This is a genomic window from Nocardiopsis sp. MT53 (genome assembly GCF_019598965.1).
Classification (GTDB): Bacteria; Actinomycetota; Actinomycetes; order Streptosporangiales; family Streptosporangiaceae; genus Nocardiopsis; species Nocardiopsis changdeensis.
Genome location: NZ_CP080599.1, coordinates 1551298 through 1607000 on the forward strand (window position 1 = coordinate 1551298; position 55703 = coordinate 1607000).

General features: G+C 72.3%; 49 protein-coding genes and 2 tRNA genes (2 of these 51 only partly in view). 19 read left to right on the forward strand and 32 right to left on the reverse strand.

The window, feature by feature from the left end; all coding sequences use genetic code 11:
- From K1J57_RS33345 to K1J57_RS06615, 5 genes are all read right to left on the reverse strand, one after another.
- Positions 1-30, reverse strand: partial view of a PP2C family serine/threonine-protein phosphatase gene (locus K1J57_RS33345; RefSeq protein WP_255646864.1) — the start only. 1590 nt of this gene lie to the left of the window's left edge; only the first 30 of its 1620 coding nucleotides appear in the window; its start codon is at positions 28-30; its stop codon lies beyond the left edge, outside the window.
- A gap of 17 nt (positions 31-47) precedes the next feature.
- Entirely contained in the window at positions 48-2645 is a 2598-nt protein-coding gene (locus K1J57_RS06600; RefSeq protein ID WP_255646865.1) for a serine/threonine-protein kinase, read from the reverse strand.
- Positions 2642-3913 (reverse strand): hypothetical protein, encoded by a 1272-nt coding sequence (locus K1J57_RS06605; RefSeq protein WP_220563583.1) that lies wholly within the window; start codon positions 3911-3913, stop codon positions 2642-2644. Before K1J57_RS06605 ends, K1J57_RS06600 begins: the two co-directional genes overlap by 4 nt.
- Before the next feature lie 260 nt (positions 3914-4173).
- On the reverse strand, positions 4174-4737 hold the full coding sequence (locus K1J57_RS06610; protein WP_220563584.1) for an AAA family ATPase: 564 nt from the start codon (positions 4735-4737) through the stop codon (positions 4174-4176).
- A gap of 213 nt (positions 4738-4950) precedes the next feature.
- Positions 4951-6117 carry a macrolide family glycosyltransferase gene (locus K1J57_RS06615; RefSeq protein WP_220563585.1) on the reverse strand — a complete coding sequence of 389 codons (1167 nt, stop codon included), beginning with the start codon at positions 6115-6117 and terminating at the stop codon, positions 4951-4953.
- A gap of 217 nt (positions 6118-6334) precedes the next feature.
- On the opposite strand from K1J57_RS06615, the gene K1J57_RS06620 reads away from it, so the two are divergent.
- The gene (locus tag K1J57_RS06620) at positions 6335-6649 is read left to right on the forward strand and encodes a putative quinol monooxygenase (RefSeq protein ID WP_220563586.1); all 315 of its coding nucleotides are present in this window, start codon (positions 6335-6337) and stop codon (positions 6647-6649) included.
- Here the strand turns inward: K1J57_RS06620 and K1J57_RS06625 are convergent.
- The 4 genes from K1J57_RS06625 to K1J57_RS06640 form a co-directional block, all read right to left on the reverse strand.
- A complete protein-coding gene (locus tag K1J57_RS06625; protein ID WP_220563587.1) occupies positions 6646-7434 on the reverse strand; it encodes an HdeD family acid-resistance protein in 789 nt (262 codons plus the stop codon). The genes K1J57_RS06620 and K1J57_RS06625 overlap by 4 nt on opposite strands.
- A 205-nt stretch (positions 7435-7639) precedes the next feature.
- Complete coding sequence (locus K1J57_RS06630) at positions 7640-8929, reverse strand: citrate synthase (protein ID WP_220563588.1); 1290 nt, start codon at positions 8927-8929, stop codon at positions 7640-7642.
- Between the two features lie 706 nt (positions 8930-9635).
- Positions 9636-11261: a peptide chain release factor 3 gene (locus tag K1J57_RS06635; RefSeq protein WP_220563589.1), complete on the reverse strand. Its 1626-nt coding sequence runs from the start codon at positions 11259-11261 to the stop codon at positions 9636-9638.
- Positions 11262-11338: 77 nt separating this feature from the next.
- A complete protein-coding gene (locus K1J57_RS06640; RefSeq protein WP_220563590.1) occupies positions 11339-12070 on the reverse strand; it encodes a TetR/AcrR family transcriptional regulator in 732 nt (243 codons plus the stop codon).
- A 151-nt stretch (positions 12071-12221) separates the two neighbouring features.
- On the opposite strand from K1J57_RS06640, the gene K1J57_RS06645 reads away from it, so the two are divergent.
- Positions 12222-13379 (forward strand): acyl-CoA dehydrogenase family protein, encoded by a 1158-nt coding sequence (locus K1J57_RS06645; protein WP_220563591.1) that lies wholly within the window; start codon positions 12222-12224, stop codon positions 13377-13379.
- A 69-nt stretch (positions 13380-13448) separates the two neighbouring features.
- Here K1J57_RS06645 and K1J57_RS06650 read toward each other — a convergent pair whose 3' ends face one another.
- On the reverse strand, positions 13449-14261 hold the full coding sequence (locus K1J57_RS06650) for an NAD(P)H-binding protein (protein WP_220563592.1): 813 nt from the start codon (positions 14259-14261) through the stop codon (positions 13449-13451).
- A gap of 144 nt (positions 14262-14405) precedes the next feature.
- Here K1J57_RS06650 and K1J57_RS06655 point away from each other — a divergent pair, with 144 nt between their 5' ends.
- The 3 genes from K1J57_RS06655 to K1J57_RS06665 all read left to right on the forward strand — a co-directional run bounded on the left by K1J57_RS06655 (position 14406) and on the right by K1J57_RS06665 (position 17482).
- Positions 14406-15587: a sensor histidine kinase gene (locus tag K1J57_RS06655; protein ID WP_220563593.1), complete on the forward strand. Its 1182-nt coding sequence runs from the start codon at positions 14406-14408 to the stop codon at positions 15585-15587.
- On the forward strand, positions 15584-16270 hold the full coding sequence (locus tag K1J57_RS06660; RefSeq protein ID WP_220563594.1) for a response regulator transcription factor: 687 nt from the start codon (positions 15584-15586) through the stop codon (positions 16268-16270). Before K1J57_RS06655 ends, K1J57_RS06660 begins: the two co-directional genes overlap by 4 nt.
- A 270-nt stretch (positions 16271-16540) precedes the next feature.
- Complete coding sequence (locus tag K1J57_RS06665) at positions 16541-17482, forward strand: glutaminase (protein ID WP_255646866.1); 942 nt, start codon at positions 16541-16543, stop codon at positions 17480-17482.
- Between the two features lie 84 nt (positions 17483-17566).
- Here K1J57_RS06665 and K1J57_RS06670 read toward each other — a convergent pair whose 3' ends face one another.
- The 11 genes from K1J57_RS06670 to K1J57_RS06720 form a co-directional block, all read right to left on the reverse strand.
- Positions 17567-19261: a serine/threonine-protein kinase gene (locus K1J57_RS06670; protein ID WP_220563595.1), complete on the reverse strand. Its 1695-nt coding sequence runs from the start codon at positions 19259-19261 to the stop codon at positions 17567-17569.
- Between the two features lie 246 nt (positions 19262-19507).
- A complete protein-coding gene (locus tag K1J57_RS06675) occupies positions 19508-20755 on the reverse strand; it encodes a cytochrome P450 (RefSeq protein ID WP_220565375.1) in 1248 nt (415 codons plus the stop codon).
- Between the two features lie 283 nt (positions 20756-21038).
- Positions 21039-23258, reverse strand: coding sequence for a cation-translocating P-type ATPase (locus K1J57_RS06680; RefSeq protein ID WP_255646867.1), 2220 nt, complete (start codon positions 23256-23258; stop codon positions 21039-21041).
- 103 nt (positions 23259-23361) lie between these two features.
- On the reverse strand, positions 23362-23577 hold the full coding sequence (locus K1J57_RS06685; RefSeq protein ID WP_220563596.1) for a heavy-metal-associated domain-containing protein: 216 nt from the start codon (positions 23575-23577) through the stop codon (positions 23362-23364).
- Positions 23578-23766: 189 nt separating this feature from the next.
- On the reverse strand, positions 23767-24366 hold the full coding sequence (locus K1J57_RS06690) for a GNAT family N-acetyltransferase (RefSeq protein ID WP_220563597.1): 600 nt from the start codon (positions 24364-24366) through the stop codon (positions 23767-23769).
- A gap of 164 nt (positions 24367-24530) precedes the next feature.
- Positions 24531-24812, reverse strand: a complete 282-nt coding sequence (locus K1J57_RS06695; protein ID WP_220563598.1) for a GNAT family N-acetyltransferase — start codon at positions 24810-24812, stop codon at positions 24531-24533.
- Positions 24813-24935: 123 nt separating this feature from the next.
- Positions 24936-25883 carry a DUF5996 family protein gene (locus tag K1J57_RS06700; protein ID WP_220563599.1) on the reverse strand — a complete coding sequence of 316 codons (948 nt, stop codon included), beginning with the start codon at positions 25881-25883 and terminating at the stop codon, positions 24936-24938.
- A gap of 49 nt (positions 25884-25932) precedes the next feature.
- Positions 25933-26685 carry a respiratory nitrate reductase subunit gamma gene (gene narI / locus K1J57_RS06705; RefSeq protein WP_220563600.1) on the reverse strand — a complete coding sequence of 251 codons (753 nt, stop codon included), beginning with the start codon at positions 26683-26685 and terminating at the stop codon, positions 25933-25935.
- Positions 26682-27485 (reverse strand): nitrate reductase molybdenum cofactor assembly chaperone, encoded by an 804-nt coding sequence (narJ, locus tag K1J57_RS06710; RefSeq protein WP_220563601.1) that lies wholly within the window; start codon positions 27483-27485, stop codon positions 26682-26684. Before narJ ends, narI begins: the two co-directional genes overlap by 4 nt.
- Positions 27486-27495: 10 nt before the next feature.
- Entirely contained in the window at positions 27496-29181 is a 1686-nt protein-coding gene (gene narH, locus K1J57_RS06715; protein ID WP_220565377.1) for a nitrate reductase subunit beta, read from the reverse strand.
- A gap of 56 nt (positions 29182-29237) precedes the next feature.
- On the reverse strand, positions 29238-32915 hold the full coding sequence (locus K1J57_RS06720; protein ID WP_220563602.1) for a nitrate reductase subunit alpha: 3678 nt from the start codon (positions 32913-32915) through the stop codon (positions 29238-29240).
- A gap of 165 nt (positions 32916-33080) precedes the next feature.
- Here K1J57_RS06720 and K1J57_RS06725 point away from each other — a divergent pair, with 165 nt between their 5' ends.
- Positions 33081-34277, forward strand: a complete 1197-nt coding sequence (locus K1J57_RS06725) for a nitrate/nitrite transporter (RefSeq protein WP_220563603.1) — start codon at positions 33081-33083, stop codon at positions 34275-34277.
- Positions 34278-34284: 7 nt separating this feature from the next.
- Here the strand turns inward: K1J57_RS06725 and K1J57_RS06730 are convergent, their stop codons facing one another.
- Both K1J57_RS06730 and K1J57_RS06735 read right to left on the reverse strand, forming a co-directional pair.
- A complete protein-coding gene (locus K1J57_RS06730; protein ID WP_220563604.1) occupies positions 34285-35007 on the reverse strand; it encodes an rRNA methyltransferase in 723 nt (240 codons plus the stop codon).
- 60 nt (positions 35008-35067) lie between these two features.
- Positions 35068-35142 (reverse strand) — tRNA-Asp (locus K1J57_RS06735).
- Positions 35143-35208: 66 nt separating this feature from the next.
- On the opposite strand from K1J57_RS06735, the gene K1J57_RS06740 reads away from it, so the two are divergent.
- Both K1J57_RS06740 and K1J57_RS06745 read left to right on the forward strand, forming a co-directional pair.
- On the forward strand, positions 35209-35661 hold the full coding sequence (locus tag K1J57_RS06740; protein ID WP_370634607.1) for an RNA-binding S4 domain-containing protein: 453 nt from the start codon (positions 35209-35211) through the stop codon (positions 35659-35661).
- Positions 35662-35669: 8 nt separating this feature from the next.
- A complete protein-coding gene (locus tag K1J57_RS06745; protein ID WP_255646868.1) occupies positions 35670-36332 on the forward strand; it encodes a phosphotransferase in 663 nt (220 codons plus the stop codon).
- Between the two features lie 28 nt (positions 36333-36360).
- Here K1J57_RS06745 and K1J57_RS06750 read toward each other — a convergent pair whose 3' ends face one another.
- The 3 genes from K1J57_RS06750 to K1J57_RS06760 form a co-directional block, all read right to left on the reverse strand.
- Entirely contained in the window at positions 36361-37158 is a 798-nt protein-coding gene (locus K1J57_RS06750; protein ID WP_370634609.1) for an alpha/beta fold hydrolase, read from the reverse strand.
- Positions 37159-37201: 43 nt separating this feature from the next.
- A complete protein-coding gene (locus tag K1J57_RS06755; protein WP_220563607.1) occupies positions 37202-37999 on the reverse strand; it encodes a nucleotidyltransferase domain-containing protein in 798 nt (265 codons plus the stop codon).
- Between the two features lie 101 nt (positions 38000-38100).
- A complete protein-coding gene (locus K1J57_RS06760; protein ID WP_220563608.1) occupies positions 38101-39801 on the reverse strand; it encodes a helix-turn-helix domain-containing protein in 1701 nt (566 codons plus the stop codon).
- Positions 39802-39964: 163 nt separating this feature from the next.
- Here K1J57_RS06760 and K1J57_RS06765 point away from each other — a divergent pair, with 163 nt between their 5' ends.
- Entirely contained in the window at positions 39965-41074 is a 1110-nt protein-coding gene (locus tag K1J57_RS06765) for an alcohol dehydrogenase catalytic domain-containing protein (RefSeq protein ID WP_220563609.1), read from the forward strand.
- A 73-nt stretch (positions 41075-41147) separates the two neighbouring features.
- Positions 41148-42575 (forward strand): hypothetical protein, encoded by a 1428-nt coding sequence (locus K1J57_RS06770; RefSeq protein ID WP_220563610.1) that lies wholly within the window; start codon positions 41148-41150, stop codon positions 42573-42575.
- 91 nt (positions 42576-42666) lie between these two features.
- On the opposite strand, the gene K1J57_RS06775 is transcribed toward K1J57_RS06770, so the two are convergent.
- The gene (locus tag K1J57_RS06775) at positions 42667-43674 is read right to left on the reverse strand and encodes a DUF418 domain-containing protein (RefSeq protein ID WP_220563611.1); all 1008 of its coding nucleotides are present in this window, start codon (positions 43672-43674) and stop codon (positions 42667-42669) included.
- A 120-nt stretch (positions 43675-43794) separates the two neighbouring features.
- Between K1J57_RS06775 and K1J57_RS06780 the strand changes: the two genes are divergently transcribed.
- Positions 43795-44958 carry a sensor histidine kinase gene (locus K1J57_RS06780; RefSeq protein WP_220563612.1) on the forward strand — a complete coding sequence of 388 codons (1164 nt, stop codon included), beginning with the start codon at positions 43795-43797 and terminating at the stop codon, positions 44956-44958.
- Positions 44955-45599 (forward strand): response regulator transcription factor, encoded by a 645-nt coding sequence (locus tag K1J57_RS06785; protein ID WP_220563613.1) that lies wholly within the window; start codon positions 44955-44957, stop codon positions 45597-45599. The genes K1J57_RS06780 and K1J57_RS06785 overlap by 4 nt, the downstream gene beginning before the upstream one ends.
- Positions 45600-45612: 13 nt before the next feature.
- On the opposite strand, the gene K1J57_RS06790 is transcribed toward K1J57_RS06785, so the two are convergent.
- The 3 genes from K1J57_RS06790 to K1J57_RS06800 all read right to left on the reverse strand — a co-directional run bounded on the left by K1J57_RS06790 (position 45613) and on the right by K1J57_RS06800 (position 47534).
- Positions 45613-46368, reverse strand: coding sequence for a glycosyltransferase (locus tag K1J57_RS06790; RefSeq protein WP_220563614.1), 756 nt, complete (start codon positions 46366-46368; stop codon positions 45613-45615).
- Positions 46369-46371: 3 nt separating this feature from the next.
- Positions 46372-47166 carry a GntR family transcriptional regulator gene (locus K1J57_RS06795; protein WP_220563615.1) on the reverse strand — a complete coding sequence of 265 codons (795 nt, stop codon included), beginning with the start codon at positions 47164-47166 and terminating at the stop codon, positions 46372-46374.
- 294 nt (positions 47167-47460) lie between these two features.
- Positions 47461-47534: transfer RNA gene (locus K1J57_RS06800), tRNA-Phe, on the reverse strand.
- Positions 47535-48003: 469 nt separating this feature from the next.
- Between K1J57_RS06800 and K1J57_RS06805 the strand changes: the two genes are divergently transcribed.
- On the forward strand, positions 48004-49437 hold the full coding sequence (locus tag K1J57_RS06805) for a HEPN domain-containing protein (RefSeq protein ID WP_220563616.1): 1434 nt from the start codon (positions 48004-48006) through the stop codon (positions 49435-49437).
- A 59-nt stretch (positions 49438-49496) separates the two neighbouring features.
- Here the strand turns inward: K1J57_RS06805 and K1J57_RS06810 are convergent, their stop codons facing one another.
- Positions 49497-49919, reverse strand: coding sequence for an ATP-binding protein (locus K1J57_RS06810; RefSeq protein ID WP_220563617.1), 423 nt, complete (start codon positions 49917-49919; stop codon positions 49497-49499).
- A gap of 154 nt (positions 49920-50073) precedes the next feature.
- Between K1J57_RS06810 and K1J57_RS06815 the strand changes: the two genes are divergently transcribed.
- The 5 genes from K1J57_RS06815 (at position 50074) to K1J57_RS06835 (ending at position 53917) form a co-directional block, all read left to right on the forward strand.
- The gene (locus K1J57_RS06815) at positions 50074-50382 is read left to right on the forward strand and encodes a putative quinol monooxygenase (protein WP_220563618.1); all 309 of its coding nucleotides are present in this window, start codon (positions 50074-50076) and stop codon (positions 50380-50382) included.
- On the forward strand, positions 50379-51587 hold the full coding sequence (locus tag K1J57_RS06820) for a helix-turn-helix domain-containing protein (protein WP_220563619.1): 1209 nt from the start codon (positions 50379-50381) through the stop codon (positions 51585-51587). The genes K1J57_RS06815 and K1J57_RS06820 overlap by 4 nt, the downstream gene beginning before the upstream one ends.
- A gap of 141 nt (positions 51588-51728) precedes the next feature.
- Complete coding sequence (locus K1J57_RS06825; protein WP_220563620.1) at positions 51729-52136, forward strand: plasmid replication, integration and excision activator; 408 nt, start codon at positions 51729-51731, stop codon at positions 52134-52136.
- A gap of 102 nt (positions 52137-52238) precedes the next feature.
- Positions 52239-52490 (forward strand): hypothetical protein, encoded by a 252-nt coding sequence (locus tag K1J57_RS06830; protein ID WP_220563621.1) that lies wholly within the window; start codon positions 52239-52241, stop codon positions 52488-52490.
- Complete coding sequence (locus K1J57_RS06835) at positions 52490-53917, forward strand: FtsK/SpoIIIE domain-containing protein (protein ID WP_220563622.1); 1428 nt, start codon at positions 52490-52492, stop codon at positions 53915-53917. Before K1J57_RS06830 ends, K1J57_RS06835 begins: the two co-directional genes overlap by 1 nt.
- Here the strand turns inward: K1J57_RS06835 and K1J57_RS06840 are convergent.
- Positions 53881-54087, reverse strand: a complete 207-nt coding sequence (locus K1J57_RS06840) for a hypothetical protein (RefSeq protein WP_220563623.1) — start codon at positions 54085-54087, stop codon at positions 53881-53883. The genes K1J57_RS06835 and K1J57_RS06840 overlap by 37 nt on opposite strands.
- A 53-nt stretch (positions 54088-54140) precedes the next feature.
- Between K1J57_RS06840 and K1J57_RS06845 the strand changes: the two genes are divergently transcribed.
- A protein-coding gene (locus K1J57_RS06845) for a replication initiator (RefSeq protein WP_220563624.1) crosses the window boundary here: on the forward strand, positions 54141-55703 show its 5' portion. It continues 123 nt past the right edge of the window; 1563 of the gene's 1686 nt are visible here — the first part of the coding sequence; it begins with the start codon at positions 54141-54143; its stop codon lies off the right edge, out of view.

Sequence of the window (55703 nt, forward strand, 5' to 3'; positions counted from 1 at the left end):
GCACCCCGGGCAGGTCCGCACCTTCGTCATCGCTGTTCCTTCGATCCTCACAGCAGCGTCACGGGTCGTAGGGAGTTGGCCTTGTCGATCAGCTCGTACCGTTCCGTGACCGAGGTGGACCGGTGCGCCAGGTCCCGGTAGCGCCGTTCCAGGTTGGCGCGCACACCGTCCTCGGTGAGCGGGCCGCCCAGCAGCGCCGTCCCGTCGGCCCGGCCGCCGGCCTCCAACCAGTCCAGCGCGGACTCCAGGGCCCGCGCGGCCAGCCGGTCGGTGGACTCGCCGTCCAGCCCCAGCCGCTCCAGGCGCTGTCCGGCGCGCACCAGGTCGTCCGCCTCCCGGCCGGGGTGGCGGGCCGCCAGCACCGAGATAAGCGCCGTCTGGGCGTGCACGTACAGGCTGGACAGCTCCGGCACCGTGTCCAGGACCGCGATGGCCCCGTTCCGGTCGCCCTGGGCCAGCCGGATGCGGGCCAGGCCGAACGCGGCGCTGACGAAGGAGTGGTCGGTGTTCCACACGTTCTGGTAATGGCGTGCGGCGATCGCGTGCTCCCCGGTGCGCTCGCAGGCCAGCGCCAGTCCGAGCTTGGGGGCGATCTCCCCGGGCAGGTGGCCGTACAGCTCGTCGAAGTGGTCCCGGGCGCCCTGGAAGTGGCCGGTGCTCAGCTCGGCGACCGCCAGGTACCACATGGTGCGCCAGTCGCCCGGGATGCGCTCGCTGAACTGGTGCAGGACGTCCATGGCCTGCCCGTGCCTGCCCAGTGTGATGAGCGTCCGTGACAGCATCAGCAGGGTCTCGGGGGTGGGCTCGGGCATGGACCGCAGCGCCGCGACCAGGTCCTCCGGCGGCAGCGCCTGGAAGCCCCGCAGGTGCTGGGAGGCCGGGTCGGTGGGGTCGATCAGCGGCGCGGGCAGCAGCGTCGCCGCCTCGGTGGGCGAGGGCGGGACGAGCATCCGGTCGGCGCGGCCCACGTCGGAGCCGATGGTGAAGTTCTCGCCGCCGAACAGGGTCGAGGGCGCCGGGTGGGGCGCGCCCTCGATGTCGGAGAGCACCTCGCGCAGCACGCCGGTGAGCTGGTCGGCCATGTCGGAGGCGTCGTGGAAGCGGCGCTCCATCTCCGGGTGGGTGGCCCGGCGCAGCAGCCGGTCGTAGGACTCGTGGCGCTCCAGCAGCGGTACGGAATCGCGCGGCGGCAGCTCGTGCGGGAACTCGCGCATGAAGCTGAACCGGAAGCTCAGCACGGCCAGCGCCCGTCCCACCGAGTACAGGTCGGCGCTGACGGTCGGGCCGGGGCCGCGCAGCTCGTCCTCGGGGACCCGGTAGCCGGGGGTGGTGTAGACGGGGCTGACGGTGTCGTCCATGCGGCGCACGCCGCCCAGGTCGATGAGCTTGATCTGCTCCTCGCTCTGGATGACGTTGTCGGGTTTGAAGTCGCAGTACAGCAGGCCCTTGGAGTGCAGGTAGCCGAGCGCCCGCAGGACCTCCAGGCCGTAGGCGATGACCTGGTCGACCGGCAGCACGGCGTCGGGGTCCTGCTCGCGGCGCTCCATCAGGAGTTCGCGCAGCGACTTGCCGCCGACGTACTCCATCACGATGTGCCCGGCGGGGATGCCCGTGCGCGCGTCGGGGTGCTGGGAGAAGTTGATGATCTTGACGATGTTGGGGTGCTCGACCTCGGAGAGGAAGGCCCGCTCGGCCGCCGCGGCCTTGTGCGCCTCGGCGTCGCCGGCGTTGAGCAGGCCCTTGAGCACCACCCAGCGGTCGTTGACGTTGCGGTCGCGGGCCAGGTAGATCCAGCCCAGGCCGCCGTGGGCGAGGCAGCCCAGCACCTCGTACTGGCCGCCGACCTTGTCCCCCGGGCCCAGCTTGGGGGTGAAGGAGTACTGGGTGCCGCACTTGCGGCAGAACCCCTCGGTGCGCCCCTGCTGGTCGCCGCGGGTGCGGCCGACCTTCTCCCCGCAGTTGCCGCAGAACCGGTTCTTCTCCGAGACGACGGGGTTCTCCATGATCGCCTCGGACGGGTCGCGGTAGGGCACCGGGGGGACGAGGACCATGCCCGCGCCGAGCATGCCCCGGGAGGAGCGCCGGGTGCGCCCGGATCCGGGGCCCGTGCCGCCGCCGACCGAACCGGTGATGCTGCCGGGGCCGGAGCGGCCGGAGAGGCGGATGTTGCCGGAGATGGGGTGGGAGTGGATGGGGTCGCCGATGTCGTCGCCCTCGGAGGAGCCCAGCCACCGGTCGAGGCCGGTGCCGCCGGAGGAGGACGCGCCGGGCGGGGCGCCCGGGGGCGTGCCGGACGGAGTGCCCGGCGGGGTTCCGGACGGTGTCCCCGGGGCGCTCGGCGCGGCGAAGGAGTACTGCGGCCCCGTGGGCGGCGGCGGACCGCCGGACAGGGGCGCCCCGAAGGACGCCTGCGGGCCCGACGGGTGGGGCCGTGCCGGGTGGGGGTACGGCGGGGGCTGCCGGGCCGGCTGCCGCGCGTACCCCGGCTGCGGCCCGGTCCCCCGGGGCGCGGGGGCCGTGAAGGAGGGGTCCTGCCGGGGGCCGGGCGCCGGGGGCACGGCGCCGGGCGCGGGCTCCAGACCGCACACGACGCAGAAGCCCTCCTCGATCGCTCCGCCGCACCCGGGCTTCGTGCACTTCGTCATCTGCTCACACCACCATCGCTCTCGCCGTCTGACGCGTCTGGACCCGGCGTGGTTCTGTCCTGGGTGGTTTCGGTCACCCCGGGCTCCTCCAGCGCCCTGCGATAGGCGGCCAGGGCGACCGTGGCGGCCCGCAGGTCTCCGGGCGCCGTCCACAGCTCCCGGTGCGCGCGGGCGTGGAGTCCGGCGACCTCCGGCTCCTCGGCCAGGCCCAGCCGGACCGAGCGGGCGCGGTAGGACTCCAGGCGCCCGCGCAGCTCGTCCCTCCGCTCCAGCAGGCCCTCCAGGTTCTCCCCGCGCTCGCGGGCGTCGTCGGAGGCGGCGTGGACGGCCGCCTGCGTCTCGCCGAGCAGCACGCCCAGCTCGCGCCAGCGGCCCCGGGAGCGCAGGGCGTCCATCTCGGCGATCCGGGCGCGCAGCGCGGGCACCGGGTCGGGGACGTCGATCGCCCGCGGTTCGCGGATACGGCCGACCACGTGGGCGCGCCGCTCGCGCAGGGCGGCCAGGACGGCCTCCAGGTCGTCGACGGCCGAGACGAGGCGGGCGGTGCTCTCACGGTAGGAGTCGCGCATGCGCAGGGCGTCGCGCAGCTCGCCGCGCGCCGCCTCCAAGCGCTTGCGCAGGCGTTCCATGCCCGAAGTGTCGACCCGGCGGTCGGCGCCCAGCAGGGAGAGGGGGTCGCGGCGGACGGTGTCGCCGATCCCGGCCAGCTCCGAGCGCAGGGACTCGTCATCCCTCTCGTCGCCGGCCTCCTCGATCATGTCGCTCAGGGTGCCGACCTCCCGCCACAGGGAGTCGAGGTCGGCCAGGCGGGGGTGCAGGGAGTTCCAGGCGGTCTCGGCGGCCGAGACGACCTCGGTGACCTCCTCGTAGTCGGCGGTCATCCGGGCGACGGCCTCGGCCAGGGTGATGTGCTCGGTGTCGGTGTCCAGCAGCCCGCGCTCGTGCAGCGGGGCCTTCTCCAGCGGCAGCTCCAGGCAGGGGCCGGTGAGCAGGAAGGTCATCCGCACCTGGTCGGAGTGGTGTCCGCCGCCCTGCCCGTGGTGGTCGGTGGCCTCCTCCACCGTGCGGCGGAAGGCGTCGTAGGTCGTCCACAGGCGGTGGACGTGGCGCTCGGCGTGCTCCCAGCGCTCCCGGGTGAGGCCGCGCAGGTCCGCGCCCTTGAGCATCCGGTGGCCGACGTGGTCCTCCAGGTCGGCCAGGTTGAGCGTGATCCGCTTCAGCTCCCCGCGCACCCGGTTGAGCGCGTGCTCGATGCCCTCCCGGCTCATGGGCGGCGTATTCGCCTCCGACGCGCTCGCCACCTTCCGTACCACTCCCCGTGTCCGCCGCCCCGCGCCCACCGGGTGGACGCGCACGGTCAATGCTCCCTTTACCTAGAAGAGTCTGGCGGCGGGCCCTGTCGATCACAAGGGAGGACCGGATTTACGGCCGCGAACGGTCACCCTCGTCACGTCTGCGAACAGGGGCCGCGCCGTCCCCTCCCAAGGTCCTCCCCCACTCCGGACACAAAAGGGCATGCGCGGAATACTCACCCCCGGTGGTCTGAATTGCGCTCATCGCCCGCCAGCGCAGCCAGCACGAACCGGCCCCGCTCGGCCACCGGGACCCGGGGCAGCTCCACCAGGTCGTAGCCGTACCGCGGGTAGGCCTCCCGCATGGCGCGGTCGGTGCGCAGGGCCTCCTCCCACGACTGGTGGCGCTCGGCGTCCCCGGTGAAGATCTCCGGCCAGGGCGGCGCGAGGAAGACGGTGCGCCGGTACCGGAAGCGGCGCGCGGCGGCCTCCACGTGCGCCGGCACCGGAAGCCCGCGCAGCAGGAGGTAGCCGACCAGGTCGGGCACCCCGCGGTCGCAGAACACCGGCCCGGGCAGCGCCGCCGCCTCCCGGTGCGAGCGGATCTCCCAGGCCAGCATCAGCTCCACGAACAGGGCGTCGTCGCGCCAGGCCAGGCCGGGGCCGTCGATCTCGCGCTGGTCGCGGATGACCGCGCGGCCCGCCTCCTCGGTGCGGGCGTACCCGAGCCCGGCCAGGTGGTCGACGAGGGTGGTCTTGCCGGAGCCGGGCCCTCCGGTGACGACGACGAGGTGGTCCACGTGTGCTTCCTTCCACGGGGTCGGGGATACGGGAGGGGCGCGCCCCGGCGCACGGCCGGGACGCGCCCGGGAACGGGGATCCGGAGGGGCCGGGGCCTTGAACGCCCTCCTGTACCGCTGGGGTTCGTGAGGCGCCCCGAGGGGCCGAAGGCTTCCGCCCCCAGGGGGCGCCGAACACGAACCGAAGCGGAGCGGAGGTTCACAAGGACACGGCTAGGGGATCTCGGCCTCGATGAGGTCGGCCGCGTACGCCGTGCCCTCGGTCCGCAGCCTGGCGGAGATCTCCGCCAGGCGGGCGGCCGTCCCCGGGTCGGAGGTCAGCTCCAGCAGCGCCGACCGCAGGGCGTCCGGGTCGTCGGCCTCGCCGTCGAGCCGCCGGGCCACCCCCAGCTCCTGGAGGCGGTCGGCGTTGTCGAACTGGTCGACGGCCTGGGGTACGGCGATCATCGGAACGCCGTGGTACAGCCCCTCGCTGGAGCCCCCCATACCCGCGTGGGTGACGAACGCGTCGGCCTGCCGCAGCACGGACAGCTGCGGCACCCACCGGTGCACCTCCACGTTCGCGGGCACCTCGCCCAGGTCGGCCGGGTCGGTGTACCTGCCGATCTGGAGCACCACGTGCCAGCCCGGCAGCCCGGCGAACGCCTCGACACAGGTGCGGTAGAACCCGGGCCGGTTGGTGTAGGCCGTTCCCAGGGACACCAGGACGACCTTCTCCGCGTCGGCGGGCCGCTTCCACTCCCCCTGGTCCGCGCGGTCGCCCAGGCAGGGCCCGACGAAGGTGACCGTGTCGGCGACGGTGTCGGCGAACGGCTGCATCTCGCGCGGGATGAGCGCCAGCGCCCGGTCCGGGCTCCCGGCGAAGGAGGTGTGGTCCATCCCGGTGATCCCGTTCTCGGCCAGCCAGGCGTCGAACTTGGCGAAGTGCTCGGCGGCCCCGGGCCGCCCGGCCAGCCAGGTCATCACCGTGGCCGAGTGGTCGGCCCAGGCGACGTAGGTCGGGGAGAGCTGCACACTGGGGATCCCCCACCGGATCCCCAGCACCCGGGCGGCGTACCCGCCGATGTCGTACAGGAACACGTCGGGCCGGTCCGCGTCGTAGGCGTCCCGGATGACGGGCAGGACGTTGATCGCGTCGTCGAGGAACACGTCCATGCCCTCGACCGGGTCGTCCGGCCACTCCTCGTCCCCGGTGGGCAGGGTGGTGGTGAACGGGACGAGTTCGGCCCCGGTGGGGGTGATCAGGTCGGCCATGAGCGTGTCGTTGGCGACCGTGACGCGGTGGCCCCTGCGGACCAGTTCGCGGAGGATCTCCAGGCTGGGCAGGGTGTGGCTGACGGCCGGGACTCCGACCATGGCGATGTGGGCGCGACGGGTCATCGCGGGTCCCTCCAGATGTCGAGGAGCTGCTACGGGTAGGGCGAGGGGGCGCCCGGCCCGCTCACGGGGCGGGGGCGCCGGGGCGTCGGTGACGCCGGGCCTCTAGCCGTAGATCTGGAGGAAGTGCACGCCGTCATCGTAGCCGCACCCCGGCCGCCGCGCGCAGGGGCCGGGACGCTAGGCTCGGGCGCCCGTCCCCGCCGCGACAGGAGCCGCCGTGTCCGACCGCCCGTTGTCCCTGGTCGTGTCGGTGCGGGTCCTGCCCGGGCGCCGCGACGCGTTCGTCTCCGGGATCTCCCGGCACGCCGCGGCGTCGGTCCGCGAGGAGCCGGGCTGCCTGCGCTTCGACGTGACGGCCGACTCCGAGGACCCCGACCTGTTCCGGGTGTACGAGGTGTTCGCCGACGAGGCGGCCCTGGCCGCGCACCGCGCCTCGCCGCACTTCGCGGCCTGGCAGCAGGAGAAGGCCGCCTCGGTCGTCCCCGGAAGCCAGGTCGACCGCGGCGGCCTTCTCCTCGTCAGCGAGTCCTAGGGCTGGGCGCCCGGGTCGCCGCCCTCCTCGGGGGCCCGGTGGCGGCCGCTGCTGCGGCGCACCGCGCCGGTGTCGCCGGTGTCCTCCCCGGCCGGCCGCTCGGGCGCGTTCGGGTCGCCCCGGTACCCCTCGCGGTAGCCCTCGGAATACCCCTCGTCGAAGGCGCTCACCGGGTCCTCGGGCATCTCCGACATGTCGGCGGAGGCCATGGCGTCCGCGTCGGCGACGGTGTCGGCGGCGCCGCGCAGCCGGACCCCGGCGACGATCATGACGACGCCGAAGATCAGCGCGTAGATACCGACCACGAACACGATCGCCTGGGCGCCGGCCAGCGGCCAGAACCACAGCAGCAGGCCGAACACGACCGAGAGCGCGCCGGCGAAGATCAGCAGCCACTCGGAGCTGATCCGGGCGCGCAGGCGGACGGCGGTGACGATCTCGGAGACGCCGGTGACGACGGCCCACGCGCCGATCACGAACACCAGCGCGATGACCGCGGCGACCGGCCAGATCAGCGCGATCAGACCCACGATGGCGCTGAGCACCGCCTGGGCGACGAGCGGGGCGCGCGTCCCCGGGGCGGCCCGGTAGGCCGCGTATCCGAGCATGATCGCGTCGACGAGGGCGTAGGCACCGAACACGATCGCCAGGGTGACGGTGGTCACCCCGGGCCAGATCAGCGCGATCAGTCCGAAGAGCACCGCGGCGACCCCTCGGAGGACCACCATCCACCAGTTCCTGCTCATGGCGCCGAGGACCTCCCCGGCCGGCATGTTCCGCATCATGGCCGCCTCACCTCCCTTGTGCGCTCCCGTCGGAGAGGGCGCATCCTGCGACTCCCCTCAAGGTCGCACGCCGACGGCAGGGCATCCGCAAAATACGCGGAAAGGGACGGTTCTGTACCGGTATGGATAGGCGGGATAACCGGACAAAAAGGACGCCCGCCCCGCCGGGAGGCGGGGCGGGCGTCGCGTACGCTCCGGTCGGGGACTAGCCCAGGCCCGGGTAGCGGCGCTCGGCGGAGCCGATGTAGTGCTGGCGCGGGCGCGCGATCCGGAAGGCCGGGTCGTGCAGCTGCTCGCGGTAGTGCGCGATCCAGCCGGGGAGCCGGCCGATCGCGAACAGCACGGTGAACATGTTGGTCGGGAAGCCCATGGCCCGGTAGATGACGCCGGTGTAGAAGTCGACGTTCGGGTAGAGCTTGCGCTCGGTGAAGTAGGAGTCGGCGAGCGCGGCGGCCTCGAGCTTGAGGGCCAGCGCGAACAGCTCGTCGGGGTTCTCGTCGCGGTCCAGGATCTGGGTCGCGAGGCCCTTGATCTCCTTGCTGCGCGGGTCGAAGTTCTTGTAGACCCGGTGGCCGAAGCCCATGAGGCGGACCTCGCGGGCCTTGACGCGCTCGAGGAACTCCTCGATGGTGACGCCCGAGTCGCGGATCTCGTCGAGCATCTCCAGCACGGCCTGGTTGGCGCCGCCGTGGGACGGGCCGGACAGGGCGTTGATGCCCGCGGCGATGCTGGCGAAGATGTCGGCCTGCGAGGAGCCGACGGTGCGCACGGTGGCGGTGGAGCAGTTGAGCTCGTGGTCGGCGTGCAGGATGAGGAGCAGGTCCACGGCCTTGCCGAACAGGTCGCCCAGCTCGCCGCTGGCGGCGTTGTCCCCGAAGGTCATCCGGATGAAGTTCTCGACGTAGTCGAGGGAGTCGTCCGGGCCGATCGGCTCGGCGCCGATGGAGTTGCGGTAGATGCGGGCCGCGATCGTCGGCAGCTTGGCCAACAGCCGGATCGTGGCGAGCTCCACCTGGGCCTCGTCGGACGGGTCGACGCTGTCGGCGTAGTACGCGGACAGCGTGTTGACGGCGCTGGCGAGCAGGGCCATCGGGTGGCCGTTGCCGGGCATCGCGTCCAGGAACGCGCCCATCTCGGCCGGGATGTCGGCGTTCTCGCGAAGCTTGTCGGAGAACTCCTTGAGCTGGCCGGGCTCCGGCAGCTCGCCGTAGATCACCAGGTAGGCCACCTCGAGGAAGGTGCTGCCCACGGCGAGGTCCTGGATCGGGTATCCGCGGTAGCGGAGGATCCCGGCGCCCCCGTCGATATAGGTGATCTTGGAGCTGCACGAAGCGGTGTTGCCGAACCCCGGGTCCAGGGTGGTCATACCCGTCGAGCCCAGCAGGGTCTTCAGCTCGATGGTCTGCTCACCCTCGGTGCCGGTGAACACCGGCAGCTTCAGCACGCCGCCCTCGTAGTGGAGCTCCACCGTGCGCTCTTTGTCGTCTTCGCTCATGCCCGAGGTCAACCTTTCCAGGCGGGGGATACGTGAGGTGCGTCAGACGCGGGGCGGTCCGCCGCCACGTTCTTGTTCACTCGTTATTGTTCTGTTTTGTTAAACGACGATTAAGCAAAATCATATAAGTTTCACCGATTCACGGACAGGTGACATGCAACACATACCCAGACGTGAGCAGAATTACCGCACGGTGAAGATTTACAATCTTTGCCAGATGTCGTTTACTCCGTGATCGCCCTGAGACATCGCAGGACCCCGGAGGGTTCTCCCCCGACGCCTCGACACCTCCTGTGCCGGTCCCCTGAGCACCCCGATCACCTCACGGACCCCATCTTCCGAGTGTCCTTCACAGATATGGACATACCCGGACACGACGGGGTGCGATCAGTTGTCCGAACGCGCCCTAGCGGCCATCTATCAGGGTACCTTCGCCCTGATCACGGGGGTTGACGCGGGGTACCCCAGGTGCGGTGATCTTGGCCTCTGCCGCGGGCGCCGCGGCACGCACCGTTCCCCGGAATACGCACGGGGGCCTCCCGGATGGGCAAAGAGTGTGCCCGTGGAACGGGAGTTCACACCCGCCCGGACCGGGCGCACCATCCGGCCCCGTGTTCCACGGGTGTGTCGGCGGTGTGATAACGGCCTTGGCCTCGGAGAAGCGGGAGCGCCTTTTCCGCGCCCCCGCCCCGGTGCCCGCGGAGTGCTACTCGTCCTCGACGACGCCGCCGGCCAGCAGCGGTTCCATGAACAACGACGGGTGGTCGCGCTCGATGACCCGCAGCCGCCACTTGTTGTGCACCAGCACCAGCAGTTCACCGTCGGAACGGCGGCGCAGCACCTCGGCCCCGGAAAGGCCGTGCAGGGTCGGCGCCGACTCCTCGTCCGTGCGCCGGGCCACCGAGTACTCCAGCGGCGAGACCTCGACGGGGCTGCGGAACTCCTGCTCCATCCGGTGCTTGACCACGTCGAACTGGAGCGGGCCGACCGCCGCCAGCACGGGGGCCTGCTCACCGCGCACGTCCGAGGTCAGCACCTGCACCACGCCCTCGGCGTCGAGCTGGGCGATCCCCTTCTGGAACTGCTTGTACTTGCCGGCGTCCACGGCCCGGGCCACCACGAAGTGCTCGGGGGCGAAGCTCGGGATGGGCGGGAACTCCACCTTGGGACCGTCGTAGAGGGTGTCGCCCACCTTCAGCGCCTGCGCGTTGACCAGCGCGATCACATCGCCCGGGAAGGCCGTGTCGATGGTGGAGCGGTCCGCGCCGAACACCGCCTGCGTGTACTTGGTCGCGAAGGGGCGGCCGGTGGCGGCGTGCGTGAGGACCATGCCCCGGTCGAACCGCCCCGAGCTGACCCGGACGAACGCCATCCGGTCCCGGTGGTTCTTGTCCATGTTGGCCTGCATCTTGAAGACCTGGCCGGAGAACGGGGCCTCCACCGGGCGCGGCCGCTCGTTCACGTCGTCCTTGGCCGCCGGGGCGGGGGCCAGGCCCACCACGGCCTCCAGCAGCCGGCCGACGCCGAAGTTGGTGAGGGCGGCGCCGAACAGCACCGGGGACGACTTCCCCGCCAGGAACGACTCGCTGTCGAAGTCGGCGCCCAGCGCCTCCAGCAGCTCCAGCTCCTCCTGGGCCTGCTCCCAGGCCTCGCCCTCCAGCTCGGCGGCCCGGTCGGCGTCCACGGTCTCCTCGATGGCCTTGGTCGCACCGCCCGGGGTGCGGGTCATCTTGGTGTACTCCCCCGTGTCCCGGTCGATCAGCCCCCGGAAGTCGCCGGCGATGCCCACCGGCCAGTTCAGCGGGGTCGGGCGCAGCCCGATCCGCTGCTCGATCTCGTCCAGCAGCTCCAGCGGCTCGCGCCCGGGGCGGTCCCACTTGTTCACGAACGTGATGACCGGCATGCGGCGCGCCCGGCACACGTCGAACAGCTTCAGCGTCTGCGGTTCCAGGCCCTTGGCCGAGTCCAGCAGCATGACCGCGCAGTCCACCGCCGACAGCACCCGGTAGGTGTCCTCGGAGAAGTCCGCGTGGCCGGGGGTGTCGAGCAGGTTCAGCACCCGGCCCTCGTAGTCGATGCGCAGCGCCGCCGAGGTGATGGAGATACCGCGGTCCTGCTCCATCTCCATCCAGTCCGAGGTCACGCCCTTGCGGTCGCCCTTGCCGTGGACCGCGCCGGCCGACGTGATCGCCGACGAGTGCAGCGCCAGCGCCTCGGTCAGCGTCGACTTGCCCGCGTCCGGGTGCGAGATGACCGCGAACGTCCGCCGTCGGCGGGCCTCTTCGGCGACCTCAGCCCCGTGCCGGGTAGCACCCGCCGTGTCCACACTCATGCGCGCTCGCCTCTTGGTTCTCTCCCGCTGTCCAACCGTTCCAGCCTACGCGTCCCCCGGCGCGGCCGGACCATCGGTCAGCCCCGGGGCCCCGCCTCGTCCACGGCGGCGCTCAGGCGGCGCACCAGCTCCTCCCGGCCCAGGTCGGCGGGGTAGACGGCGACCATGACCCGGTCGCTCCCGGGGGCCCGCCCCGGGTGCAGCATCGGACCGGCGGCACGGCGGACGAACTCCATGGCGGCGTCGTAGCGCTCCCAGACCCCGCGGGTGTCCTGCCCGGGGTCGCGCAGCCAGCCGCGGAGCACGTGGTTGTGCGCGGAGATGAGGGCCGCGGCGGTCACCCCGGCGGACAGCGACCGCTCCTCGGGGCCGCCCTCGCCCTCGCGGGCGGCCAGGTAGCGGCTGAACGCGGACTGGTAGCGCGCGGTCATCGCCACCTCGCGGTCGCGCAGCCGGGGGTGGACGCGGACCAGGCGGTAGCGGGGGACGGTGACCTCGGGGTCGTGCAGGTAGTCGCGCAGCACCAGGCGGGCGGCGGCGAACACCACGTCCAGGGGCTCGCCGGAGGCGGTCTCCAGGTGCCGGGAGACCTCGGCGAACAGCTCGTCGTGCTCGGCGAAGAGGATGTCCTCCTTGGTGCCGAACCGGCGGAACAGGCTGCGCCGGCTCACCCCTCCGGCGGCCGCGATGTCGTCCATCGTGGTGGCCTCGAAGCCGTTCTCGGTGAACAGGCGGACGGCGGCCAGCACCACGTCGCGGGTGGGCACGCGCGCGGACGCCCCCCTGGCGACCGATCGCTCACGGACCATCGTTCCCCTCCCCTGGCACGCCCCCCGAAAGGTATCCGACTCCCGACGGTGTACTTCGCACCGTCCACCCCCTATTCTGACACTGAATGCCAACCAAAGGCACCCAGTGCCAGCGATCGGGGGAGGGCGCACCTCCCGCGGAGGAACGCAGATGAGCGACTTCGACCTGTTCAAGACCACCGAGGAGCACGAGGAGCTGCGCGCCGCCGTACGCGCCGTCGCCGAGGACAAGATCGCCCCGCACGCGGCCGAGGTCGACGAGAAGAGCGCCTTCCCCCAGGACGCCCTGGAGGCCCTGGTCGCCACCGACTTCCACGCCCCGCACATCGCGGAGGAGTACGACGGTGTGGGCGCCGACGCGCTGGCCACCTGCATCGTCATCGAGGAGGTCGCCCGCGTCTGCGCCTCCTCCTCCCTGATCCCGGCGGTCAACAAGCTCGGCACGATGCCGGTCATCCTGGGCGCCTCCGAGGACGTCAAGCGCCGCTACCTGCCCGAGGTCGCCTCCGGCGCGGCGATGTTCTCCTACGGCCTGTCCGAGCGCGAGGCCGGGTCCGACACCGCCGGCATGCGCACCCAGGCCGTGCGCGACGGCGACGACTGGGTCCTCAACGGCCAGAAGTCGTGGATCACCAACGCGGGCGTCAGCAAGTACTACACGGTCATGGCGGTCACCGACCCCGAGGGCCCGCGCGGGCGCAACATCACCGCGTTCGTGCTGCACGCCGACGACGAGGGCTTCACCCTGGGCGAGCCCGAGCGCAAGCTCGGCATCAAGGGCTCCCCCACCCGCGAGCTGTTCTTCGACAACGTCCGCATCCCGGGCGACCGGATCGTCGGCGAGCCCGGCGAGGGCCTGAAGATCGCGCTGCGCACCCTGGACCACACCCGCGTCACCATCGGCGCGCAGGCCGTCGGCATCGCCCAGGGCGCCCTGGACCACGCGGTCGCCTACGTCAAGGAGCGCAAGCAGTTCGGCAAGGCCATCGCGGACTTCCAGGGGGTCCAGTTCATGCTGGCCGACATGGCCATGAAGCTGGAGACCGCCCGCCAGATGGTCTACGCGGCCGCCGCCAAGTCCGAGCGCGGCGACGCCGACCTGTCCTTCTTCGGCGCCGCGGCCAAGTGCTACGCCTCCGACGCCGCCATGGAGATCACCACCGACGCCGTGCAGCTGCTGGGCGGCGCGGGCTACGTCAAGGACTTCCCGCTGGAGCGCATGATGCGCGACGCCAAGATCACCCAGATCTACGAGGGCACCAACCAGATCCAGCGCCTGGTGATGGCCCGCCAGCTGCTCAAGAAGTAGCCCACGGACCGGACGCCCGGCCCCCGCTCCGCGAAAGTGGGGGGCCGGGCGTCCTCGTGTCCGTACCCGTCAGAGGGTGGACTCGCGGGCGAACCGGGCCAGCGGGATGGGCTCGCGGCCCAGCGCGGCGTGGACGTCGTCGGTGACCTCGGCGGCGCGGCCGCGGACGGCGGCGGCGAAGCGCTCGTTGAGGGTGTCGATGTAGCGCTCGCCCCAGCCGCGGTCGGAGGCCCGGAAGTAGAAGCGCGACTCGTCCACCGGCTTGAACCGCCACACCGGGCTGTCCGTGCCCCTGGTCCAGCGCACGACGGCGCCGACGGTCAGCGCCTGCGGTCCGGTGAGGGTGTACTCCTTGCCGCCGTGGTCGCCCACGAGCGACTCCACCGCGACGGCCGCGACGTCGCGGGCGTCCACGAAGCTGATCTCGGTGCGCCGCTTGACCGGCAGCTCCAGGCGCCCGTTGCGGGAGCGGGCCAGGTTGGCGAAGGTGCCCTCGGTGAAGTCCTGGAACAGCCAGTTGGGGCGCAGCACCGTCACCCGGCCGAACAGCTCCTTGGCCTTGAACTCGGCCGCCCGCTGGTCGGAGTCGGAGGGCGCGTGCTCGGTGCCCATCGCCGACATGACCACGGCCCGCTCCACCCCCGCCTCGGCGGCGCGCTCCAGGAAGGCGGCCACCCGGTGCCCCAGGGCCATGCCCACGGGGGTCACCACGAAGACGCCCGAGGCGCCCTCGAGCACCTCCGCCCAGTTGGAGGTGTCGGTCCAGTCCAACCGCCTCTCGGCGGTGCGCGAGGCACCGGCGGCGGGCAGGCCGCGCCGTTTCAGCTCGGTCAGGACTCGTCGGCCCACCATGCCGGTGGCTCCGGTCACCAGAGTGCTCATCGACTCCACGGTACCCACGGCGGCGACGGAAGTGGACGCGCACCGCGCGGATGGCGACCGAAGTAGGGAAGCCCGCCGCCATCGGTATCGTCCGCGTGTGCGAGGGGACCGCCGCGGCCTGCCGGAACATAGACTCGCGCTGATATGAACACCGTCACCGGGCCGTACAGGCGGGATGTGCGCGACTGGATCGTGGACCTGTCCATGTTCCTGCTCGCCCTCGTGTTCGCGGCCATGACGCTCCTGGACTTCCCGCCGCCGGGGCCTCCGCACGGTGACGTCCCCGTGATCACCGTGCCCGACCACCCCACCTGGTGGGAGGCGGCCGAACGGCTGGCGGCCCTGGCGGCCTGCACGTCCCTGTGGTGGCGGCGCCGATGGCCGGTCCAGATCGCCGTGTCCCTCATCGCGCTCTCGGTCGTGACGGACCTGGTCTCGGGCGCGCTGCTCATCGCCCTGTTCTCCCTGGCCCTGCACCGGCCGCCCAAGGTGAGCCTGGTGGTCTTCGGCCTGGGCATCGCCTCGGTGGGCCTGAAGTCGCTGGTGCTGCCCGACCCCCACCTGCCCGCCCTCATCGCCTTCCTGCTGAGCGTGGCCGTCCAGGGCGCGGTCATCGGCTGGGGGCTGAGCGTCCACCACCGCCGGGAGCTGGTGGACTCCCTGCGCGAGCGGGCCGTGCACGCCGAGACGGAGGCGCAGCTGCGCGCCGAGCACGCCCAGCACCAGGTGCGCGAGGCCATGGCGCGGGAGATCCACGACGTGCTCGGGCACCGGCTGTCGCTGCTGAGCGTGCACGCGGGCGCCCTGGAGTACCGGCCGGACGCGCCCGCGGAGGAGATCGCGCGCTCGGCGAAGGTGATCCGCGAGAGCGCCCACCAGGCCCTCCAGGACCTGCGCGAGGTGATCGGGGTGCTGCGCGCGCCGGTGGGCGAGCTGCCCCAGCCGACCATGGCGGACCTGCGCCAGCTGGTGGAGGAGGCCGACGAGGCCGGGGCGCGGGTGGCGTTCACCGAGGACTACGACGGGACCGTCCCGGACCGGACGGGGCGCACCGCCTACCGGATCGTGCAGGAGGGGCTGACGAACGTGCGCAAGCACGCCCCGGGCGCGGACACGCGGGTGTCGGTGCGGGGCGCGCCCGGGGAGGGCCTGACCGTGGAGGTGCGCAACGGCCGCGCCCCGGCCCCGGTGCCGCGGGGCGGCTCCGACGGCCAGGGGCTGGTGGGCCTGACCGAGCGGGTGTCGCTGCTGTCGGGCCGGCTGGAGCACGGCCCCACGCCCGGAGGTGGCTGGCGCCTGTCCGCTTGGCTACCGTGGCCCGCATGAGCGAGGCGCAGCGCGACCACCGGGACATCGGCGTGGTCATCGTCGACGACGACGCACTGGTCCGGGTGGGGCTGGTGATGATGATGGGCGGGGCACCCGACATCAAGGTCCTGGCGGAGGCGGAGGACGGGGGCAGGGTCCTGGACCTGGTGGAGCGGTACTCCCCCGACGTGGTCCTCATGGACATCCGGATGCCCACCGTGGACGGGCTGACCGCCACCGAGCGGCTGCGGGCGCTGGAGGACCCGCCGGAGGTGCTGGTGCTGACCACGTTCGACGCCGACGAGCACGTGCTGCGGGCGCTGCGGGCGGGCGCGGCCGGGTTCCTGCTCAAGGACACCCCGCCCGCGGAGATCGTGGAGTCGGTGCGCCAGGTGGCGCGGGGCATGTCCGTGCTGTCTCCCACGGTGACGCGGCGGCTGGTGGAGCGGGTGGGCGACAGCGACGCGGACGCGCGGGCCGACCGGGCGCGGGGGCGGCTGGCCGGCCTCAACGCCCGGGAGCTGGAGGTGGCGGTGGCGGTGGGCCAGGGCCGGTCCAACGCCGACATCGCGGCGTCGCTGTTCCTGAGCGTGCCGACGGTCAAGACGCACGTGTCGAGCATCCTCACCAAGCTGGGGCTGAACAACCGGGTGCAGGTCGCCCTGCTGGTGCACGACGCCCGCCTCGTCCAGGACGGCTAGCCGCGTTCTCTCGAACCTCCGCTGCGCTTCGGCCCGCCGGGCGCCTCACGGACCCCCGGCGGCGCGGGAGGCCATCCGAGAACAGGCCCTGGGCGCCCCTGCCCGACACGCCGGGCGCGGTAGCGGCCCCCGCCGGGGCCCCGCCCGTACTGTGAGCGACCGGAGCGGCACCAGGAACAGGGGGAGGGGTCCGGTGAGCGGTTCCACGCCAGGCCGCGGCGGCGGCCGCATCCGGGGGGCGGCGCGCCGGGGCGCGCCCGGGAGCGGCCGGTGAGCCCCGCGTCCGGGCCGCCCGGCGACATCGACCTGGACGACGTCCTCACCGCCGTGATGGCGCGGGTCCGCCCGCACATCGGCGAGGGGAAGGTCGCCGACTACATCCCGGAGCTGGGGCGGGTGGACCCGGCCCGCTTCGGGTTCGCGGTGGCGGCCGCGGACGGGTCGGTGCACACCGTCGGCGACACCGGTGTTCGCTTCTCCATGCAGAGCATCACCAAGGTGTTCACCCTGGCGCTGGTCACCCAGGCGGGCGAGACGCACATCTGGGACCGGGTGCACCGGGAGCCCTCCGGCAGCGCGTTCAACTCGCTCTACCAGCTGGAGTTCGAGAACGGCGTCCCGCGCAACCCGTTCATCAACCCGGGCGCGATCGTGGTCACCGACGAGCTGCTGGCCAACACCGGGGACGCGTTCGCCGCCCTGCGCGGGCTGCTGCGCGCCGAGACCGGCAACCCGGACCTGGACGCCGACGGGGTGACCGCCCGCTCGGAGCTGGAGACGGGCGACCGCAACAGGTCGCTGGCCTACCTGATGGCGGGGTTCGGGAACATGCGCAACCCCGTCCCGGAGGTGCTGGACCACTACTTCAGGCAGTGCTCCATCACCATCAGCACCGAGGAGCTGGCCCGGGCGGGGCTGCTGCTGGCCCGGCACGGGGTGCGGGCGGACGGAAGCCGGATGATCGACCGGAACGCCGCCCGGCGCATCATGGCGATCATGCTCACCTGCGGCACCTACGACGCGGCGGGCGAGTTCGCCTACCGGGTGGGGCTGCCCTGCAAGAGCGGGGTGGGCGGCGGCATCCTGGCCATCGTGCCGGGCCGCTACTCCGTCGCCGCCTGGGGGCCGGGCCTGGACGCCAAGGGGAACTCGGTGACGGGCGCCCTGGCCCTGGACACGTTCACGCAGGTGACGAACTGCTCGGTGTTCTGACCGCCCGGCGCCCCGGCCCCCGGTGTCCCGGCCGGCCGCGCGGGCCCCGGGAGGCTCCCCGGGGCCCGCGGCGCGGCGGGCGTCTCAGGCGGCGGGGACGAAGGTCTCCGAGATCCGGTCCAGCAGCTCCCGGTTGATGTCGGCGTGGTCGTTGTCGGCCACCAGGAAGAGGGCGTAGCCCTTCTCCTCGGTGTGGAAGCCGCGGTTGACGGCGTGCATGCGCCCGTTGCGGCCGTCGTAGGTGAACTCCCAGTCGGCGGCGGTGATGTAGGCGTCGGTCCAGTCGTCCTCGACCTCCTCGATGCCGACCAGCTCGTAGCCCGGGAAGTTGCCGCTGCCGATCGGCTCGAAGTCGCGCCAGTCCTGGGCGGCGTCCGGGCCGGGGTCGTCGGTCTGGTCGACGAGCAGGTAGCCGCCGTCGGGGTTGTCGAAGTAGACCATGTGGCCCTCCCGGCGCAGGGTCCAGCCGTCCGGGTACTCCACGGTGAAGCCGCTGGAGTCCTCGTGGACCGCCAGGCCGCCCGCCCAGGGGTCCTCTTCCTCCTCCTGCTCCTCGGGCGACTCCGAGGGCTCCTCCTCGGGCTCGCCGCCGCCGTCCCCGCCGTCCCCGCCGGCGGGCGGCTCGGACTCCTCCTCCGGTGGGGCGGCCGCCCCGGACTCCTGCTGGGAGACCAGTCCGGCACCGGAGGCGCCGCTCCGGTTCATGCTGATGTAGAGCGTCGTCCCGGCGGCGACCACCAGGACCACGAGGGCCGCTGCGACCACGAGCAGGCCGCGCTGCCGGGACCGGTCCCGTTCGGTGCCGCGGGGCGCCGCTGCGGGGGCCGGTGCGGCCGGTTCCGGGGCGGGCGGCGGGGCGGCCGCCAGGGCCGCCTCCTCGGACCGCGGTTCCGCGGTCGGCACCGTCGTGGTGAGGGTCGGCGCCACCGGGGCGGGGGCGGCCGCCTCGGCGCGGTCCCGGATCTCCCGCAGCCGGGCCCGGACCGCGTCGATGCCGGGCCGGTCCTCCGGCTTCTTGGCGCACAGCTCCCGCAGCAGCGGGGCCAGGGGTCCGGCGTTGACCGGGGCCGGCAGCTCCTGGGTGACGATCGCGGTCAGCGTCGCCACCGGGGTGGGCCGGTCGAAGGGCAGGGTCCCCTCCAGCGCCTGGAACAGGGTGATGCCCAGGGACCACACGTCCGAGGCGGGGGTGGCGGAGTGCCCGTGGGCGATCTCCGGGGCCAGGTAGCTGGGCGAGCCGATGAGCAGCCCGGTACTGGTCAGGTGGGTGGAGCCGTCCAGGTGGGCGATGCCGAAGTCGGTGAGCACCGCCCGGCCCCTGCCGTCGATGAGCACGTTGCCGGGCTTGATGTCGCGGTGGACGATGCCGCTCGCGTGCGCCTCGGACAGCCCGGCCGCCATCTGCTCGCCGATGTCGGCGACCCGCGCGACCGGCAGCACCCCGCCCTCGCGGATGACGTCGCCCAGGGAGGAGCCGCTGACCAGCTCCATGACGATCCACGGGCGGCCGTCCTCCTCGGCCACGTCGAACACGGTGATGATCGACGGGTGGCTGAGCTGGGCGGCGCTGCGCGCCTCGCGGAGCATGCGGGTGCGCAGGACCTCCACCTCGTGCGCGGGCAGGTTCGGCGGGGTGGTCAGCTCTTTGACGGCGACCGGCCGGTCCAGGAGGGTGTCACTGCCCTTCCAGACCCGGCCCATGCCGCCCGCGCCGATGACCTCGTCCAGGCGGTACCGGTTGGCCAGGAGTCGACCGGAGTCGGCTTCCGAACTGTTCATGGGCGCGCGATCCTCTGCGGGGAAGGGCGTACAGGGGAGAAGACGGGTGTGCGGGGGAGAAGTCTGGAGCGGCCGGGGGACCGAGAGAGAATTCTAGGTTCCCCGGAGGGCGCTCGACCCTCCTCCCGGGGGTACCGGTCTCCTCCCTTCGAGGTGACATAACCCCGCAAACCGTCCTGACATGCGACGATTCCGCCGCGGCGGCCCGCCGAGGGGCCGGTTCGGCGGGGCCGGTACCCGGGCGTGTCAGCCCCGGCGCACCAGCAGCCTCTTCAGGAGGTTCGACAGGGCCGGCACCGCGCCGCCCCGGGCGGGTTCGGCGGGGGGCGCGGGTGCGGGCTCGGGCTCGGGGGCCGGGGCGGCGGGCGCCTGCGGGGTGAAGCGGACCGGGAGGGAGACCGGGGACCAGGACAGGGTGGCCAGCCGCCACCGCAGGTCCTCCGGGGGGACGGCCAGGGCCGGGTCGGGCAGCCGCTCCAGGATCCGGCGTGTGGCGATGGTCGCGATCGCGGTCGCCTCGTCGCGGGCGGGGCAGCGGTGGGGGCCGGCCCCCCAGGCCACGTGGGCGCGGTTGGCCCCGTCGGCCACCTGCTCGGCGTTCTCCCTCTGGAAGAAGTGGTTGGCGGCGGCGAAGGCGAGCAGGATGGGCGACCCGGCCTCGATGACGCGGCCGTTGTCCAGCGGGACGTCGACGCGGGGGTAGATCACCGGGTAGTTGGTGATCGGCGGGTCGCGCCACAGCACCCGCTCCACCAGGTCGCTCAGAGCGGCCGGGGAGGGGCCGCCGGGGACGCGCAGGGACGGGTCGGCCAGGACGGCCCGCAGGGCGGAGTCGATGAGGGCGGCGGTCGGCTCGTTGGCGGCCGCGATGACGAGGAGGAGCTGCATGATGACCTCCTCGTCCGAGAGCCCGGCGCGGTGCCGGATCAGGCGGCTGGTGAGGTCGTCGCCGGGTTCGCGGTGCTTGGCGTCCACGACCTCCGACAGCGCGCGCTCGGCTTCGGCGTTGGAGCGCTCGGCGTCCACCCCGGCCCACAGGTTGCGCATGGCGGCGACGAACCGCAGCCCCTGGTCCTCGTCCATGCCGAACAGGTCGTTCATGACCAGCAGCGGCAGCATCCGCGCGTACTCGTTGAGCAGGTCGGCCCGGCCGCGCGCGCAGAACTCGTCGATGAGCCGGTCGGCGTAGCGGGTGGTGACGGAGGCCAGGTGCGCGGGGGTGACCGCGCCCAGGGCGTCGGTGATCGCACGGCGCAGCCGCTGGTGCTCGGCCCCGTCCAGGAACAGGGCGCTGGCACGGGGCGCCATCATCGGCAGCAGGGGGTCGTCGGGGCCGATCCGGCCCTCGGTGAAGTCCCGCCACAGCCGTGCGTCGTGCGTGAACGTGGTGGTGTCCCGCGACCAGGAGATCAGGGTGGCGTAGTCGGTGACGACCCAGCCGCGCACCCCGGGCGAGAGCTCGGCGGGGACCACCGGCCCGTGGTCCGCGCGCATCTTCGCGTAGACGCCGTACGGGTCGGGGTGCGGCTCACTCTGGTACAGCGCGGCGTGGGGGCATCCTGAAGACACGGCGACCTCGGGGAGTGGGCTGACGCGGCCTGGACACGGCGGCCCCGGACGTACCCGGCCCGGAACCCCTGCGGGTGTGCGGGCTCACACTAGCGCCCGGGGTCCCGCCGGGGCGAGGCCCGCCCCCTCCCGTGGCCCGCCGCCCGCCCTGCGGCCTGGGGCGATGCCGCCGTGACCGGTCCCGGCCACGGCGGCGGGCATCCGCGGCTCAGCGGCCGAAGCGGTGCAGCCGCTGGCTGTTGGTCACCACGAACACGCTGGACACCGCCATGGCGGCACCGGCCAGCATCGGGTTGAGCAGTCCCGCGGCGGCCAGCGGGATGGCGGCCGCGTTGTAGGCGAAGGCCCAGAAGAGGTTGCCCTTGATGGTGTTGAGGGTGCGGCGGGAGAGGCGGATGGCGTCGGCCGCCGCACGCAGGTCGCCGCGCACTAGGGTGAGGTCGGATGCCTCGATGGCGACGTCAGTGCCGGTGCCCATGGCCAGGCCCAGGTCGGCGCGGGCCAGGGCGGCGGCGTCGTTGACGCCGTCGCCGACCATGGCCACGGTGCGCCCCTCGGCCTGGAGGCGTTCGACCACCGCGACCTTGTCCCGGGGCATGACCTCGGCGATGACCTCCTCGATGCCCACCTCGTCGGCCACCGTCCGGGCCACGGCCTCGTTGTCACCGGTCAACAGGATCGGGGTCAGACCCAGCTCCCGGAAGGAGCGGACGGCCTCGGCACTGGTGGGCTTGACGGTGTCGGAGACCACGAGAACACCCCGGGCGGCGCCGTCCCAGCCGACGGCCACGGCGGTGCGGCCCTGGTTCCGGGCCTCCTTCAGTGCCTGGACGAGGTCCTCGCCCAGCGGCTGTGACCGCTCCCGGAGCAGCGCGGGGCGGCCGACCAGGACGGTGCGGCCGTCGACGATGCCCTGCACGCCCAGGCCCTCGACGTTGGCGAAGTCCTCGGGGACCGGCAGGGTGCCGCGGGCGGCGGCCGCGGTGGCGACGGCTTTGGCGATGGGGTGCTCGGAGGCGTTCTCCAGGGCCCCGGCCAGCCGCAGCACCTCGTCCCCGTCCTCGCCCTCGGCGGCGACGACCTCCACCAGCGCCATGGTGCCGGTGGTGACGGTGCCGGTCTTGTCCAGCACGACCGTGTCGATGCGGCGGGTGGTCTCCAGGACCTCCGGGCCCTTGATGAGGATCCCCATCCGGGCGCCGCGCCCGGTGCCGACCAGCAGCGCGGTCGGGGTGGCCAGGCCCAGGGCGCAGGGGCAGGCGATGATGAGCACCGCGACCGCCGCGGTGAAGGCGGCGGTGGCGGGTTCGCCGACACCGAGCCAGAAGCCGAGGGTGGCGACGGCGATCATGATGGCGACGGGGACGAAGACGCCCGAGACCCGGTCGGCCAGGCGCTGGACCTCGGCCTTGCCGTTCTGCGCGTCCTCGACCAGGCGGGCCATCTGCGCGAGCTGCGTGTCGGATCCGACGCGGGAGGCGCGCACGACCAGGCGTCCGCCGGCGTTGACCGTGGCACCCACCACGGCGTCGCCCGGGCCGACCTCGACCGGCACGGACTCGCCGGTGAGCATGCTCATGTCGACGGCGGAGGTGCCCTCCTCCACGGTCCCGTCGGTGGCGACCTTCTCACCAGGCCGCACCACGAACCGGTCGCCCACCACGAGCCGGTCCACGGGCACGGCGACCTCGCGGTCACCGCGCAGGACGGCCACCTCCTTGGCTCCCAGCTCCATGAGGGCGCGCAGGGCGGCGCCGGCCCGGCGCTTGGACCGGGCCTCGAAGTACTTGCCCAGGAGGATGAAGGAGGTGACCCCGGCGGCGACCTCCAGGTAGATGTCGGCGGAGCCGTCGGTGCGGGCGATGGTGAGCTCGAACGGGTGCGTCATCCCCGGCTCGCCCGCGGTGCCGAGGAACAGCGCGTACAGGGACCACAGGAACGCGGCGGAGACACCCAGCGAGACCAGGGTGTCCATGGTGGCGGTGCCGAGCCTGAGGTTCTTCCAGGCGGCGACGTGGAAGGGCAGCGCGCCCCACACGACGACCGGGGCGGCCAGCGCGAGCGAGGCCCACTGCCAGTAGGTGAACTGGAGCGCGGGGACCATCGCCATCGCGATGACCGGTACCGACAGCAGGAGGGAGACGGCGGCCCGGTCGCGCAGCGGCCGGGCCGGGTCGTCCGGCTCGGCGCCGGGCTCCGGGCCGGTCCGGGGAGGACGGGGCACCTCGGCGGTGTACCCGGCCTTCTCGACCTGGGCGATCAGCTCCTCCACCGCCAGGGGCTCGCCGTCGAAGGAGACCCTGGCCTTCTCGGTGGCGAAGTTGACGGTGGCGGTGACGCCGTCCAGCCGGTTGAGGCGCTTCTCGACACGGTTGGCGCAGGCGGCACAGGTCATGCCGCCGATCGCCAGCTCGACCGGTGCGCTCATCCGTCCTGTCCCCCTCCTGCGGCGGGATACGGGTCCGGCCCGCGGGCCGGCTCCGGCCACGAGGCCGCGGGCGCCGCGCCCCGGCTCCGTGGCCGCCCGCGTCTCAGTCGCGCACCTCGTAGCCGGCCTCGTCGATGGCGGCGCGCACGGCGGCGTCGTCCACGGTGCCCTCGCCGGTGACGGTCACCTTCTTGGTGCCCAGGTCCACCTGGACGTCGGTGACGCCGGCGACCGTGCCGACCTCCTGGGTGATGGAGTTGACGCAGTGGCCGCAGCTCATGCCGTCGACGGTGTAAACAGCGGTGGTCGTGGTGGCCATTTCGCCTCCTGTAGTGACGTGCGACTGTCCCAGCACGACCGACTATACCCCTAGGGGGTATGAATTCGTCAAGCGGAACCGCCCGCGACGAACGTGTCCCTCCGCACATTACCCCAGGGGGGTACCGGGCGGTCAAAGGAAGGGGGCCCTCGGGCACGGCCCGGGCCCCCGTGCGAGCACCCCCGGGGGCTACTCCTGCTTCAGCTCCAGTCGGGCGATGATCCGTTCACTGGTGTGGTGGTCCGCCAGCGTGAAACCGGCCCGCCGGAACATCTCCACCGTTCCGGCGTACACCTCGGCGCTGGGTGCCCGGCCGCCGGCCGTGTCCACCGGGTAGGCCTCCAGCACCCGCGCCCCCTGCGCCCGGGCGTACTCGATCGCCCCGTCCAGCAGGCGGCCGCCCATCCCGCGGCGGCGGCGCCGCGGCGGCAGCCAGAAGCACACCAGGGACCACACCCCGGGCTCGTCCGGGTCGGCGGGGCGCAGCGTCCGGGACCGGGACAGCCGGATGTAGTCGCCGCGGGGCGCCACCGACACCCAGCCGCAGGGGCCCTCCTCGTCGTAGGCCAGCAGGCCCGGGATCCGGCCGTCGAGCGTGAGCCTGCGCAGTTCCTCCTTGTTGTCCGCACCCCGCCTGGACCGCTCGCACGTGGTGCTCTCCGTGTAGTCCTTGGCCCGCCTGCGGAAGAAGGTGCACCAGCAGTGCCCGTAGGCTCCGGTCGGCCCGAACAGGTTCTCCAGGTCGTCCCACCGCTCGGCGGTGGCGGGCTCGATGGAGACGATGGACATGGGGGGCTCCCTCTCGAACACAATGACCACCACTGTGACCCAGAACACTAGCGGTCATTCGCCGTGACCGAAAGAACACGGATGCAATCACATGGACGGAAAATCACGAAAGCACCCGCGCGTCCCCCTCATCCCGGTATCCCCTGCCGGGTGGGCGTTCCCGTTCACTGCACGAGGTCGGCGTACTCCTCGTTCTTGGCGATGTACGCCTGCGCGTAGGGGCAGACCGGCATGACCTTCAGCCCCTTGGCCCGCACGTCGTCCAGCGACCGGCGCATGAGCTCGGCCGCCACCCCGCGCCCCTGGTGGACGGGGTCCACCTCCACGTGGGGAAGCGCCAGCACCCCGTCCTCCAGGCGGTGGTAGGCCGAGAAGCCGACCACCTTCCCATCGACGCTGACCTCGTACCGCGAACGGTCCGGCACGTCGACGACCGTCAGGTCCATGGCTCTCCCTCGTTCGTGCGCGCCCGGTGCGCACACCTCACGAATGCCACTTTCCCACTCGGACCCCCCGCCCACACCCCGCCCCTCCTGCGGGCATGCGCCGGCGCCGGGCCCCGGCCCCGCTCAGTCCCCGGTGCGCCCGCCCGCGTAGGGGTCGGTGATCCCCTGAGGGCACGCCAGCCCCGCGACGTCCCACCCGGCCAGGGTGGCCCCCGCCAGGTACGCGCTCTCCAGGAACTCGAGCACCGACCCGACCGGGTCCGCCTCCTTGCGCGCGTCCGCGTACCGGTACAGCGCCAGGTGCCCCGAACCGCTCTCCACCCACTCGGCGGCGGCCGGCCTCAGGCGCTGCTCCGTCAGCCCCTCCGGCTCCGGAGCGGTGTAGGAGTAGAAGCACGGCTCGGGGACCCTGTCGTCGCCGAACCAGAAACCGGAGCTCACCACCTCCCGCGAGTACGCCTCGCGCACCAGCCCCCCGGCCTCCCGGGGCTGGCGCACCGGCTCCGGCGAGAACCGGGTGACCGCGATGTCGAAGGTGTGCCAGAAGTGGTGCACCGGGCTGGTCTTGCCGGAGAACCCGGAGGCGAACTCCTCCAGCACCAGGTTCACCCGGCTCAGCACCTGCCAGTACTTCAGCGCCTTGTCCGGGTCGTAGGCGGCGTGTTCGGTGTCCTGCGAGAACGGCCGCCCGTGGTCCGGCAGGTCGAACGGTGTGGCGTGGGGGATGCTCCCGTCGACCCCCAGCGAGTCCAGCGCCGACTGCAACGCCAGGTAGAACGTCGCCACGCTCTGCCCCTGAAGCGGGAACGACGCCTCCTTCCCGTCCACCGTCGCGGCGACCAGCCGGTGCCGCACGAAGTCGAAGTCCACCGTGAAGACCGGGTTGCCGTCGGACAGCCCCATCGGCCGCGTCGTGACCCCGCTCCCCGTCAGGTGGAACGGCACGTTCCACCAGTGGTTGCGCCGCGGGCTGTGGTGCAGCCGCACCTTGCCGACGATCTGCTCGAACCGGTGGATGGTCTGCTTGGTGTCGTCCCACTCCTGGAGCGGGAACGCCGGAAAGATCTCCATGCTCGGCCTCCTCCTCGAAAGCCCGCGGGGCCGGCCGCCGGCCCCGCGGTCACCAGCCGCGGCGGCCGGCCCGCTCGGCCTGCCCGGCCCCGCCCGTGTGCACGTCCCGGGTGCGGTACAGCACGTACGGCCGGAAGAGGTATCCCACCGGCGCGCTGAACATGTGCACCAAGCGCGTGAACGGCAGCAGCGCGAACAGCGCCAGCCCCATCAGCGCGTGCACCCGGTACGGGAGCTCCGCCGCGGCCATGGCCGCGATGTCCGGGCTGAGGATCCAGATGGACCGGAACCACGGCGACACCGTCTCCCGGTAGTCCTGCGAGTGCCCGCCCGCGACCTCCACCCCGGCGAAGTACACCGTCATGCCCAGCCCGGTGAGGATCGCCAGCACCAGCACCAGGTACATGACCTTGTCGTTGGCGGTGGTGGCGCTGAACACCGGGCCGGTGGTGCGGCGGCGCCACACCAGCAGCGCCACCCCGGCGAGCGTGCACACCCCGGCGACCAGCCCCAGGGACAGCGCGGTCACGTGGTACAGGGTGTCGGAGACCCCCAGCGCACGCGTCCAGGACTCCGGGACGAGCAGGCCGACCACGTGGCCGACGATCACCACCAGCAGGCCGAAGTGGAACAGCGGGCTGCCGATGCGCAGCAGCCGCGACTCGTACAGCTCCGAGGACCGCGTGGTCCACCCGAACCGGTCGTAGCGGAACCGCCAGACCAGGCCGCCCACCACGATGACGAGCACGACGTAGGGGAGGATCCCCCACAGGAAGAGGTCGGCCCCGCCGTACCCGGTCACCGGGCCTCCCCGTCCCGGGCCGTGCGCGGGTGCGGCACCGGGCCGTGGCCCCCGTCCCCGCAACCGCCCGGCCCGGCGCCCGTGTCCACCACCGGCAGCGGGTTGCGCACCCCGTAGGGCTCCAGCCCCACGTCCTCCGCGGGCGGCCCCTGCGCGACCAGCCGGTCCACCGCCTCCCGGTCGGCCGCGCGCTGCGGCGGCAGGGTCTGGAGGACCGCGTCCACCACACGCGCGTACGGCGTCCCGTACTCCTCCAGGGCCCGGGCCAGCAGGTCCAGCCCCGGCCGGAACCGCAGCAGCAGCTCCTCCCCCCGGGAGTCGGAGCCGCGGGCGGCGAACTCCAGCAGCACGGCCAGGTGGTCGGGTAGCTCGCCGGGGAGGACCTCCCAGCCCGCCTCCCGGTAGACCGCCTTGATCTCGGCCAGGGAGTGGCCGCGCCGCCGGGTGTCCCCGTCGGTGTAGTAGGTCATGTACAGCGACCTGCGCCGGCGCAGGTCGAAGACGTCGACGTAGTGGGCGCACAGCTCCAGCTCGGGTGTGGCGCAGGCGTGCTCGCAGAACTCGTGCAGGGCCTCGCGCACGGTCCCGCGGGGCAGTTCCGCGACCGCCAGGGCCACCAGCGGCAGCCGCTCGAAGAACGCCTGGTCGGGGTATCCGAGCAGGATGGACGCCGCCTGGTGGGTGACCGCCCTGCGGTGCACCCGCCGTGCGGACCGGCCGGCTCCGAGCCAGCCCGTCCTCTCCCGCCCGGACGCCGGCGCGGTCCCCCCTGACCCGGTCCTGTCGGTGGTGGTGCTCATTGCAACCCCCTCACGCGGGGCGGCCGGAGCCGCCTCCGCCGTCGGTGTCGTGGTCGCCCGCACGGGGCGGGAAGAGCCCGTCGGGCCGGCCGTTCCCGTCCCAGTTGAGGAGGTTCACCCTCCCCCTCTTGGTGGCGTGCTCGTCGCTGGACTGCCGGTCCGACAGCGCGTGGAAGGTCTCGACCGAGGCCGCGTCGGGGCGCCCGGACGCCTCGCCGAACGGCACCCCGCCCATCCCGCCCATGCCGGGGCCGCCCTCGAAGTCGAGGCTGCACCCGATCTCGTCGATGACCCCCCGGTCGGCGTCGTCCACCCCGTAGGCCGTGGGGATGACGTAGCGCTCGTCGTACTTGGCCAGTGCCATCAGGCGGTACATGTCCTCGATGTCGCGGCCGCTCATGCCCACCGCCTCGGCGATGGACGCGTCGCGCTCCCGGCCGAGGTTGATCCGGCGCATGTAGGAGCGCATGGCGGCCAGCCGGCGCAGCACCAGCCGCACCGGTTCCGGGTCGCCCGCCGTGAACAGCTCGGCCAGGTACTCCACGGGGATCCGCAGCGCGTCGATGGCGCCGAACAGGTTGTCGGCGTCCTCGCCGTCGTGCCCGGTCGAGGTGAGCGTGTCCACCACCGGCGACAGCGGCGGCACGTACCAGACCATCGGCATGGTGCGGTACTCCGGGTGCAGCGGCAGCGCCACCCCGAACCGCTTGGCCAGCGCGTACACCGGCGACCGGGACGCCGACTCCACCCACCGGTCCGGGATGCCGTCGCGGGCGGCGGCGGCGCGCACCGCCGGGTCGTCGGGGTCGAGGAACACGTCCAACTGGGCCCGGTAGAGCTCCTTCTCGTCCTCCACGGCGGCGGCCTCCCCCACCCGGTCCGCGTCGTAGAGGACGACCCCCAGGTAGCGCAGGCGCCCCACACAGGTCTCGGAGCACACCGTCGGCATGCCCACCTCGACCCGGGGGTAGCAGAACGTGCACTTCTCGGCCTTGCCGGTCTTGTGGTTGAAGTAGATCTTCTTGTACGGGCAGCCGGTGACGCACATCCGCCAGCCCCGGCAGCGGTCCTGGTCCACCAGCACGATGCCGTCCTCGGCCCGCTTGTACAGGGCGCCGCTGGGGCAGGTGGCCACGCACGACGGGTTGAGGCAGTGCTCGCAGATGCGCGGCAGGTAGAACATGAAGGTCTCCTCGTAGGAGAACCTCACCCTGTCCCCGAGCTTCTTCACGATCGGGTCGTGCCGGGCCAGTTCCGGCCCGCCCGCCAGGTCGTCGTCCCAGTTGGCGCTCCAGGTGACCGGCATGGGGTCGCCGGTGAGCGCCGAACGCGGCGAGGCGACCGGGAAGTCGTCGCCCAGCGGCGCGCTGAGGAGCGTGTCGTAGTCGTAGGTCCAGGGCTCGTAGTAGTCGTGGATGGAGGGCATCACGGGGTTGGCGAAGATCGTCGCCAGCCGTTTGAGCCGCCCTCCCGCCCGCGGCACCAGGCGCCCCCGGGAGGTGCGCACCCAACCGCCCCGCCACTTCTCCTGGTCCTGGTAGGTGCGCGGGTACCCCTGGCCGGGCCGGGTCTCGACGTTGTTGAACCAGGCGTACTCCACACCGCTGCGGTTGGTCCACGCCTGCTTGCAGGTGACCGAGCAGGTGTGGCAGCCGATGCACTTGTCGAGGTTCATGACCATGGCGACCTGCGCCATGACGCGCCCGACGGGCCGCCGTCCCGCCCGCTCCCCGGCGCTCCCCTGCGCGGTGCTCACCGGTAACGCACCTCCGTCGTCCTTTTGCGCACGACGGTGACCTCGTCGCGCTGGTTTCCGGTCGGTCCGAGGTAGTTGAAGGCGTACGTGAACTGCGCGTACCCGCCGATGAGGTGGGTGGGCTTGACCAGCAGCCGGGTGAGCGAGTTGTGGATGCCGCCGCGGCGGCCCGTCGTCTCGGTCAGGGGCACGTCGATGGTCCGCTCCTGGGCGTGGTACATGTACACCGTCCCGGTGGGCATGCGGTGCGAGACCACCAGGCGGGCGGCGACCACGCCGTTGCGGTTGACCGCCTCCACCCAGTCGTTGTCGGCGGCGCCGATGGCCTCGGCGTCGGCCGTGCTCATCCAGATGGTGGGGCCGCCCCGGGACAGGGTCTGCATGAGCAGGTTGTCCTGGTACTCGGAGTGGATGGACCACTTGGAGTGCGGGGTCAGGTAGCGCACGACCACCTCGCGCTGACCGGTCGGCCCGATCCGCGGCTCCCCGAACAGCCGGGAGATGTCCAGCGGCGGCCGGTACACCGGCAGCGCCTCGCCGAACTCCTGCATCCAGTCGTGGTCGAGGTAGAAGTGCTGGCGCCCGGTGAGGGTGTGCCAGGGCTTGTCGTGCTCCAGGTTGATCGTGAACGGCGAGTACCGGCGGTCGCTCGACTCCTTGCCGGACCACTCGGGGCTGGTGCCCACGGGCGTCGGACCGGTGCGGGCGTCGGCGAACACCACGCGCCGCTCGGCGGAGTGGGCGATGAGCTCGTCCATGTCGGTGCCGGTGCGCTCCGCGAGCCGCTCGAACCCCTGGGCGGCCAGCCGGCCGTTGCTGGTCCCCGACAGGGCGAGGATCATCTCGCACACCTTGACGTCGGTGTCCAGGGCGGGGCGGCCGTCCGCGACCCCGCCGTGCACCGTGCCGTTGCGCTCCCGCAGCCACTCCACCTCCTCGTCGGGGGTGAAGGACACGCCCTTGACCGGCAGCCCCTTGGTCTCGGCGAGCGGGCCCAGCGCCGCCATCTTCTGGGCGATCGCCGAGTAGTTGCGGCGCACCGCGACGATGCCGGGCATGGTGCGCCCCGGGACGGGGCGCACGCCCTCGGCCTTCCAGTCCGTCGGGACCCCGTGCGGCTGGGCGAGCTCCCCGGGCGTGTCGTGCTGGTGCGGGACCGCGACCAGGTCGGTGACCTCCCCCAGGTGCTCGGCGGCCAGGGTGCTGAACGCCTTGGCCAGCTCCTGGAAGATCGCGAAGTCGGTCCGGGCCTCCCAGGGGGGGTCGATCGCCGGGTTGAACGCGTGCACGTAGGGGTGCATGTCCGTGGTGGACAGGTCGTGCTTCTCGTACCAGGTCGCGGCCGGGAGCACGATGTCGGACAGCAGCGTGGTGCTGGTCATCCGGAAGTCCATGGACAGCAGCAGGTCGAGCTTGCCCTCGGGGATCCCGTCGCGCCAGGTCACCTCGGCCGGCCGGTCGTCGGGGCCCGCGGGCTCGGCCCGGAGGTTGGAGTGGGTGCCCAGCAGGTGCCTGAGGAAGTACTCGTTGCCCTTGGCCGAGGAGCCGAACAGGTTGGACCGCCAGACGGTGAGGGTCCTGGGCCAGTTCGCCGGGTCGTCGGGGTCCTCCGCCGCGAACCGCAGCGTCCCCTCGGCCAGCTGGTCGGCCACGTACTCGGCGGGGTCCCTGCCCAGCTCGGCCGCCTCCTTGCCCAGGTGGACGGGGTTGCGGTTGAACGTGGGGAAGGACGGCATCCACCCCATCCGCGCCGAGGCCGCCACCAGGTCCGCGGTATGGCGGCCCCGCAGCCTCCCCGGGCCCAGCGGCGTGGTGAGGGCGTCGGCCCGGTAGGTGTCGTAGCGCCACTGGTCGGTGTGCGTGTACCAGTAGGAGGTCCCGGCCATGAACCGGGGCGGGCGCGACCAGTCCATGCCGGAGGCGTAGGCCGCCCAGCCCGTGGCGGTGCGGCACTTCTCCTGGCCGACGTAGTGCGCCCAGCCGCCGCCGTTGACCCCCTGGCAGCCGGTGAGCAGCAGCAGCGCCAGGAAGGCCCTGTAGGCGTTCTCGCCGTGGAACCACTGGTTGGTGCCCGCGCCCAGGATGATCATGGCGCGGCCCCCGCTCGCCTCGGCGGTGTCGGCGAACTCGCGGGCGATCCGCTCGGCCCGCTCGGCCGGGACCCCGGTCAGCTCGGCCTGCCAGGCGGGGGTGCAGGGCTGGGAGGCGTCGTCGTAGCCGGTGGGCCAGGTGCCGGGCAGGCCCGACCGCCCCACCCCGTACTGGGCCAGGACCAGGTCGAACACGGTGGTGACCAGGCGCCCGCCCACCCGGCGGACCGGCACGCCCCGGGTGAGGACGCCTGCCTCTCCGGTAGGGGTGTCGAACCGGGTCAGGGCGATCTCGACGGCCTCGGCGCCCTCCTCGTAGAAGGTCAGCTCCGGGACCCGCCCCTCCAGGCGCAGGTTCCACTTGCCGACGCCGTCCTCGCCCCACCGGTGCCCGAGGGTCCCGTTGGGCGCGTAGGGGGCGTCCTCCCCGCGCGGCCACACGACGGGCTTGAAGTCGGCGTTGGCGACGCCCTCCGCGCCCGGCAGGTCGGCCGCGGTGAGGAACTTGCCCGGCACCCGGCGCCCGTCCCTCTCCTCGACCTCCACCAGGAACGGCAGGTCGGTGTAGGTGCGCGCGTAGGAGTCGAACCGGTCGACGGTCGCGTCGACGAACCGCTCCCTGAGGATGACGTGGCCCATCGCCATGGCCAGCGCCCCGTCGGTGCCCGGGTGCGGGGCCAGCCACTCGTCGGCGAACTTGGTGGCGTCGCTGTAGTCCGGGGAGACCACCACGACCTTCTGGCCCCGGTAGCGGGCCTCCGCCATCCAGTGCGCGTCCGGCGTGCGGGTGACCGGCACGTTGGAGCCCCACAGCACCAGGTAGGCGGCGTCCCACCAGTCCCCCGACTCAGGGACGTCGGTCTGGTCACCGAAGACCTGCGGTGACGCCACCGGCAGGTCGGCGTACCAGTCGTAGAACGACAGCATGGAGCCGCCGATCAGGTTGACGAACCGGGCGCCCGCCCCGTGGGAGACCATCGACATCGCCGGGATCGGCGAGAAGCCCGCGATCCGGTCCGGGCCGTAGCGCTTGATCGTCAGCACGTGCGAGGCGGCCGCGATCTCCAGCGCCTCCGCCCAGGTGGTGCGCACCAGGCCGCCCTTGCCGCGGGCCCGCTGGTAGCGGCGGCGCTTGGCGGGGTCGGTGGTGATCTCCTCCCAGGCCGCGACCGGGTCGCCCAGCCGGCCCTTCGCCTCCCGGTACATCTCGGCCAGCACCCCCCGCACGTAGGGATAGCGGACACGGGTCGGCGAATAGGTGTACCAGGAGAAGGCGGCACCGCGCGGACAGCCCCGGGGCTCGTATTCGGGACGGTCGGGACCCACCGACGGATAATCGGTCGCCTGGGTTTCCCAAGTGATGATCCCGTCTTTTACATAGACATCCCAAGAACAGGAACCGGTGCAGTTGACACCGTGCGTGGAACGCACGACGCGGTCGTGGCTCCAGCGGTCCCGATAGAAGACGTCACCTTCACGGCCCCCCTTTCTGACCTGGGCACGGTTCCCGTCCAGGGACTCCGATCCGGTCAGGTAGGTACCGAGGCGGAGCAGCGAGTCGCTCGCTTTGCCATTTGCCGCCATGAAGATGACACCCCGTTCAACAGCGCACTTCCCGCACCCGCCACATTCCGTTAATGAATATGCCTGTTCGGCTCGGAAAGTCACGCTTCCCACACCGGTTCGGGCGACAATCGCGGCAGATCCATTCGAATCGCCGAGATCGGTGCCGAAAGACGGGGAGCCGCCATGCGAGCGGAAGTCGGGCGACGGGCGACGCGTTCCGGTACGGCGGGCGGCAACCTCGCCCTGGCCACGGCCGCGTTCGCGCTGACGTTCTGGGCGTGGAACCTCATCGCACCGCTGTCCAAGACCTACTCGGAGAACCTGGGGCTGTCCCCCACGCAGACGTCCCTCCTGGTGGCGTTCCCCGTCCTGGTGGGCTCGCTGGGGCGCATCCCCGTCGGGGCGCTCACCGACCGCTACGGCGGCCGGGTGATGTTCACGGTGATCTGCCTCGTCAGCATCGTCCCGACGTTCCTGGTCGGCCTGTCCGGCGGGTCGTTCGGGATGCTGCTGCTGTGGGGCTTCTTCCTGGGGGTCGCGGGCACGTCGTTCGCGGTCGGCATCCCGTTCGTCAACGCCTGGTACGACGCGAACCGGCGCGGGTTCGCCACCGGCGTGTTCGGCGCGGGCATGGGCGGCACGGCGCTGTCTGCGTTCCTCACCCCGCGCCTGGTCGAGGCGGTGGGACTGTTCACCACCCACCTGCTGATGTGCGCGGCGCTCGCCGTGATGGGCGCGGTCATGTGGTTCTTCTGCCGCAACGCGCCCGGGTGGTCCCCGCGCACCGGGCCCGCGCTGCCGCGCATGCGCGAGGCGATGCGGATCCGGGCCACCTGGCAGGCGTCGCTGCTGTACGCGGTGGCCTTCGGCGGCTTCGTGGCCTTCTCCACCTACCTGCCGACGCTGCTGACGCTGTCCTACGACTACCTGCAGTCGGACGCGGGCATGCGCACCGCCGGGTTCGCCGTCGCGGCGGTGGCGGCGCGGCCGGCGGGCGGCACCCTCTCGGACCGCATCGGCGCGGTGAAGGTGTGCCTGATCTCGTTCTTCGGCACCGCGGCGTGCGCCGTCATCCTGGCCCTGCACCCGCCGGCGGAGTTCCCGGCCGGGGTGTCGTTCGTGCTCATCGCGATCACCCTGGGCCTGGGCACCGGCGGTGTGTTCGCGCTGGTGGCCAAGCTGGTGGAGCCGTCCCGGGTGGGCACCGTGACCGGCCTGGTCGGCGCGGCCGGCGGGCTGGGCGGGTACTTCCCGCCGCTGGTGATGGGCGTGATCTACCAGGCGACGGGCGCCTACACCATCGGGTTCGTGCTGCTGGCCCTGGTGGCGCTGGCGGTGGGCCTGTACACCTCGCGGGCGTTCAAGGAGGCGTCGGGCTGACGCGGGCTCAGGCGACGTCCCGGGCGCGCACCAGCACCGCCGCCCGGACGCCGACCCTGACCCGCTCCAGGGCGCGCACGCCCTCGGGCAGGGGGACCCGGCGCGTGCGGGCCGTCACGACGATGACGGCCCCGGGGGGCAGGGCCCGGCCGAGCGAGGCGAGCAGGGCGCCCACCGGGTCCTCCCCGGGCGCCTCGCCCGCCCAGGCGGTCATCTCGCCGTAGGGGACGTCGGTGACGACCAGGTCGGCGGCCACCGGCCCGGGGTCGGAGAACACGTCGGCGACGGCCGCCTCGTGCGGCAGGTCGCCCCCGGCCCGGGCCAGTCCCCGCGCCAGTCCGCGGGCGTCCTCCGCCCGCTCGACGAAGGAGGGGCGGCCGAAGTCGCGGGCCGACCGGCGCAGCTCCTCCTCGCGCTCGGCCAGTCCCTCCGCGGTCAGCAGCCGCAGGTTGCGCCCGGCCAGCTCCACCGCGTCGGGGTCGACGTCGGTGGCGCGCACCGAGGCGATCCGCTCCCGGTGCAGCAGGCCCAGGACGGTGGCGAGGTAGCCGCTCCCGCAGCAGGGGTCCCACAGCCGTACGGCCGGGAGCCCGGTGTGCACCGCGGCCCGCTGGAAGAGCTCGTCGGCCAGGCGCACGGGGAACCCCGGGAACCCGGGGGCCGAGCGGAGCACGTGGCCGCTCGCGAGCGCCGAGTGGTCGGTGCGCTCGACCGCGTACCGGTACGTCATCGTGTTCCTCCCCGGACAACGGTGAAGGCCCGGCGTCCTGGGACACCGGGCCTTCGCGTGCGGTCCTGACGGGATTTGAACCCGCGGCCTCCACCTTGACAGGGTGGCGAGCACTCCTAACTGCTCCACAGGACCTCGTTGCAGGTACAACTCTAGCGTGACTTCGGAGTGGTTCGTACCGCCGTCCCCATAAAGTGACTCATGACGCCCCGAAAGCCCGTCCGAACCGAAGGAGCCGCACACGTGAGCGACGCAGTCCCCCTCCCGTCCGGTCCCGACAGCACCCGGGTCGACCGCTGGCTGTGGGCCGTCCGCCTCACCAAGACCCGCTCCGACGCGGCCCAGGCCTGCCGGGGCGGCCACGTGCGGGTCAACGACCGCCCGGCCAAGCCCGCCTCCACGGTGAAGGCCGGCGACGAGGTGCGGGTGCGGCTGCACGGCACCACACGGATCGTGGAGGTCGGGCACGTGCTGGAGAAGCGGGTGGCCGCGCCGATCGCGGTCCGCTGCTACGTGGACAACACCCCCGAGCCCCCGCCGCAGGCGACGATCCCGGTGATCCGCCGCGACCGGGGCGCGGGACGGCCCACCAAGAAGGACCGGCGCCTGCTGGACCGGCTGCGCAGCGACCTGCCGCCGCCCCCGAACCCCTGAGGACCCCCGTGGCCGACATCCCGACCCTCCTGGCCTCCGGCCGCGACGCCGACGTCTTCGCCCTGGACGGGCACCGCGTGCTGCGCCGCAGCCGGGACGGCCGCTCCCCGGCCGTGGAGGCGGAGGTCATGCGGCACGTGGCCGGCCTCGGCCTCCCCGTGCCCCGGGTGTACTCCGTCGACGGCCCCGACCTGGTCATGGAGCGCCTGCACGGCCCGTCCCTCCTGGGCGCGGCGCTGGCGGGGGAGGTCACCGCGGAGGAGACCGGCCGGATCATGGCGGACCTCCAGGGGCGGCTGCACGCCCTGCCCGCGCCGGGCGGCGGGGGCGTGCTGCTGCACCTGGACCTGCACCCGGACAACGTCGTCCTCACGGCCACGGGGCCGGTGCTCATCGACTGGACCAACGCCCGGCAGGGAGAGGCCGACCTGGACGTGGCGCTGTCGGCGCTGATCCTGGCGCAGGTGGCGCTGGCCGGGACGTTCCCCGGGCCGGTGGCCGCCCTGGCCGGGGAGGGGCTGGGAGCCTTCCTCTCACACACCCGGGGCGATCCGGTGCGGCTGCTGGACGCGGCCGTGGAGCTGAGGGCTGGGGATCCCAACCTGGCACCGGAGGAGGAGCGCGTCCTGGCCGCGGCCGCCGAGGCGGTCCGCGGGCGGGCCTCCGCGTGAGACGGGCCGCAGCCGCGGAGGCGGTCCGCTAGAGGGGGTGGGCGGCGAGGAAGTCGAGGACCTCGCGGGTGGCCTTGGGCCCGCCCTCGTGCAGGTAGCCGTGGCGCAGGCCGGGCAGCACCAGCAGGCGCGCGTCCGGGACGCGTTCGGCCAGCAGGACGGCGTTGCCGACCGGGGTGAGCTCGTCGTCCTCGCCGTGGACGACCAGCGTGGGCGCCTGGACGTCCGGCAGCAGGTCCCAGCCGTCGTGCTCGGAGCTCGCCCCGAAGTGCAGGCGCTGGGCGCGCAGCGGGCCGCGCGGCAGGATGCGGGCGACGGTGTCCGGGTGCGCGTCCGCCCACTGCGGGGTGTAGAACAGCGGGCCGATCTTCCGCGCGCCCGCGGCGGTGCTCGCCTGGCGCAGGGCCAGGGTGGACTCGCGGGGCCGCTCCACCTCGTTCGGTCCACCCGGGGCGGTGGCGCCCAGGACCAGGGCCCCCACGCGCTCGGGGTGGGCGGCCGCCATCCGCTGGGCGACCTTGCCGCCCATCGAGAACCCGTAGACGTGGGCGCGCCCGATGTCGAGCGCGTCCAGCACCTCCAGCGCGTCCCGGACGAACAGGTCCAGGGAGTACGGGGAGTCGAGCGGGGCATCGCTGCCGCCGGTGCCCCGGAAGTCCGTCCGGACCACCCGGTGCCGTTCGGCCAGGGCGGCGTGCGGCCCGTCCCACATCTCGTGGTCGAGGGCCTGGCCGTTGAAGAGCAGGAGGGGGTCGCCCTCGCCGAGGACGTCGTACCAGATGCGGGTTCCGTCGGAAACGGTCACGTGGCTCACGGAACCGGACACTACTCGAAGAAGCGCCCACCGGCCGTGGCCCCGGTCACCCCCGTCACCTCGGCGTCTTCACGCCGTGGGCCCGGCGGTACTCCTCGGCGACGCTCGGTGCGAGATCGTCGGTGATCATCCGCAGCAGCCCCCGGTCGGGGACGGGGTCCAGGGCCGCGGCGGCGGTGCGCCGCAGGTCGGCGGTCCAGCGCGGGTGGTACCGGGCGACGATCTCCGCCGAGCGTTCCAGGTCGCTGGTCCAGCCGCCCCAGTACGGCATGACCAGGGTGAACGCGCTGCGCATGGTCTTGCGGGCGGCCCGGCGCACCACGGCGCGCGGGTCCTCCCCGCCGTCGGCGGCCGCACGCCAGCGTTCGGGGAACAGGTGCAGGTCACCGTTGGTCTCCCGGGCCAGCAGGGAGGTGGGGCGGTAGGCGGGGAGCTCGTCGGCGAGGTCGGCCCCCAGCAGCGGGGTGCACAGGCAGGCGACGAAGAATCCGTTGTCGTCGGGGTCGGCGCGGACCGCCGCCGCGTCCTCCAGCAGGATGCCCGCCCCGTCGATCTGCTCGAAGGCGGCGTCCAGTTCCGCCTCGATCCTCCGGGCCGCCTCCCGGTCGGCGCCGGTGGGCGGCTCGTGGAACACCAGCATCAGGTCCAGGTCGGAGCGGCCCGGCCGGGCCGTCCCGCGGGGGATGCTGCCGTACAGGTAGACGCCGTGCAGGGCGTCCCCGTAGGCCGCGGTGATCCGCTCCCGGGCGGCCTCGACCACCGGGGCGAACACCGGGGCCACACGGTCCGCGGCGCCCTCGCGCGCGATCGTCCCGTCGGGGGCGAGCCCCTTGTCCGCACCGTCCTCGTCCATGGCGCCCAGCCTGCCGGAACGGCCGCCGCACCCGCAACGCGATTCCCGGCCGGGCGACACGGGCCCAGGGAGGGCGTGGAGGGCGCGGCGCGGCCCCCGGGTCAGCCGGGCGGCACGGGCCCCGGGTCCGTCCGCCGCGCCGTACCCCCGGGGCGGCGCAGGCCGACCTGGGCGTCGCGCACCTGGAGCGCCAGGTGCGTCTCCAGGCGGCGCGGCGAGGCGTCCCAGCCCGGGCCGAGCAGGGCGCCGATCCGGGTGAGCCGCTGCCGCACGGTGTTGCGGTGCAGGTGCAGCAGCTCGGCCACCCGGGCGACGCTGCCGTCGGTCTCCAGGTAGTAGAAGGCGGTGCGGGCCAGCTCGGTGCCCCGTTCTCTGTCGTAGGCCAGCAGCGGGTCGATGCCGCGGGTGAGCGACTCCGGCAGGCCCCCGGTGCGGGCCAGGTCGAGGATCGCGTGGACCATGCCCAGCCGGTCGCCGTCGAGCACTCCGTCCCGGTCCAGGGTGATGAGCGACCCGAGCGCGAGCGAGGCCCGCCGGTGCGCGTCGGGCAGGTCCCCCGGCGCCGTGACCGGGCCCGCCGCGCCGGCCCGCAGCGGTCGGCCCTGGCCGGCGAACGCCGTGCGCAGCCTGTTCTCCCAGTCGGGCGAGGCGGTCACCAGGCACAGGTGGTCGGAGTGCGCGGTCATCACGGTCCGGCCGAGGGCCGACCGCAGGACCTGCCGGTACCGCCGCGCCTGCGCGGCGGGCACGTCCAGGGCCACGCACCACAGGCGGTCGTCGGTGTGCAGGCCCCAGCGGCGCATCCGCCGCTCCAGCCGGTCGTGCGGGAGACCGGTCCCGGAGAGGAGGTCGTCGATCAGCTCGTCCTGGCCGCGCAGGTCGGTGTCCTCCTCGGCCCGGCTGAAGAGCAGGGCCAGGGCGGCGTGGACGGCGACCCTCTCCAGCAGCGCCCTGCCGTCGGCGCCCAGGACCGGCCCCGTGTGCAGGCTGCCCAGGGTCTCGGCCGCCGCGGTGACCGCGACGGCGGTCCCGGACTCGGGGACCCCGCCGGCCGGGTCCGCGGTCGTGGCGATCAGCGCGCCCGTGGTGTCCCGCAGGTACAGGTCGTCGTCGAGCGCTCCCCGTCCGACGGTGAGGACCCGCCCGACGTCGGGGGACACCATGACCGCGTCCAGCAGCCTGCGGTCCAGTTCCAGGATCCGGGTGGCCAGTTGCAGCTCGGCGGCGCTGCGTTTGTGCTCGGCGTTGAACAGCTCCGCCTGGCGGGCCGTCTCCTCGAAGCGCAGCGAGTTGTCGATCGCCACCGCGGCCTGCTTGGCGATCGACTCGACGCAGCTGACCTCCTCCGGCCCGAAGCGGCGCGCACGGCGCTCGGCCACGATGAGCGCGCCGATCACGCGCCCCGCGACCGTGAGGGGCGCGCCCATGATCGTCTCCACCGCCTCCGCGCGCACGATCTCGTCCACCTCGGGGTCGTGGACGACCGAGGCGTCGTCCAGGTACCCGGTGGTCTGGAAGGGCGCCAGGCCGGTGGCCACCTGCCCCAGCACCCCGACCCCGAGCGGCATCCGCAGGGCGCGGTACGCGGGTGTGGTGACGCCGTCGGACTGGCGGATGTAGGTGTCGCCGCGCTCGGGGTCGTTGAGGCTGATGTAGGCCATGTCCGCGCCGACGACGGCGCGGGTACGGCGGACGATCGCCTGGAGGACGGCCTCCACGTCCCGCAGGGCCGCGAGGTCGGTGGCCGTGTCGAGCAGGACGCGCAGCAGGTCCTCGCGGGAACGCCGCATGGTGTGCTCCATGCACACATCGTAGGAGGATCAATGGCCTCCAGCACATCGTGTGCTACATCACCGGCCCGTTAACTTTCTGTAAGTTGCCTGGTCAAGCCGTATATGTCGGTTCCGACCGGGCTTCCGCTCGTCTTGAGGCGTACGCGGACCACACGAGAAAGGACGGACGACGATGCGGATCACCGGAGCGGTGCTGGAGCGGATCGGGATGCCGCGGCCGTACGCCGGCTCGGCCCCCGTCAGCGTGACGCGACTGGAGCTGGGCGATCCGGGACCGACCGAGGTGCGGGTGCGGATCGAGGCGGCCGGGGTGTGCCATTCGGACCTGTCGGTGCTCGACGGCAACCGCGTCCGCCCGGTCCCCATGCTCCTCGGCCACGAGGCCGCCGGCCGGGTCGAGGCCGTCGGCTCCCAGGTGACCGACCTCGCCGTGGGCCGCCGCGTCGTCATGGCCTTCCTCCCCCGCTGCGGTGACTGCGACGGCTGCCGCACCGACGGCCGCCTCCCCTGCGGGCCGGGCAGCGTCGCCAACAACGAGGGGCGCCTGCTGAACGGCGGCCGGCGCCTCACCCGCGACGGCGAGACCGTCCACCACCACCTGGGGGTCTCCGGCTTCGCGACCCACGCCGTGGTGGACCGCGCCTCGCTGGTCCCCGTGGACGACGACGTCCCCGCGGAGGTCGCGGCGGTCCTCGGCTGCGCCGTGCTCACCGGCGGCGGGGCGCTGCTCAACGCGGTGCGGCCCGGGGAGGGCGAGAGCGTCATGGTCGTGGGCCTGGGCGGTGTCGGCATGGCCGCGCTGCTGGCCGCCGCGGCGCAGGTGACCGGCGACGTCATCGCCGTCGACACGGTCCCCGAGAAGCTGGAGCTGGCCCGGGAGCTGGGCGCCACCCGCGCCTACACCCCGGACGAGGTGTCCGCGCAGGGCATCAGGGCGTCCCACGTCATCGAGTGCGCCGGGCACCCGCGCGCGTTCGAGACCGCGTTCGCGGCCACGGCCCCGGGCGGCCGCACGGTGACCGTCGGCCTTCCCGGCCCCGACGCGACGGCGCGGCTCTCCCCGCTCACCATGACCGCCGAGGCGCGCACCGTCATCGGCTCCTACCTGGGCTCTGCCGTCCCGGCCCGGGACATCCCGACCTTCGCCCAGTGGTGGCGCGAGGGCCGCCTGCCCGTGGAGCGGCTCATCAGCCGCCGGATCCGCCTGGGCGAGATCAACGAGGCCATGGACGAGCTCGCCGACGGAAAGGCCGTGCGCCAGGTCATCGTCTTCGACGAGTGACCCGGCGATCCGCGTAGAAGTCATCCCGGGCGCCATCGTGCCCGGACCGCACGAAAGCACTGAGCACTGAACAATGAGTAAGAGATCCACCGGGCCGGACGCCGCCTCCCCCCACTGGAAGGCCGGACCGTTCGAGGTCCGCCTGCCGTTCGTCCACTACCGGTTCCAGTGGCAGGACTACACGCAGGGCCTGGTCATGTGCGCGGTCGACCTGTCCGCGATCCCCCTGCTGGTCGAGCTCCTCGGGATGCCCTTCGAGGCCGCGCTCGCCGTGGTCGTCCTCAACGGTGTGCTCTACCTGCTCCACCACCTGCTCGGCGACCCCGTGGTCCCGGGCTGGATCACGCCGGCCATCCCCCTGCTCATGGTGTACTGCCAGCAGTTCCCCGAGGGCCCCGAGCGGGTCCACGCCCTCATCGCCTTCCAGCTCGTGCTCGCCGCGCTGTCGATCACGCTGGGGGTGACCGGGCTGGCGGCGAAGGTGGTCCGGTTCATCCCGAACGCCCTGCGCGCGGGCATCGTCGTGGGCGCGGGCTTCGCCGCCGTCCAGAGCGTGTTCGCCGAGGGCGGCCGGTTCGAGTCGTTCCCCTGGACGATCTCGATCGCCGTGGGGCTGGCCTTCGTCCTGCTCTACTCCAAGGGCTTCGCCGCGGCGCAGAAGCGCAGCCGTGTGCTGCGGCTGATCGGGAGCCTGGGCATCCTGCCGTGCATCCTGCTCGCCGTCGTCGTCGCCCCGCTGTTCGGCGAGGCGCCCTGGCCGACCCTGGAGTGGGGCTTCGCGTCCCCCGACTTCGTCACCCTGTGGACGCAGTACACCGTCTTCGGCGTGGGCCTGCCCCCGCTGACGATGCTGGTCACCGTGATCCCGACCGTGGCCGCGGCCTACATCGTGGTCTTCGGCGACGTGCTCCAGGCCCGCGCCGTCCTCGACGAGGCCGCCGAGGTGCGCACCGACGAGAAGGTCCGCTACAACCCGAACCGCGCCCACCTGATCTTCGGCGCCCGCAACGCCGTCATGGGCGTGATCGGCCCGGACGTCACCATGTGCGGTCCGCTGTGGGCCGCGATGCACGTGGCCATCTCCGAGCGGTACAAGAAGGGCCGCGACGCGATGCAGTCGATCTTCAGCGGCGCCGGGTCGTTCCGCTGGGGCACCAACACCGGCCTGTGGCTGCTGCCGATCGTGTCGCTCGTCGAACCCGTGCTCGGCGTGGCGCTCGCCCTCACCCTCATCATCCAGGGGTTCGTGAGCGTCAAGGTCGGCATCCTCGAGGCGCGCAGCAGGACCGACCTGGGCATCGCCGGTGTCACCGGCGCCGTCCTGGCCCTCAACGGCGCCGCCTGGGGCTTCGCCGTGGGCATCGTCCTGTGCCTGCTCATGTACGGCCGCCGGTTCTTCTCCGGCGAGGACGACGGTGTGATCAACCACGGGGGGAAGACCGCCCCGGACGCCGCCGGGGACGCCGCCGGCGACACCGCGGGCGACGCCGTCCGGGACTGACGGCCCCCGCCCCGTCCGGCGGCCGCGACGGCCGGCGCCCCCGCCCCCGATCCCCCGGGGGACGGGGGCGCCGCCGTGTCCGCCGCGGTGTTCAGCCCGCCGGGACGGCACCGGGCGCGGCGACGGTGCCGCGCCGGCCCCAGGCGGCCAGGCGCCAGAGCCACTCGACCGGCCCCTGGGGGAAGCGGCGCAGCCACAGGACGGCGAACACCCACTGCGCGGCCAGGAGCGTCCCGGCGACCGCCAGCGCCACCGGAGGGGACTCGGCGATCGGCAGGCCCAGGAGGTGGGCGGCGCCCAGGACCAGGAGCGTGGCGCTCAGGTGCTGGGTCAGGGCGATCCGGCCCAGGGGCGCGAAGACGGCCGTCAGTACCGGCCGCAACGGCGTCCTGAGCAGGACCAGCAGGACGCACACGTACGTCGCGGTGCGCAGCAGGTCCGCCGTGAGGACCTGCCACGGCACGGGCCCGGGCCCCGCCGCGGCCGGCGCCGCCCACCCGGCGAGCACCGCTCCCGCCGCGCAGGCCAGGCCCACCAGGACCGGCCCGCGGGTGGAGTGGTCGATCCGCGCGACCACCCCGTAGCGGACCAGCGCCGACCCCGTCAGGAACAGCCCGGCGACCAGCAGCGGACCCCCCATGCCGAGGAGCAGCCCCGTCGGGACGAGCGCGGCGGCCGCCCCGGCGACCGCCCACCGGGGCAGCCAGGACGAGGGCAGCAGGACCAGCAGGCCGACGACGGCGTAGACGCTGAGGATGTCCCCCGGCCACAGCAGCCGGTGCAGGAGGCCGATCACCAGGAGCGCCAGGAGGCGCCGCAGCAGCACGAGCCGCGGGCGGGGGGCACGGTCGCGGGCGGACTCCAGCAGCAGGGAGAAGCCGATGCCGAACAGCAGGGACAGGACCGGGAGGCCCAGCCACACGTGCGCGGCGCCCATGGGCGGCTCCACGGTGGCGGTGGCGGTGCCGGCGATCAGCCGGATGTTGGACACGAGGATGCCGCACATGGCGACTCCGCGCAGCACGTCCAGCGCGACGAGGCGGGTCCGGGCCGGCGGGTCCGGAGCGGTGCGCCCCGGGAGGGAGGGTTCGTTTGCCATGGGGCCGAGCCTGACGGGCGGGACGGGTCCCGGGCACCGGCCGAAGGAAGGGTTCGCGGTCGCCGCGACAGTACTTTCGGCCGGTTCGCCGGCGGACCGGGCGTCCCTAGGCTGAACCCCGTGAACAGTGGAAACGGCTCCTCCCCTGGGCGGTCCCGGTGGCGCGGCCGGGCGGCGGACGCGGCCCTGGCCGCGGTCCTGGCGGCGGCGATCGCCTTCCAGGCGTACGGCATCGCGTCGACCTGGGGCGGCGGCTACTGGTGGCCGGGGGCGGCCGCGGGCGCGGCGGTGGGCGTGATCGCCCTGCTGCGCCGCCGCGGCCGGGCGGTGGCGGCGGCCGCCGGGCTGACCGTGGCGGCGGCCTCGGTACCGGTCTCCTGGTGGTTCGGACTGCCCGCGGAACCCGGCCCGGCCGCGGCCCTCGCGCTGGCGGTGCTCACCGCCTCCGCCGTCGGCCGCCTGCCGGCCCGGCCGGCCTGCGCGGTGGCGGCCGGGGGGCTCGCGGTGGTCGGGATCGCCGCCCTCCCCGAACTGGGCTCCTCCTCCGGCATGCCCGTGGTGTGGCTGAACCTGGTCCTGTGGCTGGGCGGCCTCGCGGCCGGCCTGGGCCCCCGCCTGCTGGCCGCCCGCCGGCGGCGGGCCGCCGAGCGGGTGCGCCGCGACGAGCGGCTGGCGGTGGCCCGGGAGCTGCACGACGTGGTCGCCCACCACATCACCGGCATCGTGATCGAGGCGCAGGCCGGACGGATCGAGGCCCCCGAGGGTCCCGGCGGCGGGAGGAGCCGGGACTCCTTCGCCGCCATCGAGGCCGAGGGGGCCGAGGCGCTGGCCGCGATGCGCCGCGTCGTCGGCCTGCTGCGCGAGGAGGACGGCGCCTCCCTCTCCTCCCCCGCCGAGCGGCTCACCGACCTCGTCGAACGGTTCGAGCGCCGGGGCGGTCCTCCGGTGCGCCTGCACCGGCCCGAGGACGAACCGGCGTGGCCGCCCGAGATCGCCGCCGCCGTCCACCGCGTCGTCCAGGAGTCGCTGACCAACGTCGCGCGCCACGCCGCGAACGCCGGGGAGGTCACCGTCCGCGTCACCCGGGACGGGGAGGAGCTCACCGTGGAGGTCGCGGACGACGCCCCGGGCCCGCCCCCTCGGCCGCGGCCGGGCGGGTACGGACTGGTCGGCATGCGCGAGCGGGTCCGGGCCCTGGGCGGCACACTGGAGGCCGGACCCCGCGGCGGGGGCGGCTGGTCCGTCGTCGCCGTCCTGCCCCTCGCCGACCGGAGGAGCCCATGACCGTCCGCGTACTGGTGGCCGACGACCAGGCGATGATCCGCAACGGCCTGCGCAGGATCATCGAGAGCCACCCCGGCCTCACCGTCGTGGCGGAGGCGGCGGACGGCGTCGAGGCGGTCGAGGCGGCCAGGCGCCTGCGCCCGGACGTGTGCCTGGTCGACATCCGCATGCCGCGCCTGGACGGCCTGGAGGTCACCCGGCTGCTGGCCGGCCCGGGTGTGGCCGACCCGCTGCGGGTCGTCGTGGTGACCACGTTCGACCTCGACGAGTACGTCTACGGGGCGCTGCGGGGCGGGGCCGTGGGCTTCGTCCTCAAGGACGCCGGGCCCGCCCTGCTCATCGAGGCCGTCCTGTCGGCGCACGCCGGGGACGCCCTCATCTCACCGGCGGTCACCCTGCGGCTGCTGCGGCACCTGACCGCGGCGGCGCCCGGCCGGGCCCCTGCGAACCCGCTGTCCGAGCGCGAGACCGAGGTGACCCGCGCCGTCGCCCGGGGGCGCACCAACCAGGAGGCCGCCGACGAGCTGTTCATCTCGGTCAGCACCGTCAAGGGCCACATGTCCGCCATCCAGGCCAAGCTCGGCCTGCGCAACCGCGTGGAGGTCGCCGCCTGGGCCTGGGAGCACGGCCTGATGGACTAGGGAGCCCGCCGCGTCACCCGGCGGGGGCGCGGTACTCCCAGCCGGTCAGGGCGAGGGCCTCCGCGCGCTCCCGGACCACGCCCATGCGGGCGGAGCGCTCGGCCTCGTCCCGGTGGGCGGCCGCCGCCGTCACCTGGCCGGGCCACTTGCGGTAGAGCAGGCCGGGTTCGGCGGTGAACCAGCCGCGGGCGACCGCGTTGAGCGCGAGCAGGAGCCCGGTGTCCTCGGAGGCCGGCAGGGCCATCCACCCGCCCAGGGCCAGCAGCAGGTCCCGGCGCACGCACAGCGTGGCGGGGTGGACCTGCGCCCGGAAGCCGTGCGCCTTCCAGAAGTCCAGCACGGCGCCGCGTTCGATCGGCCCCTCCTCGGGGTCGCTGTCGAAGCCCTCGGTGGTGCCGTCCGGCAGCAGGTCCAGGGCACGCGAGGTGGCCCAGGCCGCCCCCTCGGTCAGGGCTCGGATGTCCCGGGCCAGGGCCCCCGGCGTGAGCCGGTCGTCCGCGTCGAGCACCTTGACGAACTCGCCCTCCGCCCGGCTGAGGCCCAGGGTCCGCGCCATGCCCGCCCGGCCGGCCCGCCCCTGCCCGAAGCTCACCCGGCCGTCGTCCGGCAGGTACGGGCTGACCCCGTCGGTCTCGCCGTCCTCCTGGACGACCCACTGCCACTCCCAGCCGTCGGGCAGTACCTGCTCCGCCAGCGACCGGTGGGCCTCCGGCAGGAACCCCGCCCCGGGCGCGTGGACCGCCGTGATGACGGTGATCAGTCGGGGCATCGGCTACCAGCGCTCCAGCGGGGTCGTGAAGACCGCTTCGGTGCGGTCCCCGGGGAGGATGACCTCGGACCACTCGACGGCGCGGCCCCGGGTGTCGACCGAGGTCCTGTGCAGGACCATGACCGCGGTGCCCGCGCCCAGGCCGAGCCGTTCCGCCTCCTCCCCGGTCGGGAGGCGGGCCGTGACCCGCTCCTCGATCCGGTCGAGCTCGATGCCCACGGTGTGCAGCTGGCTCTGCGTGCCGCCGGGCCAGGGCTCCCTCGTCTCGTCGAGCAGGTCGGGGTTGCCCTCGATGAGGTCCACCACCAGGTAGGAGCGCACCAGGTTGAACGGGACGGGCTCGTCCCGGTGGCGGGTCCGGTAGAGGCGCTCCAGCAGCGCCGTCCCGGCGGGGACTCCGAGGGCGCTGGAGAGCTCCGCGTCGGCCTCCACCCGGTGGTAGGCGGCACTGAACACCAGGTCGTCGACCTCCAGGCCGGTGTCGCGCTCGGTGGCGCCGGTGGACAGCCGCTCGCCCAGGCCCGTCCGGGCCCGGTCCTTCTCCCACTGGTGCCGGTCGTTGGAGCGGCGGACCGCGCGGCGGGGCCTGCGCACCACGTCCCCGCGCCCGTCCCCGCCCTCGACCAGCCCCTCGGCCCGCAGCAGGCCGAGGGCCCGGCGCACGGCGGGCAGCGCCTCGCCGTAGCCGTCGGCCAGCTCCGCCTCCCCGGGCAGCGGCTCCCCCGGCTCCGTTTCCCCGGCCCGGATACGCCGCCGCAGGTCCTCCGCGATGCGCTCGTGGGCCTCCCCCGCGGCCATACGCCGACCCCCGTCCTCCCCCTAGGCGTCCCGCCGACCCTAACCCCGCCAGGCCCCGCCCGCCCCGCACCCCCGCGGCGCGCCCCACCCCCGGGGGTTCGAGGAGACCCGCCGCCGCTACTGAGCCTGGGACCTTCGGCACGCGTTCAGCACGGGCGTCGGCGGTCTCCGTGAACGTGGCCGTGTATTGGCCGTGGTCACCCACCGAGACCCGCCGCCGTCCACCGAGACACGAAAAAGGCCCCGCCGCCTGTTCGCACAGGTGGCGGGGCCTTTTCGCATGTCTTGAGGTTGTGGCTAGGGGCGGGGTCGAACCGCCGACCTTCCGCTTTTCAGGCGGGGTAGGCGGAGCGGCCCCGTCCTGCTCTGCGGGGCGCACGTCCGGCTCGGTCCGGAAGAGTCCACCCCCGGCTGCTGTCGTTGCTGTCACTGCTGCTGTCACTTCGTCGCCCCCTCCCGGCCTCCCCCGGCCAGGGCCACCGGCCGCGCGCCACCGCGACGCCGCACCCGCGCTCCTCCCCCACCGCCCCGGCCCGCCACAGGAGGACGGCCACCACTCCTCTGGGCCGAGGTGCCCGATAGCGCCGGGGCCGGCCACCCCAGACAGTCGCCCTCCGCTATCGGGTGCCTCGGGTTCTGTCACGCCATCAGCCAATTTCTCCGAAACGGCAACCATCCGTCGGCGCACAGCGTCATGATGCCAACCAGATCGGCCATCGGCCGCGCTCGGGACCGGGCGTCAGCCCGCAGCCCGAGCGGCGGCCGTAGGCCGCTGCGACGGCGCTCGCGCCGTCGCCTTGATCCCATACAGCCCAACTCGGCAAAGGTAGAGCAAAGATGATCGATATAACACCCACGAAAATGGATGCAGTTCCTGGAAATTTCTGGCTCTCAACATCGCCGGAAAAAAGGATCCCAGGATTCTTAACTTTGAATAGTGGCTGGCCGAAAATTGAGTTGATGGGAGAACTGCTCCCAGTTTTTGAAGTCGCGGACGAGAGCCCAACCCATACGTCTTACAAGGCGGCCCCTCACTCTCAACCAGATGCTATTATCCACGGAATAATCAGCGCCCCCCGAGGAAAAGTAACACTCTCAGGGGCTCATATAAAAAAGAGCAATACCGCTCTTTTTGGGGATGCGGTCGTCCAGCAGACCCTTTCCTCGGACGAAGCATTCATTGGAGCACACTTGGAGAGCCCTCGGCAAAAGTTCTCCAAGCTTCAATTTTCAACAGAGCGGCTGGGCTACTGGGCGGAAATCGATGGGGTTTCAGCGAAAATGAAGCCCGACTTCAGCTCTTTTGAAATTCACTACGAAAAAAAGGAGCGCCCGGAAATCGACTTGACAGTCATCCCCGGAACTCTCCGCCTCCACCAAAAAGTTAGCTTCACACGGCCCACACACGCAGGCGCCGGAGTAAAGACTTCGACTTGGCTGCGGTTCGACTCCAGAGAGAAGGCAACAGTCAACGACTATCGAGAAATGATAGCAGGCCCGGTGTCAAATCTTTTGACATTCCTATTCGGCAAGTACTGCCACGTGGGAAAGATAGAAGTTGCCGACCCAGGGATCGAATCAGCAAACTGGATAGAGGTGGTCCGATACTCTAACGATTTCGACGACTCTGATACGAAGCAGAGCCCCTTCCTAGACCTTGAAGGCATTGGCCTGGAAAACCTCGGAAAATTTATCGACAATAGTACAAAACTACAGATTTTTTCTAACATCATCGCTGGGGCGGATTCCAGAGATTCATCTCTGGAAGGAAAATTTGTGCAGCTGGCCTTCGCAGCGGAGGGTCTACACCGAACCCTGAACTCTAGCGCCAAGTTTTTCACAAGGGAAGAGGCAGAACCCGTCCTGAAAGCCATCAAGGGGTGCGAGGCAGAAAATCACGTGAAGGAAAGAATCGCGGGCGCCGCGAAGCAGTATCTTGGAGAGCTCAGCTTTCCACAGCGCCTGCTATCTCTAGCGCAAATTGCGGAACTTTCGGCACCTGGAATATCCGGAAAAACTAAACTATGGAAAGAAGGCATTACTCAACTTAGAAATGGACTGGCACACGGATCCTCTCTGGAAATAACAAATGAAAAAGTCAACAGTTACTATATTCTGACGGAATCTCTCCATTGGATCCTGAAGCTCTGCATTCTTTCCGAATCAGGACTCCCGAGCGAAAAAATAAAGCAGGGCCTGGAGAATCATGAAAGCTACACAAAATTCAAGACAAGCGCCCGAAATTATCTTCCCAGGGTCTACGAAGCCTGACAACTAAGCGCACATAAATTTATTGGAATTAAGCTATGGCCAAGTTTCCTTTTCTGACATTAGGAACCACATTTTTTCGCGAACCAGGTCTTGCGGCCGGAGAGGGTGGCGTAGCTGCCCCATGAGTGGGCAAGGGCGTCCACAAGGAACAGGCCACGGCCGTGTTCGGCGTCGGGTGCGGGCTGCGCCACATACGGGGCGTCGAAATACGAACCGCCGTCGTGCACGGTGACGCGCACGCTGTGGCCGTGCTCGTGCTCGATGAGGACTCCGAAGCCGGCCTCGGGCAAGCCGGACGGGGAGTGCTGCACGGCGTTGGTCGCCAACTCGCTCGTGAGTAGTACCGCGTCGTCCACCACCGGGCAGTCGCCCAAGCGGTCGGCGACGAACGCGCGCACAGCCGCGACCTGGTCAGGGCGGCCGTAGAACCACCCGTGGTGGACGGTCACCGTGCGGTGGGACCTGTCTGCATGGAGGGACATGGGGTTTCACCTCGTGCTCTGAGCGCAGGGGGCAGACACTGAGCTGCATGACTAGTACTATTAGTACGGCTACCGTACATCGAATGCGTGTGTAGCGCATCGGTTTGCGCGCACAATAAGTACGGGTCTTGTAGTCCAAGTGAGGAGAGTGCCCATGTTCGGCCTGTCTGTGCGGTTCACGCTCAAGGACGATGCCGCCGCCGACGGCTTCGACGCCCTGGTGGCGGAGACGCTTCCGCTCATCCGCGAGAACGAGCCGGGCACGCTCGTCTACGCGGTCCACACAGTGGAGGGCAAGCCGCTGGAGCGGATCTTCTACGAGCTGTACGCCGACCGCGACGCCTTCGACGCGCACGAGGAGCAGCCGCACGTGAAGCGCTTCCTGAACGCTCGCGGTGCGTTCCTGGCCTCGGTGGACGTGGACGTCCTCTCCCTGCTGGACGCCAAGGGTGTTCAGGGGTGAGCACCGACTACCAAAAGGCGCTCGGCCGCAAGGTGGCCAAGCACCGCAGGCAACGCGGTCTCTCCCAACGCGAGTTCGCCGGACTCGTCGGCCGCTCCGAGACCTGGGTGTCCCAGGTCGAACGCGGGGTGCGCAAGGTCGACCGCATGGTGGTCCTCGAAAAGCTGGCCGAGGTCCTGGAGATCCCCGTCTCCGAGCTCGCCGCCGAGGCCCCCATCGTCGCCGCCTCCAACGAGGAGCCTCCGGGCAGTAGCCGCCTGCGCCTGATCCTGAGCGGGTCGCATGCCCTGGCCGCGCTGCTGCGCCGCAACCCCGCGACGGTCGATCTGGACGACCTCCGCCGGCGGGTCGATCACGCCTGGGAGCTGACGCACGCCAGCGCCTACACGGAACTGACCGAGATCCTGGAATCGCTCATCCCGGACCTGGAGTCGGCCGCGCGCTCGGTGCCCAACGGCGAACGCCTGGAGCTGTTCCGGCTCCTCAACGCCGCGTACCGGGCCTGCTCCTCCACGCTCTCCCGCCTGGGTGAGTACGAAGCAGCGTGGATCGCCGCCGACCGCGCCATCACCGCCGCCGAGCGGGCGGAAGATCCGCTCCTCATGGCGGCCGGTGAGTTCCGCCTGTGCCTGACCTTCCAGGGTGCGCGCCACTACGACCAGGTAGAGGCCACCGCACAGACCGCGTGCGAGGCGCTGAGCGATCTCGTTGCGGAGGGTAACCCCGAGGCCATGTCCGTCTACGGGGCTCTGACACTGCAACGCGCGGTCGCCGCCGCCCGGGGCAACAAGGCGACGGTCGCCTATCGCCACGTGGCCGAGGCCAAGCGGATCGCGGACGCCATCGGCGGAGAGCGCAACGACTTCAACACCGAGTTCGGTCCGGCGAACGTGGGCCTGCACGAGGTGTCCGTGGCCGTGGACCTGGGCGACGCCGGGGTGGCGCTGCGAGCGGCGGAAGAGGTGGATGTGTCGGTCCTGTCGCCGGAACGCCGGGGCCGCTTCCTGATCGACGTCGCCCGTGCCCAGCTCCAGCGCCGCAACGTCGACGGTGCCGTGGCCACCCTGGAGGAGGCGGAGCGGGTCACGCCCGAACAGGTCCACTCGCATCCGATCGTGCGACAGGTCGTCGGCGACCTCATGGCGATTCAGGACCCTGCCGGGTCGGCACTCACCGGCCTTGCGAGGAGGGTGGGCGCACTCTGAGTGCTAGCTAGTACTTCATGTACTAGACAAAACAAAAAGTGCGGATTAGTGTGTGGTAGGTCGCACCGTCCTTCCTGCTGTGGAGGGGTGCGGCCGACCACACACTTTCGTTTGCGCCCACAGGCGCGGTGAGGAGTCCGCATGGCTATCCAGGGTGCGTTGGCCGTCGAGTTCGGGACGGTGTTCCCGCACGGTGCGTTCGCGCTGGGGGTGGAGGCGATCACCGACTTCGAGACCAAGCGGCCCCAGCTCGACAAGGACACGGGGCTGCCGCTGTGGGCGGTGGACGTGATCGACGCCGATCCCGAGGCCCGTGGCAAGGCCAAGAGCGTGAAGGTCAAGATCGCCGCCGAGCACTGCCCGATCCTGCCCGACGAGGTCCCGGGCCTGCCGTTCCGGCCGGTGGAGTTCGAGCACATGGCCGTCATGCCCTACGTGGACGACAACGGCCGCCGCCCCCGGGTCGCCTACTCGCTGCGCGCCCGTGGGGTGAAGGCTCCCGGCACCGCTGCGGGCGCTCGTCGTGCCCCGGCCAAGGACGCCGCCTGACCCCCTGCGTGACATGAGACGGGGCGGCCTGGTGCTGCAACACCTAGCCGCCCCTACAACCCTCCCGGAAGCTTCCCAACTTTCAGAAGAGGTGTCTTCAGTATGTCCGAAAACCGACCCGACCCGTCCGAGCTGACCGGCCCCCAACTGGTCCGGGCCTTCCTGTCCGAGTTCGACAAGCCGCGCACGACCAAGGCCGAGCGGGCCGCGTTCTTCGACTTCAAGGCCCGGGTGTTCGCCGCCATCGCGGACCGGGATGGCAACCCCGACGCCGCCCGTGCCGCCGAACGCGCCCGGGTCGCCCGTGACCGGCTCCTGTCCGAAGCCGAGACCGCGAACGGCGGTGGGGCGTGATGCTGCGTCAGCCCAAGGTGGGTGCCGCCCAGACCTCCCCGACCCTCCCCACACCCGCCCAGGGGGTGCGGTTCACGACTCCAATCGTGGAAACCCCTGGCATCGTCGTCCTGGCCTCCTGGATCTGGCGGCTGACCCGGTTCCTGGTCGCGTTGCCGTTCCGATTCCCCGTCATGGTCTCCGGGCTGTCCGTCTCCGTCGCCGCCTGGTGGTGGCTGGGGTGGCCCGGTCTCGCCGGGCTCTGGGCCGCCGCCTCCCTGGTCTCGCTGGTGTGGTGGCGTGCCTGGCCCGACTCGCACCGGCGCTGGGTCACCCTGCGCGTTCTGGCGTGGTGGCGGCACGTCACCGTCTACCGACGCCACTGGCAACCGGTCCTGGTCATCGCCGGGCTGGCCGAGTCCTACCAGGAACGCCGCTACCTGCCCCGCATCCGCCGTGTCACCTGTGACACCTGGGCGGACCGGGTGCGGGTCTCCCTGGTGGCCGGCACCGCTCCGGCCGACTTCGAGCACAAGGTGTCCGAGCTGGCGCACGGGTTCGCCGCCCCGTCCTGCCGGGTGACCGTCAACGGTCCCCGCGACATCACCTTGGAGTTTCCCCGGCGCGACACCCTGGCCGAACCCCTCGACGCCTTTCCTATGACGCACCACGTGAACCTCGATGCCCTTCCTGTGGGGCGGTGTGAGGACGGCTCGCCCTGGGTGCTCAAGCTCCACGGCACACACGTCCTGGTGGTCGGTGTGACCGGCTCAGGCAAGGGCTCGGTGATCTGGTCGGCCGTCCGGGCAATGCTCCCGGCTGTGGCGAACGGGACGGCACAGGTGTGGGCGATCGACCCCAAGCGCATGGAGCTGTCCTACGGGCGGGACCTGTTCGCCCACTACGCCGACGACGGCGAATCCGCGGTGGCGCTGCTCGAACGAGCCGTGGCCGACATGCAGGACAGGGCCGAACGCTACGCGGGGAAACTGCGTTCCCACGTGCCCACGACCGATGACCCCTTCGTGATCGTGGTCCTGGACGAGGTCGCCTTCCTGACGGCCTACCACCCCGACCGGGACGTGCGCCGCCGGGCGGAGAACGCCATCGCCACCCTCACCTCACAGGGCCGTTCGGTCGGTTTCGCCGTCCTGGCCGCACTCCAGGACCCGCGCAAGGAGGTCATGAACCTGCGCAACCTCTTTCCCGACAAGGTCGCCCTGAGGTTGGACGAGGCCTCACAGGTGGACATGGTCCTCGGCGAGGGTGCCCGTGACCGGGGCGCGAACGCGCACCTGATCGACCCGACCCTTCCCGGTGTCGGCTACGTCCGCCTCGAAGGCTCACCGGCTCCGGTGCGAGTGCGGGCCGCGTATGTCTCCGACGAGGACATCACCGCGATGGCCGGGGGCTACGAATCGGGTGTTGTTTCCGGGGGTGAGGGCTGATGGCGATCGTTGAGTACCGCTCGTACGACGATCAGGGACACGATAAGGACAGCGCCCAGTATGACCACGGCGATCAGGGCCACGACCTCGTTCACGAGAGCGATCAGCACCATCCCGACGGTGAACGGCACAAGGCTGAGAACCCGCACGACGTAGTCGCTCTTCGACATCCCCTGAGCCTAGAGCGATCCGCAGAGGGCCCACAAGCCAAGGCGGTGGCGTGATGCCGACGCCTACCGGTAAGTCCACCCGGGCCGAACGCCTCGCGCAACCCCTGGCCCGTGAGGTGGCCGAACAGGTCGCCGCCGACCACGGCGTGTGCATCCGCCCCGTGTCCCTACGACGTACCGACATCGCCACGGGCCGGACCGAGGTCATCGACGTCCCCTGCGGGTCCACCCTGGAATCCCGCTGCCCCGCCTGCGCCAAGCGCAAGCGGTCGCTGCGGCGGACCCAGTGCGAAGAGGGCTGGCACCTGGACACCGAACCCGTGATCCAGCCCGACCCGCCCACCGACGCCCAACGGGCCTGGGTGGAACAGCGGGCCATGGTGACGGCCGAACGCGACCGGCTCGCCGCCACGGGGGCGGCCTCGGCGGAGGACCTGGCCGCGCTAGACGCCGCCATCTGTGATCTGGACGAGGAGATCACCGCCTCCGGGCTCCGGGGCTCAGTCACCCGGTCAACCGACACCGCCACGGCCAAGCCACGTCGGGTGCGCTCCACCAAGCGCCGCCAGGATGCCCCGGACCTGCCCAAGCGGCCCATGACAAGGAAGACGGTCGGAAGGGCCTACACCGATCCCGCCTCTGGCAGGGTGTTTCGGCCGTCGCTGTTCATCACCCTGACCCTCGACTCCTACGGGCGGGTCCGCTCTGACGGCACCCCGGTGGACTTCTCCACCTACGACTACCGGCGCGCGGCCCGGGACGCCCTGCACTTCTCCAAGCTCGTGGACCGGTTCGTGCAGAACCTCCGACGGGTCGCCGGGTTCGACGTCCAGTACTTCGCCGCCGTCGAACCCCAACGCCGTCTCGCTCCACACCTGCACATGGCCACCCGGGGAACCCTCCCCCGGGCCGAGCTGCGCCAGATCGCCGCCGCCACCTACCACCAGGTCTGGTGGCCCAACGCCGATACGGTCCGCTTCGACGGCGACCACCTTCCCGAATGGGACGCCTCTGCGGGAACCTTCCTCGACCCGGCCACGGGCGAACTGCTCCCCACGTGGGACGAAGCGTTGGACGCCTTGGACGAGAACCCCGACGCCCAGCCCCATCACGTGGTGCGCTTCGGCCGACAGGTGGATGCCAAAGGGGTTGTGGCTGGCTCCGCTGACGCCGACCGGTGCGTGCGCTACCTGGCGAAGTACCTGACCAAGGACATCGCGGACTGCCACGCCTCCGAGACCACCCGCCAGGAACAGCACGTGGACCGGCTCTTGGAGGCGCTGCGCTTCGAGCCGTGTTCGCCCCGGTGTGCGAACTGGCTGCGCTACGGGGTCCAGCCCGACGAGGCCAAGCCGGGTATGCGCCCGGGGTTCTGCCGCTCCAAGGCCCACCGGCGCGAGCACCTGGGCTACGCGGGCCGGCGCGTCCTGGTCTCGCGCAAGTGGTCCGGCAAGACCCTCGCCGACCACAAAGCCGACCGCCTCGCCTGGGTCCTGAACGCACTCGGCGTGACCACCGGCGATGACGGCCAAGATGACGGGGACAACCCGCGCCCCGCCCCACTGACGGTCGCCTCCGGCTCCTACGCCTGGGAACTCGCCCGCCCCACCGACCCC

Excerpts from the sequence above, each read along its gene's own strand:
- K1J57_RS06680 (WP_255646867.1), bottom strand. The coding sequence starts at position 23,258 with ATGAGCGCACCGGTCGAGCTGGCGATCGGCGGCATGACCTGTGCCGCC.
- K1J57_RS06650 (WP_220563592.1), bottom strand. The coding sequence starts at position 14,261 with ATGAGCACTCTGGTGACCGGAGCCACCGGCATGGTGGGCCGACGAGTC.
- K1J57_RS06690 (WP_220563597.1), bottom strand. The coding sequence starts at position 24,366 with ATGTCCATCGTCTCCATCGAGCCCGCCACCGCCGAGCGGTGGGACGAC.
- K1J57_RS06810 (WP_220563617.1), bottom strand. The coding sequence starts at position 49,919 with ATGTCCCTCCATGCAGACAGGTCCCACCGCACGGTGACCGTCCACCAC.
- K1J57_RS06725 (WP_220563603.1), top strand. The coding sequence starts at position 33,081 with ATGCGAGCGGAAGTCGGGCGACGGGCGACGCGTTCCGGTACGGCGGGC.
- K1J57_RS06785 (WP_220563613.1), top strand. The coding sequence starts at position 44,955 with ATGACCGTCCGCGTACTGGTGGCCGACGACCAGGCGATGATCCGCAAC.
- K1J57_RS06645 (WP_220563591.1), top strand. The coding sequence starts at position 12,222 with ATGAGCGACTTCGACCTGTTCAAGACCACCGAGGAGCACGAGGAGCTG.
- K1J57_RS06605 (WP_220563583.1), bottom strand. The coding sequence starts at position 3,913 with ATGAGCCGGGAGGGCATCGAGCACGCGCTCAACCGGGTGCGCGGGGAG.
- K1J57_RS06760 (WP_220563608.1), bottom strand. The coding sequence starts at position 39,801 with ATGGAGCACACCATGCGGCGTTCCCGCGAGGACCTGCTGCGCGTCCTG.
- K1J57_RS06830 (WP_220563621.1), top strand. The coding sequence starts at position 52,239 with ATGTCCGAAAACCGACCCGACCCGTCCGAGCTGACCGGCCCCCAACTG.
- K1J57_RS06655 (WP_220563593.1), top strand. The coding sequence starts at position 14,406 with ATGAACACCGTCACCGGGCCGTACAGGCGGGATGTGCGCGACTGGATC.
- K1J57_RS06685 (WP_220563596.1), bottom strand. The coding sequence starts at position 23,577 with ATGGCCACCACGACCACCGCTGTTTACACCGTCGACGGCATGAGCTGC.
- K1J57_RS06635 (WP_220563589.1), bottom strand. The coding sequence starts at position 11,261 with ATGAGTGTGGACACGGCGGGTGCTACCCGGCACGGGGCTGAGGTCGCC.
- K1J57_RS06805 (WP_220563616.1), top strand. The coding sequence starts at position 48,004 with ATGATCGATATAACACCCACGAAAATGGATGCAGTTCCTGGAAATTTC.
- K1J57_RS06630 (WP_220563588.1), bottom strand. The coding sequence starts at position 8,929 with ATGAGCGAAGACGACAAAGAGCGCACGGTGGAGCTCCACTACGAGGGC.
- K1J57_RS06615 (WP_220563585.1), bottom strand. The coding sequence starts at position 6,117 with ATGACCCGTCGCGCCCACATCGCCATGGTCGGAGTCCCGGCCGTCAGC.
- K1J57_RS06765 (WP_220563609.1), top strand. The coding sequence starts at position 39,965 with ATGCGGATCACCGGAGCGGTGCTGGAGCGGATCGGGATGCCGCGGCCG.
- K1J57_RS06740 (WP_370634607.1), top strand. The coding sequence starts at position 35,209 with ATGACGCCCCGAAAGCCCGTCCGAACCGAAGGAGCCGCACACGTGAGC.
- K1J57_RS06695 (WP_220563598.1), bottom strand. The coding sequence starts at position 24,812 with ATGGACCTGACGGTCGTCGACGTGCCGGACCGTTCGCGGTACGAGGTC.
- K1J57_RS06775 (WP_220563611.1), bottom strand. The coding sequence starts at position 43,674 with ATGGCAAACGAACCCTCCCTCCCGGGGCGCACCGCTCCGGACCCGCCG.
- K1J57_RS06700 (WP_220563599.1), bottom strand. The coding sequence starts at position 25,883 with ATGGAGATCTTTCCGGCGTTCCCGCTCCAGGAGTGGGACGACACCAAG.
- narH (WP_220565377.1), bottom strand. The coding sequence starts at position 29,181 with ATGGCGCAGGTCGCCATGGTCATGAACCTCGACAAGTGCATCGGCTGC.
- K1J57_RS06730 (WP_220563604.1), bottom strand. The coding sequence starts at position 35,007 with ATGACGTACCGGTACGCGGTCGAGCGCACCGACCACTCGGCGCTCGCG.
- K1J57_RS06835 (WP_220563622.1), top strand. The coding sequence starts at position 52,490 with ATGCTGCGTCAGCCCAAGGTGGGTGCCGCCCAGACCTCCCCGACCCTC.
- K1J57_RS06670 (WP_220563595.1), bottom strand. The coding sequence starts at position 19,261 with ATGAACAGTTCGGAAGCCGACTCCGGTCGACTCCTGGCCAACCGGTAC.
- K1J57_RS06660 (WP_220563594.1), top strand. The coding sequence starts at position 15,584 with ATGAGCGAGGCGCAGCGCGACCACCGGGACATCGGCGTGGTCATCGTC.
- K1J57_RS06840 (WP_220563623.1), bottom strand. The coding sequence starts at position 54,087 with ATGTCGAAGAGCGACTACGTCGTGCGGGTTCTCAGCCTTGTGCCGTTC.
- K1J57_RS06790 (WP_220563614.1), bottom strand. The coding sequence starts at position 46,368 with ATGCCCCGACTGATCACCGTCATCACGGCGGTCCACGCGCCCGGGGCG.
- K1J57_RS06640 (WP_220563590.1), bottom strand. The coding sequence starts at position 12,070 with ATGGTCCGTGAGCGATCGGTCGCCAGGGGGGCGTCCGCGCGCGTGCCC.
- K1J57_RS06825 (WP_220563620.1), top strand. The coding sequence starts at position 51,729 with ATGGCTATCCAGGGTGCGTTGGCCGTCGAGTTCGGGACGGTGTTCCCG.
- K1J57_RS06600 (WP_255646865.1), bottom strand. The coding sequence starts at position 2,645 with ATGACGAAGTGCACGAAGCCCGGGTGCGGCGGAGCGATCGAGGAGGGC.
- K1J57_RS06755 (WP_220563607.1), bottom strand. The coding sequence starts at position 37,999 with ATGGACGAGGACGGTGCGGACAAGGGGCTCGCCCCCGACGGGACGATC.
- K1J57_RS06795 (WP_220563615.1), bottom strand. The coding sequence starts at position 47,166 with ATGGCCGCGGGGGAGGCCCACGAGCGCATCGCGGAGGACCTGCGGCGG.
- K1J57_RS06770 (WP_220563610.1), top strand. The coding sequence starts at position 41,148 with ATGAGTAAGAGATCCACCGGGCCGGACGCCGCCTCCCCCCACTGGAAG.
- K1J57_RS06815 (WP_220563618.1), top strand. The coding sequence starts at position 50,074 with ATGTTCGGCCTGTCTGTGCGGTTCACGCTCAAGGACGATGCCGCCGCC.
- narJ (WP_220563601.1), bottom strand. The coding sequence starts at position 27,485 with ATGAGCACCACCACCGACAGGACCGGGTCAGGGGGGACCGCGCCGGCG.
- K1J57_RS06720 (WP_220563602.1), bottom strand. The coding sequence starts at position 32,915 with ATGGCGGCAAATGGCAAAGCGAGCGACTCGCTGCTCCGCCTCGGTACC.
- K1J57_RS06625 (WP_220563587.1), bottom strand. The coding sequence starts at position 7,434 with ATGATGCGGAACATGCCGGCCGGGGAGGTCCTCGGCGCCATGAGCAGG.
- K1J57_RS06675 (WP_220565375.1), bottom strand. The coding sequence starts at position 20,755 with ATGCGCGCGGACCACGGGCCGGTGGTCCCCGCCGAGCTCTCGCCCGGG.